Here is a 56,972-nt window from a genome sequence, read left to right as displayed (position 1 = left end):
CGCCCCGGCGCCGCGTACAGGTAGGCGAGCGCGAACGCGGGCAGCACCAGGTAGGCCTGCAGCATCTTGGTGTTGAAGGCGAGGCCCACCAGCACGGCGACCGTCAGCAGCGTGCGCAGGCGCCCGGTGTGGGTCGCCTCCAGGCAGAACCACCCGGCCGCCACCAGCAGGAGCACCAGGATCGTGTCCGGGTTGTTGTCCCGGTCGATGGCGACGGTGATCGGCGTCAGCGTCATCACCAGCGCCGCCAGCAGGGCCGCCACCCCGGCCGCGCGCTCGCCGAGCCCGCGCAGCGACCGCCGTACGGCCGAGCCGACCAGGGCCACCGACCCGACCCCCGCGGCGGCCTGCGGCAGCAGCATGCTCCACGTGCCGAAGCCGAAGATCCGGGCCGACAGGCCCATGACCCAAAGCGCGAACGGCGGCTTGTCGACGGTGATGAACGACCCGGCGTCCAGCGCGCCGTAGAAGAACGCCTTCCAGCTTCGGGTGCCGGAGTAGATCGCGGCCGCGTAGTAGTCGTTGGCGTACCCGTTGCGGCCGAGCGCCCAGGTGTGGAGGACGGCCGCGAGGACGAGGACGGCCCACCTGCCCCAGCGCAGGAACGGAGTGGCAGGGGCTCGCCGGCCGATCGGGGTCATGGTGGCGAGCACGGTCATCGGGAGTCCTTGCCGGGCGCGAAGACCCAGGATCGCAGGAGCAGGAAGCGCAGCAGCGTGGCGAGGCCGTTCGCGACGACCACGGCGGCCAGTTCGGCCGCCCGCGGCGCCCCGGCGGGCAGCGCGGCCAGGCCCGCGCTGGTCAGCGCGAGCCCCGCGACGAAGGCGACGAGCCCGCCCAGGTGGTGCCGCAGGGCCCCCGCCCGGCCGCGTACGCCGAAGGTGAAGCGCCGGTTGGCGGCGGTGTTGGCCACCGCCGTCACCAGCAACGCGACCGCGTTGGCGATCACGGCCGGCAGGACGGCGCGCAGCGTCCAGAACAGCGCGAGGTGGGCGGCCGTGCTGATCACGCCGATGACCGCGAACGCCGGGATCTGCCTCCTGATGGACGTGGTGGCCGGGCGGGCCGGCGGACGGCGCAGGCTCGCGCGGGCGACCCGCCACATGCCGCGCAGGTCGCCGACCGCCGTCCTGACGATGTCCACCCGGCTGTCGGGGTCGTCCACCCAGTCGACCGGCACCTCGTGGATGCGCAGGCCGTGCTGCTCCGCGAGCAGCAGCAACTCGGTGTCGAAGAACCACTCCTCGTCGCGTACGGCGGGCAGCAGCGCCTGCGCCACCTCCGTGCGGACGGCCTTGAAGCCGCACTGCGCGTCGGAGAAGCGCACGCCCATCAGCGACCGCAGGAGCAGGTTGTAGGCCCGGGAGATGATCTCGCGCTTCGGGCCGCGCACCACGTTGGCCCAGGGAGAAAGGCGGGTGCCGATCGCCAGGTCGCTGTGCCCGCTCAGCAGCGGCGCGACGAGCGGCAGGAACGCGTCCAGGTCGGTCGACAGGTCGACGTCCATGTACGCGACGACGTCGGCGTCGCTGGCCTCCCACACCCTCCGCAGGGCCCGGCCCCGGCCCTTGCGGTCGAGGTGGACGGCCCGCACACCGGGCAGTTCGCCCGCCAGCCGCTCGGCGATCCGCCACGTGGCGTCGGTGCTCGCGTTGTCCGCGATCGTCACGCGGAAGCCGTACGGGAACTCGCGGGCGAGGTAGTCGTGCAGCCGCCGCACGCTTGCGGCCAGTACTCGCTCCTCGTTGTGGACGGGGACGACCACCTCGACCAGCCGGGTCCGGCGGGACGCCCCCGCCTCCGGCCCAGACACCATCGTTACGCTCATGGCCCCACGCTCGCGACCCCTGATGGGACCGCCCTGAGCCCTCGATTAACGCCGCATGAGAACCTCCATGACGCTGCGGGAGCGCCCCCACAGGCCGTTCTCGGCGCCGCTGCCAAGAGGAGACAAGCGGGGCCGGCGACTACAAGTGATATCACCAGAGCGGTCTTCGTTGATAGCATCGAACGGTGAAACAACTGCTGCTTCGGATCGATGACGACCTGCATCGGCGCATCACGCGCCGAGCTCACCGCACGGGCCGATCCATCAACGCGACCGCCGGAGAGATCCTCGCGAGAGGCGTCGCCGATGAGGCGCTCGATGCGCGGGCGGAACTGCGCGCCCGGGCCCGCCGCCTGGGTGTCCTCGCGGAGGGTTGTGTGCCCAAGACGCCACGGGTGACGAGCGCTGACCGCGAACGCGCTCTGGAAACGACCGAGGGTATCGGCCCCATACTCGACCGGCTCTGGGCCGAAGGTCGCTGACCGCCGCCGTGCTCACCTATGTCGACTCCTCCTTCCTCGCCTGCGCCTACCTTCGTGACGAACCTGGTCATGGTCGGGCTCGTGAGCTGCTGGACGACCCTGATCATCTCTTGGTGACAGGGACGCTGACGGTGGTCGAAGTGACCGGTGTCCTGGTGCGTGCGGCACGCACGCAACGACTGATGGATCTGGACGGAACCCTCGCGGTTCTATCGTCCGACCTTGGCGAAGACGGTCCTGTTACGCTGCTCGCCGCTCCTCGTGAGGCAGTCGAACAGCGCGCCACCGAGATCGTCTATGTCCATGCGTTGCGTGCACTCGACGCGATTCACCTCGCTCTGGCGGAGATCGCGGCGATTCCTCTTCTGGAGGAAGAGGGAGACAAGCTCGGCTTCGCCAGCCGCGATGGCTTTCAGGCACAGGCCGCCGAAGCACTCGGATTCGCTCTCGTGTGAACACGCGGCTGTGCCGGCGTGTCAGGTGGTGACGGTGGCGACGGGGTCGAGGCCGTAGGTGCGGGCGTAGCCGTTCTCCACGCCGACGAGGAGGTCGACGACCTCGAAATAGCGGTCCCAGAAGGGTGTTTCGCGCAGCGCGTCGATGAGGAGCTGATAGGCGTGGTGGTCATCCGCCTCCCAGACCCAGACGTCGGTGACGCGCGTGGAGTAGAACTCCGTGTCGTAGAAGCGTGACCGGACGCCGGTGGTCCTGGCCTCGATCGCGGGGACGACCTGGGTGGCAAAGGCGTCCGCCCGTTCCCGGACGGTCATGGCGAGCCATTCGGGCGTGGTCTTGACGAGCATGAACGCGGTGACCGGCGGTTCGGTCGTCTCAGCGGGCATGATGTGCTCCCTTTGTGGTGGCAGGTGGCCTCGGTCTGGTGGGCATCACGGATGCGCCGGCAGGCGTCAGGCGAGGACGGCGGGCTTGAGGGTCCGGGCGCACCACTGCTCGAAGGTGGTGGGGGAGGCGGTGTCCGGCGTACGGGTGACACCGGCGTCGAGGCCGTCGTCCTTGGCCCGCTTCATGTCGACGACGCCCTGGACGAACGCCTCGTTGAGGCCGTAACCGGCGAGGGTGGCGTGCAGGTCGTCGAGCGACTGGCGTTCGTAGCGGACGGGACGGCCGAACTGCTCGGTCATGATGCGGGCCAGGTCGTTCGGGGACAGGTCCCGTGGCCCGAGGACCGGGACGTCGCCGGTGCCGGTCCAGGAGCGGTCCAGCAGCAGGCGGGCGGCGACGGCCGCGATGTCGGCGACGGCGACGAGGGGGGCCCTGCGGCCGGCGGCGACGACGTCGGTGAAGACGCCCTTCTCGCTGATCGAACCGGCCTCCTCCAGAAGGTTCTCGAAGAAGGAGGGGCAGGCCAGGGCCCGGTAGGCGACGCCGGTCCCCGCGATGAGGTCGTCCATGTCGAGGGACGCGGTGACGAGTCCGGCGCGTCCGGCGACCGGGGTGCCGCGGCCGAGCGCGGAGACGCCGACGACATGGCCGACGCCGTGGGCGGCGAGCGCCTTCGCGGCGGGGCGGGTGAAGCCGCAGTAGGCGTCCGCCGGGGTCAGGGAGGCGTCCGGGGGGACGAGCCAGAAGACGGCGTCGGCGCCCTCGAAGGCCCGGTCGACGACCTCGGCGTCGCCGTGCGAGCCGGTGACCACCTCGACGCGTTCGCGTACCGGGCCGGGGAGCCTGGCGGGGTCGCGCACGACCACGCGCAGTTCCTCACCACGGGCGGGGGCGGACTCCAGGAGCAGGGACAGCAGCCGGCGGCCGATGTTCCCGGTCGGAGCAGTAATGACGATCATGAGAACCTCGTGGGTCGCGTCGGATCGGAACGCCCCCAATCCTGCGGAGGGCCACAGTGTTGCCACAATGGGAACTTCAGCATGGAATCATTGCCTGAAATGGAATTACGCTGGTGAACAGCTCAGATCCGATCATCGACGCCAATCTCGCCGTCGCGCTGGACGCCCTGCTGGCCGAGCAGAGCGTCACCCGCGCCGCCGCCCGCCTGCGCACCTCCCCCGCCGCCATGAGCCGCACCCTGGCCCGCCTCCGCCGCATCCTCCAGGACCCGCTCCTGGTCCGGGCCGGGCAGGCCATGGTTCCCACCCCCCGCGCCCAGGCCCTGCGCGACGAAGCCGCCGCGGTGGTGCGCCGCCTCGAAGCACTGCTCACCCCCGGCGCCGACGTCGATCCCGCCACCCTGCGCGGCACCTTCACCCTGCAGACCGCCGACCTCGTCGGCGCGGCGCTGGCTCCGGGACTGCTGCGACGGGCCCGGCAGGAGGCGCCAGGGGTCTCGTTGCGGTTCCGGGCCGAAGAGCTGGAGGCCGGGCCGGCCCTCCGCGACGGCCGCATCGACCTGGAGATCGGATCCATCGACCACGTCGACCCCGAAACCCTGGTGGAAGAGCTGGTCACCCTCCGGATGGCGGCGGCCGTCCGGCCCGGTCATCCCCTCACCGAAGGAACCCTGACCCCGGCCCGGCTCGCCGCCGCCGAGCACGTCGCGGTCAGCCGCCGCGGCCGGTTCACCGGCCCCCTCGACACCGCCCTGGCCGAGCGGAACCTCCACCGGCGGGTCGTCGCCGTCCTTCCCGGCCACCTGGCGGCGATGACCCTCGCCGCCCGCAGCGACGTCGTCTGCCTCATCCCCACCGCACCCCCCGGCGCCGGCCCCTCGCCTCTCACCGACCCCGCCGGCGCCCTCGGCCTCCGCCTCCTCGACATTCCCCTCCCGCTGCCGCCGTTGACCATCGGCATGGCCTGGCACCCCCGTCACGCCGCCGACGGAGCCCACCGCTGGCTCCGCGACGCCGTCCGCCGGACTCTTGGCGCACCCGCGATCACGTGAGGGGTCGTCAGCGGCGCGGGCCTCCCACGGAGACCGCCGCCTCGCCGGGGGCGAGGTCGGCCGGTGACGCCGGACGGCCCTCGCAGCGGGAGTCGGGCGGGATCGGCACAGGCGCGGGAGCCAGCCAGGAAAGGGCGCTCCGCTCGACGTTCCACTGGTGGAGGTCCACGGTGGTGTGCGGGACCGCGCCCGGCTCCGGGCAGAGTACCTGGGACACCAGCAGGTCGTTGCGTACGAAACGGACCGCGCCGGAGCGTTCGAGGATGGTGACGAGACGGTCGTCGCTGGCGATCACGTAGCCGATCGTGACCTGTTCGGCCCCGCCGTTCGGCTTGGTGGCGATCTCCATGGCCGTGAGCGGCAGGATCGGCGAGCGAAGCACCACCACTCCGGCGACCAGCGGAAAGAGCACGGCGAGCGTCCAGGTCAGGCCGTGCACCACCAGTGGCGCGGCGGAGGCGGGGACCGGCCCGGTGACCAGCGGGGCGAGCACGGGCGGCGCGGTGAGCAGGATCAGCGTGGCGACGTCACGCTGCGCCAGCGCCTGCATGATCGCCGGGCGGAACAGCAGGAGGACGAGGACGCCGGAGACCACCGGCACCACCAGGCAGACGGCCCGGATCCACGTCCGGTCCAGTGGGCGGCGTTCCCGCACGGTCAGCCCGGCCACCGCGAGTGTGAGCATGAGCAGGGTCGGCAGGAAACGGAGCTGCCAGCCGAGCAGCCCGACGCCCACGGCCACCGCGACCACCCAGTCGGGCACCCGGTCGGCGGACCGCGCCACCCAGAAGGAGCGCCGGGTGCTGAGCCGGTAGAGCGGCCCGAGCACCCGTCCGGCCAGCACCACGGCGGGCAGCACCCACACGAGCGTCAGCAGCACCGTCGTGAGCAGGCCGAGCGGGCTGACGTACTGCACGAGCAGCAGCAGGGTCTGCGTATCCTGCCTGCTGGCGTACCAGAGCCGCATCACCAGCAGCACCAGCGGGAAGGCGGGCAGGAGCGTCAGCACCCACTCCTGGTTGCGCTGCGGCGCGCGGATCCTTCCCGTCTCCCCGGCCTCAGCAGCCATCGGCGGAAAGGGCTCGCTCCCACGGCCACCGGCGCACCTGCGGCGCCTTCAGGCACGGCTGGGTGCTCTGGGCCACGTTCACCCCGGGATTGGCCGCCAGCATCGGACGGATGTGCCGGTCGTAGGCCTCCTCCCACATCCTGTTCTGCGGGTCCGCGTACGAGCGGTACAACGCCAGCTCGACCAGGGTGCGCAGGGCCGTGTTGGTGCCCGTGTTCACCGCCCACATCTCGGTCGTCTCCAGCCCGATGTCGTGGTGTCTCAGCTTCCCGCCGGACTTGGCGACGAATCCCGCCATGATCGCGGCGTCCGTGCTGACGGCGTCGTACAGGTGGGCCTCCAGCCCCTCGAAGCAGGCACTGATCTTGTTCTCCGCCGTCACCCTGGCGCCGCTCTCGGCCAGCGGGCCCTCCGAGGTCGAGGTGCCGAGCGTGCAGACCTTCTCACCGGCGAGCTGACCGAGGGAGGTCACCCGGGCGTGATCGGCCCGTGTCACCACCGACTGCTCGGTGAACAGGTAGGGGCTGGAGAGGCCGACCGACGGATCCTGCAGCCGTTTGGCGGTGATGCTGAACGTCGCCACCACGAGGTCGACGGTGACGAAGTTCCCGTCGGCGTCGGTGGCCTGGCGGCGGGCCCGGTCCTCGGTCTCGATGGACAGGAACTCCACCTGGTCGGGCCGGAAACCGAGCTCTCCGGCGATCATGTAGGCGATGTCGATGTCGAAGCCGGAGAAGGCGCCGGTCCGGTCGCGCAGGGCGATGCCCGGGGTGTCGTCCTTCACCCCGATCAGGAGCTTCTTCTTCCCCGTTAGCCGGGCCTGCTCGCGTAACTCGGCCTCGGTCGGCGGCCCGGCGGCGAAGAGGATCCAGCCGCCGACGAGAACCGCGGCCATGATGGCGGCCAGCCAGCCGTACAGCCGCAGCCAGTCTCCCCGGCGACGAGGTGGTCCGGCCTCCTGGGCCGGGGGCGCCGGCGGAGGCGGAGAGCTCGGCGCGGCCGGTTCCGCTTCCGGCCGCACCCGCCGCTGCCGGCGTCCGAACCGCTTCCCTGACTCCACCCGAGCAGCCTCCGTCGCAACGTCGAGCCCACCATATTCACGGAGATCATCCCGGAAAAGGGGTGTTCGCTTTCAGCGGGTGACTCGGAGAACGAGAACGCCCCGCGAGCACGCCGGTGCGCGGTGAGCCGCCAGGGCCGGTTCCGCGGAACGAGGCGGCCGGGTCAGTCGCCCGGCGCGGTCCCGGGCAGCACGATGGTGGCGAGGGTCCCGCCGCCCGGGGCGTTCTCCACGGTGACCTGTCCCCCGGCGTCCCGTACGGCCTGGGCCACGATGGCGAGGCCCAGGCCGGAGCCGGGCAGGCCGCGCGCCGACGGCGAACGCCAGAAGCGCTCGAAGACGTGCGGCAGTTCGCCCTCGGGTATGCCCGGTCCCTCGTCGCGCACGGTCAGCACGCCCTTGCCGAGCCGCACCTTGTCGAGCCGCACGGTGTCGAGCCGCACCGTGACGAGGCCGCCGGGCGGGCTGAACTTCACCGCGTTGTCGAGCACGTTCACCGCCGCGCGTTGCAGGCCGCGGGCGTCGCCGTGGACCTGCCAGGGATCGAGGCCGACGTCGAAGCGCAGCCCCGGGCCGCGCCGCCGGGCCCGCTCGACCGCCGCCGCCACCACTTCGTGGAAGTCGATCTCGGCCGACGACTCGCCGCTCTCCGCCTCGCGCGACAGCTCCAGCAGGTCGCCGACGAGGCTCGACATCTCCTCGAACTGCTCCTTGACGTTCGCCAGCAGCCGCCGCTTGGCCGCGGGCTCGATGGCGCGGCCCGTGGCCTCGCTGCGCAGCAGCAGGTCGATGTTGGTACGCAGGCTCGTGAGCGGGGTGCGCAGTTCGTGCCCGGCGTCGGAGACGAGCAGGCGCTGGCGCTCCTGGGAGCTCGACAGGGCGGCGGTCATCGTGTTGAACGACCGGCCGAGGCGGGCGATCTCGTCCTCCCCCTCGACGGGGATCGTGACCGTGAGGTCCTCCGTCCGCGCCACGTGCTCGACCGCGCGGGTCAGCCGCGCCACGGGCCGCAGGGCCGTACGGGCGAGCCAGAGGCCCGCCACGGCGGCGCCGGCCACACCGAGCACGCTGACCGACCCGAAGACCACGGCGAGGATGCCCAGCGTCTGGTCCATCTCGGCGGTGGAGCGGAACACGCTGATCGTCACCGGCGCGGGCGGCTGGGCGAGCTCCGGGAACCGGCCCGGCGGTCCGGGCAGCCGGGGCACGTAGCGGGTCGTGTGGACGAGCACGGAGGTCCCGTCGGTGGTGACCGCGTCCCGCAGGATCGAGCCCGAGGTCAGCGCGCGTTCCGCCTCGGACGGCCGTACGTAGGCCGAGCCGGCCCAGACGCAGACCGTGCCGTCGGGCGCGACGATCTGCCAGCTCCGCCCCGAGGGGTCCCAGTCGGGGCGGGGCCCGCGGCGCTGCGTCTCGTCGCCGCGGCAGTCCCGCAGCGCGATCGCGATCTGGTCGGCCGCCGGTCTCAGCCGGGTCAGCGAGCGGGCGATCTGGTCGCGCAGCTCGGCGCGGGCGAGCAGCCAGCAGGCCGCCGCCGACACCGCGACGGCCAGCGCGACCGCCGCCGCGATCAGCAGCGTGAGCCGGGACCGGAGCGAGCGGCGCCTCACGGCGACGACCGCAGCACGTAGCCCACCCCGCGCACGGTGTGGATGAGGCGGGGCAACCCGCCCGCCTCCGTCTTGCGGCGCAGGTACATGACGTACACGTCGAGCGAGTTCGACGTCGGCTCGAAGTCGAAGCCCCACACGGCGCCGAGGATCTGCTCCCGGGTGAGCACCTGGCGCGGGTGGGTCAGGAACAGCTCCAGCAGCAGGTGCTCGGTGCGGGTCAGCTCCAGCCGGTGACCGGCGCGGGTCACCTCCCAGCTCGCGGCGTCCATGCGCAGGTCGCCGAAGGCGAGCACGTCGCCGTCGCCGCTCTGGGCGGCGTACTGCCCGCCGCGCCGCAGCAGGGCCCGCACCCGGGCGAGCAGTTCGTCGAGCTCGAACGGCTTGACGAGATAGTCGTCGGCCCCCGCGTCCAGCCCGGACACGCGGTCGCCGACGGCGTCGCGCGCGGTCAGCATGAGCACGGGGACGCGGCTGCCCGCCGACCTCAGCCGCCGGCAGGTGGTGAGCCCGTCGAGCCGCGGCATCATGACGTCGAGGAGCATCGCGTCGTACGCCTCGCGGTTCCGCGCGGCGTCGTCGAGGAGGCCGAGCGCGGCCAGCCCGTCGCCGGCCGTCTCGACCCGGTATCCCTCGAACTCCAGGCTGCTGCACAGCGCCTCCCGCAGGGCGGGTTCGTCGTCCACCACCAGCAGCTTCGCGGCTTCCTCACGCACCGCCACACGCTATCCGAGCGTCATGAGAATCCGGTTAAAGGGCGCTTTGTCCCGTTGAGTGGCACCCGCCCGGCCGGCGATCCGGGGGCGAAAGCCGGACCGCGTTCATCCCGCCGAGTCACGCGTGGCCGAGGACGGCCATCGCGGCGTTGTGGCCCGGGATGCCGCTCACGCCGCCGCCGCGCCGCGCGCCCGCGCCGCACAGCAGTACCCGCTCGTGCGCCGTCTCCACCCCCCACGGGCCGCCGTGACCGCCAGGGGCGTCCTCCTCGCCGTACGGCCAGGACAGGTCGCGGTGGAAGATGTGCCCGCCGGGCAGGCCCGCGTCCCGTTCCAGGTCGAGCGGCGTCTTGACCTCCAGGCACGGCTCACCGGAGGGAGCGTGCAGCAGGCAGTCGCCGATGGGCTCGGCGAGCACGGAGTCGATCGAGGCGAGCGTGCGGGCCAGCGCCTCCCGCTTGGCGGCCGGGTCGGCGAACAGCCGGGCGGGCATGTGCAGGCCGAACAGCGTCATCGTGTGCGCTCCCGCCGCGCGCAGCTCGGGCCCGAGGATCGAGGGGTCGGTGAGCGAGTGGCAGTAGACCTCCGCGGGCGGCAGGTCCGGCACCCGCCCCGCCGCCGCCTGCGCGTACGCCGCGGCGAGCTGGTCGCGGCTCTCGTTGATGTGGAACGTGCCGCTGAACGCCTCGGCCGGCGTCACGGCGGGATCGCGCAGCCGGGGGAGCCGCGACAGCACCATGTTGATCTTCAGCTGGGCGCCCTCGGGCGTCTCGGGCGTCTCCCCGAGCAGCCGCGCGAGCACGGCGGGCGGCAGGTTCGCCAGCACCTTCCCGCCGGTCACCACGTGCTCGGCGTCGTCGTCCTGGCCGTCCGGGGAGACGTCCCGGAACGTGACCTCCCCCGTGCCGGGGTCGACGGCCAGCACCTCGGCCCCCGTACGGATCTCGGCGCCGCGCCGCCGCGCGACGTCGGCGAGCTCGGCGGTGACCGCGCCCATGCCGCCGACCGGGACGTTCCAGTCGCCCGTGCCGTCGCCGATGACGTGGTAGAGGAAGCACCGGTTGGCCAGCAGGTCGGCGGCGGGGTCGGCGAAGGTGCCGATCAGCGCGTCGGTGAGGACCACCCCGCGCACCGTGTCGTCGGCGAACCGCTCGTCCACGACCTGCCCGATGGGCCGCTCGAACAGGTCCCGCCACGCCTCGTCGTCGCCCACGATTCCGCGCAGGTCCGTACGGCCCGGCAGCGGGTCGAGCAGCGTGGGCGCGACCCGCCGGGCGACGTGGGCGGTCATCGCGTAGAACCGTTCCCAGGCGTCGAGGTCGCGCCGTCCGCCGGTGACGGCTTCGAACGAGGCGGCGGTGCGGGCGGCGTCCTCGTTGTCCACGAGGAGCCCGGTGCCGCCGGCCGGGGTGTAGGAGGAGAAGCGGCGGCGGCGCAGGTCGAGCCGGAGCCCCAGCTCTTTGACGATCTTCGACGGCAGCAGGCTGACCAGGTAGGAGTAGCGCGACAGCCGCGCGTCCACACCGGGAAACGCCCGCGCCGACACGGCGAGGCCGCCCACGTGGCCGAGCCGTTCCAGGACCAGCACCCGGCGTCCGGCCCCGGCGAGGTAGGCGGCGGCCACGAGGCCGTTGTGCCCGGCACCGGCGATGACGACGTCGTAGTGCGAACGTGGCATGGAGCGTTCTCCCGGGTCTACGAGGCTCGCTGCCCGAAAGGTATCGCAAGATTGCCTCCTGGACCCGGGCAGAATATGACGAAGCCGGACAATTTTCCGCCAACACGAACAGGAGCACCATGCGCGTTTCCGATGAGGTCGCCGAGGCGCTGGCCGCCCGCCGGCCGGTCGTCGCCCTGGAGTCCACGATCATCTCCCACGGGCTTCCCCAGCCCCGGAACCTCCAGGTCGCCCTCGAACTGGAGGAGATCGTCCGGGAGGCGGGCGCGGTGCCCGCGACGGTCGCGGTGCTCGACGGCGTCCCCCGGGTCGGCCTGGACAAGGACGGGCTGGAGCGCATCGCGACCGAGCCGGGCCTGCGCAAGCTCGGCTACCGCGACCTCGCCCCGGCCGCCGCGCTCGGGCTCAGCGGCGCCACGACCGTCTCCGGCACGTCGTTCCTCGCGGCCCGGGCGGGCGTGCGGGTGTTCGCCACCGGAGGGCTCGGCGGCGTGCACCGCGGCTGGACGTCGGTGCAGGACGAGTCGGCGGACATCGACACGCTCAGCCGGACCAAGATCACGGTTGTGTGCGCCGGCGTCAAGTCGATCCTCGACGTGCCCGCGACCCTGCAGCGGCTGGAGACGAAGCAGGTCAGCGTGGTCGGCTACCGTACGGACGAGTTCCCCGGCTTCTACCTGCACAGCTCGGGCGAGCCGGTCGACTGGCGCGTCGAGACGCCGGAGGAGGCCGCCGGGATCATGCGGGCCCAGGACGCCCTCGGCGGGCTGGAGACCGCGCTCATCGTGGCCAACCCGGTGCCGGCCGACCTCCAGCTCGACCCGGACCTGCACGACCGGGTGCTCGCCGAGGGCCTGCGCGCCGCCGAGGAGCGCGGCGTCACCGGGCAGGCCATCACCCCCTTCCTGCTGGAGTACCTCGTCGAGGGCACCGGCGGGGCGTCGCTGGAGGCCAACCTCGCCGCCGTACGCGGGAACACCGCCCTGGCCGGTCGGATCGCCGCCGCCTGGGCGGCCGGGTGAGCGCTCCGCCGGCGACCGGCCTGCTGGTGATCGGCGACGTGGTGACGGACGTCGTCGCGCTGCACGACGGGCCCCCGGCCACCGGCACCGACACACCCGCCGACATCACGCTGCGGCCGGGCGGCTCGGGGGCGAACACCGCCTCCTGGGCCGCCCGCCTCGGCGCCGACACCCGCCTCCTGGCGCGGGCCGGGTACGACACCGGCGAGTGGCACGCGGCGGAGCTGACGAAGGCCGGCGTACGGCCGCACCTGCGGATCGACCCCGGCCGTCCGTCGGCCGTCGTCATCGCGATGGTCGACGCCAGCGGGGAGCGGTCCATGCTCACCAACCGGGGCGCGAGCGGCCACATCGGCGTGGACGACTGGGCGCCCGATCTCCTCGACGGGGTCGGCCGGCTGCACCTGTCGGCGTACACGATGTTCGCCGGGCCGGGCCTGGAACTGGCCCGGCTGGCCATGCGCGAGGCGGCCGGGCGGGGCATCCCGGTCAGCGTCGACCCGGCCTCCTGCGGGCCGCTGCGGGAGTTCGGCCGTGAACGTTTCCTCCGCGAGACCGCCCCGGCGGCCACCGTGATCCCCAACCGGGAGGAGGCGCTGCTGCTCTCCGGGGCGTCCGACCCGGACACGGCCGGGCGGGTGCTGAGCACCCGCTACGGCACGGCGGTCGTCAAGCTCGGGGCCGACGGCGCGCTGCTGGCCCGCGAGGGCCGTATAGTCGCCAGGGCGCCCGCTCCCCCGGCGGCGGTGGTCGACTCGACGGGCGCCGGAGACGCCTTCGCGGCGGGGTTCCTGGCCGCCACGCTGGCGGGCGGAACCCCCGAGGAGGCGCTGCGGACGGGGTGCGAGGCGGGGGCGATGGCGGTCGCGCAGGTGGGCGGCCGTCCGAAGTCTGGGAACTTTACCCTATTGACACCAATTGCTGGTTTGCGGCGTAAGCTGCACCATTAGCAACATGCGTCACTCTCGGGAGGGTGCGGTCATACCGATGGACGCCGAGTCAACGATCTGCCTGAGCGACCTGGTCCCGGCCCTGCGCTGGAGCCGTCCTCAGCAGGTGGCCGAGATGCTGGCCGACCCGCGCCTGCCCGGCGGGTGGTGGGCATCCGTCACGATCGGGCACGCGGTGCGGGCGACCGGCGTCGACTGGCTCTGCGAACGGCTCGCCCGGCTGGCCGTCGGCCGCTGGGACCATCTGCCTCTCACCGACCTGCTCCCCGCACTCCAGGTCCACACCGTGGACCCGGCCATGACCGGGTGGCCCGAGCCGGTCCGTACGGTGGTCACCCACCTGGGCGGGTGGTACCGGCTGCGCCGCATGACACCCGTCGACCTGCGGACGCCCAGCGGCTCGGCCTCGCCGGAGGCCCTCCTCACCACGATCTTCCGAGAGGTGTTCGGGCACCTGGGGGAATCGGGCGGCGAACAGGCGTCCGCCCCGGCCGCACAGGCGCTTCCGGGTGCGCAGCCGGCTCCCGGCGCGCCGCCTGTTCCGGGCACACAGCCTGTTCCGGGCACACCGGGCGCTCTGGCGGCACCGGGCGTTCCGGGTACCCAAGGCGCTCCGGGTACACGGGGCGCCGGCGCTTCGGGCGCGCAGGCGGTCCCGGGCGCCTCCACGGTCCAGCCCGCCGCCGGTCCCGTCTCCGGGCCGTTCCCGCAGGCTCCTCAGGTGACCACGCCGCCGGGACCCGCGGCGCCGGGAAGCACGGGGCAAGGAAGCACTGCGCAGGGAGGCACGGCGCAGCCGTTCCCCCAGCAGCCCGCCGCGGCCGCGCAAGGGTTCCCGGGCGCCCCGGGCCCGACCTCCCAGTCGTTCCCCGCCGCCGCCCAGGGACCCACCGCTCACGGACCCGCCTCGCAGGCCGACGGAGCCCCCTCCCAGCCCTTCCCCGCCGTTCCGGGCGCCACCTCCCAGCCCTTCCCCGCCGTTCCGGGCACGCCCTCCCAGCCCTTCCCCGTGGCCGGCCAGGGACCCGCGGCACAGGGACCCGGCTCCCCGCCACCCCCGCGGGTCAACGGAGCCCCTTCGCAGCCCTTCGGGCGGCCGGACGCCGTGCCTCCCGGCCAGGCGGAGCAGGCGGCCGTACAGCCGGGAACGGCCCCACCGCCCGCGAGCCTGCCGCCGGCTGGTGCGCCTCCCGGCCAGCAGGCCAGGCCCGCCACCCAGCCCTTCGCCCGGCAGCCCGGCGCCGCGCTCCCCCAGCCCCCGGCCCAAGCCGCGGGCCGGCCCACCGCCCCGTCCCCGTCCCAACCCGCAGCTCAACCCTCGGCCCAACCCGTGGCACAGTCCCGTACGGAGCCTCGTGGCGAGGCGCGGCCGGAGGCTCCGGCGGCGCCGGAGCGGCAGCCGGCCGACCTGTCCGCGCACCCGATGGTCGGGGTCGTCGAAGGGCTGTTCCGCGACTGGGACCCGCTCGCCCGGGCCGTGGCCGCCGAGCGGCTGTTCGCCGCGGAACCGGTGAGCCTGCGCGCGCTCGCGCACACCCTCGGCGTCGACCGCGAACTGCTCTCCCAGGCGCAGCGCACGGCGGAGGAGCGGGTGCTGCTGTGGCTGCGCTCCCCCGACACCGCACCGCTCACCGGACATCTGTTCGGGCTGACCGAATGGCTCGGCGCGGCGGCCACCCAGGAGCAGCTCATCGCGGCCGACCCGTCCCACCCGGTCGAGGTCCCGGCCCTCGGCACGCCGCTGTGGCGGGTGCTGGTCACGCTGATGCCCGACCGCCGCCTGCAGGACGGCTGGCTCGTGGTCGGCGACCTGGCCGGGCTGCGCGAGAAGACCCGCCACCTCCTGGCGAGCAAGCCCGCGGACGCCGATGTCGTGGAACTGCTCGGCCAGCTCGGCATCCGTGCCCACTCGGCGAAGGCGTGGCTGGACTCGATGCCCCAGGCGGGCTCGCCGTCCGCGGCGGACGCGCTGCCGACGCGGCGCGGTCCGGCGGGCAAGCCGGCGCCGCTGCCGCGCCGCACTCCGGGGGCGAACGGCCACCACCACGGCCGCGGCGGCATCCCGGTCCCCTCCCAAGCCGGCAACGGGCCCGACGCCGCCACGGCGCTGGCCGCGCTGAACGCGCTGGCGAGCGGCACCCGGGGCGGGGGCGTACCCCTGCCGCACCTGGTGCCGAACCCCCGTCCGACCTCGGGCCCGGCCTCCGACCCGCGCCGCTGGCAGCGGATCGACGTGACCAGCGGTCACCTGCGCGGCGAGCCGGTGGCGGTCCCCGAGGGGTACGCCGCCCAGCTGGGCATGCGTCCGGGGACGCTGCTGTCGGTCACCGGCCCGGGGAACAACGCCGTCGTCCTGGTGTGGCGTGACCGGCAGCCGGTGTTCGACTCGCTCCAGCCGGTGCTCATGCGGCTGAACGCCCGGCCGGGCGACTCGGTCTACGTGACCGTGGACGGCTACCGGCTCGACGCCCAGCTCACCTCGGCCGTCTGACCGTCCCCCGCCACGCGCGGCGCACAGTGCTCCATGAGCGATGCGTCGCGCGTGCGCGCCGGCCTTCGCGAGCCCGCTTCCGGGCATGATCACCTTCCGCGCCGGCCCTGACAGCCGCACGTCTTGACATGCAGCCATCCGGCTGCCAAATTAAAGGCAGCCAAAAGGCTGCATATCGATAGACGGCGATCCGGGAACGAGGGCGAGCATGGACGAGGTGTTCAAGGCGCTGGCCGATCCGAGCCGGCGCGCGCTGCTCGACTCGCTCAACGCCCGCAACGGGCAGACGCTGCGTGAGCTGTGCGCCGGACTCGACATGGCCAGGCAGTCCGTCAGCAAGCACCTCGCGGTGCTGGAGGAGGCCGGGCTCGTCACCACCGTGCGGCGGGGCCGGGAGAAGCTGCACTACCTCAACGCCGCGCCCGTGCACGAGATCGCCCACCGGTGGATCAGCCGCTACGACCGGGCCAGGGTCCAAGCCCTGGCGGACCTGAAACTCGCCCTTGAGGAGACCCCGATGGACGCGCCGACCTTCGTCTACACCACCTACATCCGCACCACCCCGCAGAAGCTCTGGCAGGCGCTGACCGAGCCCGCCTTCACCCGCCGCTACTGGGCCACGGAGTTCACCACGGACTGGTCCGCCGGCTCACCGATGACCTGGGACAACCACGGCGTGCTGATCAGCGACCCGGAGCAGGTCGTGCTGGAGGCCGAGCCCTACAGCCGGCTCTCCTACACCTGGCACGCCGTCACCCCGGAGCTCGCCAAGCGCTTCGGCTGGGACGAGGAGACGCTCGCCCGGCTGTCCGGCGAGGCCCGCTCGAAGGTCACTTTCACGATCGAGGAGCCCGCGCGGGAGGTCGTGAAGCTCACCGTCGTGCACGACGGCTTCGAGCCCGGATCGAGCCTGGCCGAGATGGTCAGCCACGGCTGGCCGAACGTCGTGGCGAGCCTGAAGACGCTGCTGGAGACCGGCGAACCGCTGCCGGCCGACGCGTGACCTCCCCGACCCCGATCGGCCCCGGCGACGCCGCGAGGCGCCGCCGGGCCGGCCCGCCTGGACGACCGCCCGGAGGACGGCGAGCGGCCCGGGGAGCATCGCGGTAGGCGGGGAGAAGGTCAGGCCTTCGGTCTGAGCATCTTCCGGTAGTAGGTCGCCGAGATCTCGTAGCCGAGGGCGCCGTAGAACTCGGCGGCCCGCCGGGTCGCCAGCGCGACGTACCCGGCCTGCCGCGAGCGGGCCCACGTCTCGAACTCCTCCAGCAGCCTGCGGCCGATGCCGTGGCGGCGGTAGCCACTCTCGATCATCGCCTCCTCCACCCAGGCGACCCTGCCGTTGGCGAAGAGCGTGATGTGGGTGAAGCCCAGCAGGTAACCGCGTACGGTCCCGTCCACGGTGGCGACCATGAGAAAGGCGTCCTCGTTCTCCAGCAGCTGCGGCAGCGCCGCGTCGAACGGCGCGCGCTCGGGCCGGAACGTCACCGCGAACTCGCGGGCGAGTGCGAAAATCTCGTCCGCGTCGGTCTGCTCGGCCCGCCGGAGCTGGAGATCACCAGACGTCATGAAAGGGACTCTAGGAGTACCCAGACACATACGTCCAATCCGACCCCCCCGCGAGACCGGCGGCAGGCGGAACCGCCTCACGTCCGCGGGCCGTCCGGCCGTTTCCCCCACCCGGAGTCGCCGTTTCTCGCGCTGGAGTGGAGTGACGGCCGAGGCCGCGGCGCTCTACCAGCCGCGGCACGGCTGCAAGCAGCGTTCAAGGATCATGCAAGAAATTCGCATTTCCATCGCCCTAAATTGCCGCTCATGAGAACGATGACTCGCGCCTTCGGTCTGGTGCTCGCCGCGGCGGTTACAGCACTCCTCGCATCAGCCACTCCGGCCAACGCACTTGTCGACGGGTACACGCACGACTCGCCGGAGCCGCCCGTGTGCACCAGCGGCAAAATCGGGAGCAACAGGCAGTACACGCATTGCAATTACACGCGCTACTTTGCCGTGTTCCGGTCGGGAGCCAGTTACTACGAGGCGGCACAGAAGATCAATCCAGAACTGTCCGACATCATCAGGTTTCTGGACGAGGCGGACGGCTGCGGCGCAGTACTGCTGACCAGCAGCAACACATACCTGCATTTTCCGACGAACGCGGCGGCATCCGATGAGTTCCAGTGGTTCCAGGGCGATCCGGAATATGGCGTCGAGACAATAGCCAAAGTGTCGCAAACCTGCATGTGGATCACCGAGGGCAGCTGACCCGGAAGAGCGGCACACGGTGACGTCCACCGCCTTGGCATGGCGATCGAAGCAGACCGATGCCTCCCTGACACGGGCGGTTGCGGCGTTCACCCTCACGCCGGCCGAAGTGCTCGTCCCCCGGGGAGCCGTACCGGGGCGTGGACGGGTTCAGACGGGCAGGCCGAGTTCGCGGGCGATGAGCATGCGCTGGACCTCGCTGGTGCCCTCGCCGATCTCCAGGATCTTCGCGTCGCGGTAGAAGCGGCCGACGGGGAACTCGTTCATGAAGCCGTAGCCGCCGAAGACCTGGGTGGCGTCGCGGGCGTTGTCCATCGCGGCGTTGGACGCGACGAGCTTGGCGATCGCCGCCTCCTTCTTGAAGGGCAGGCCGGCCACCATGCGCTCGGCCGCGTGGTAGTAGGCCAGGCGGGCGGTGTGCGCCCGTGCCTCCATGTCGGCGATCTTGAATTGGATGGCCTGGTAGCCCCCGATCTCCTGGCCGAAGGCCCGGCGCTCCCGCGCGTACCGCAGCGACTCGTCCACGCAGCCCTGGGCGAGGCCGACCGACACCGCGGCGATCGCCACCCGGCCCTCGTCGAGCGTCTGGAGGAACTGCGCGTAGCCCCGGCCGCGCTCGCCGAGCAGGTTCTCCTCCGGCACCCGGCAGTCGGTGAAGGAGAGCTCGCGGGTGTCGGAGGCCGACCAGCCGACCTTGGAATACTTCTTCGACACCGTCATGCCGGGCGTGCCCGACGGCACGAGGATCGTGGAGATCTCCGGCCTTCCGTCCTCGCGGCGGCCGGTGATCGCCGCCACCGCGACGACGGCGGTGATGTCCGTGCCGGAGTTGGTGATGAACGCCTTGGAGCCGTTGATCACCCACTCGCCGCTCTCGAGAACGGCGGTGGTGCGCATGCCGCCCGGCACGTCGGACCCGCCGCCGGGCTCGGTCAGCCCGAACGCCCCGAGGATCTCCCCCGCCGCCATCCCCGGCAGCCAGCGCCGCTTCTGCTCGTCGGTGCCGTACCGGAGGATCGGCATCGCGCCCAGCGACACCGCCGCCTCCAGGGTGATCGCCACCGAGGAGTCGACCCGGGCCAGCTCCTCCAGGGCCAGGCACAGCGTGAAGTAGTCGCCGCCCATGCCGCCGTACTCCTCCGGGACGGGCAGGCCGAACAGGCCCATCGCGCCCATCCTGCGGACGACGTCGTACGGGAACTCGCACCGCTCGTAGTAGTCCCCGATGACGGGGGCGACCACCTCGCGGGCGAACTCCTCCACCGACTTGCGCAGCTCGATGTGCTCGTCGTTGAGCATCTCAGATCTCCTCCGGTCGCTCCCCTTGGATCTTTGGCCTACTGCGGTCGACCACGCGGCGCCTCGCTACGGCGAGATCCGCGGGAAGCTCCCTGGCAAGGGCCTGGACGACGCGGGAGGGGCTCGGCCGGCCCAGGATTCCGGCGAGCCACAGGCTGGTGGCGGCCAGCGACCTGACGTCCACCCCGGTCTCGACGCCGAGGCCGTCGAGCATCCACACCAGGTCCTCGGTCGCGAGGTTGCCGGTGGCGCTCCTGGCGTACGGGCAGCCGCCGATGCCTCCGGCGGAGGAGTCGACGACGGTGATTCCCCGTCTCAGCGCGGTCAGCGTGTTGGCGAGGGCCTGGCCGTAGGTGTCGTGGAAGTGGACGGCGAGCCGCTCCGGCCCGACACCGGCCTCGGCGAAGGCGTCGAGCAGGTCCTCGACGTGGCGGGGCGTGCCGACACCGATGGTGTCGCCCAGCGACAGCTCGTGGCAGCCGAGGTCGAGCAGCCTGCGCCCGACCCCGGCGACCTGCGCGGGCGCGACCGGTCCCTCCCAGGGATCGGCGAAGCACATCGAGACGTACGCCCTGACCCGCACGCCGTGGGCCAGGGCCCGCTCGACGACGGGCGCGAACATCTCGAACTGCGACTCGACCGTGCGGTTGAGGTTGCGCCGCGCGAACGACTCGGTGGCGCTGCCGAAGATCGCGATGTCGGTGACGCCCCCATGGTTGGAAGCACAGTCGAGCGCCCGGTCGAGGCCTTTCTCGTTGGGGACGAGCACCGGGTAACGGACCCCGGGCACCCGGGGCAGGCTCTCCAGCAACTCGCCCGCGTCGGCGAGCTGGGGCACCCACTTCGGGTGGACGAAGCTCGTCGTCTCGATCGTGGTGAGCCCGGCCTCGGCCAGCCGGGCGACGAACTCGCGCTTGACCTCCACCGGCACGACGGCCGACTCGTTCTGCAGGCCGTCGCGCGGGCCGACCTCGTAGACGGTCACTCGCATGGCGTCACCACCGCCAGCACCGCGTCCAGGTCCACCGTCTGTCCCGGCCGCACCCGCAGTTCGGCGAGCACGCCGTCGTCCGGCGCCGTCAGGGTGTGTTCCATCTTCATCGCCTCCACCACGACCAGAGGCTGCCCGGCGGTGACCCGGTCGCCCCGGGCCGCCTTCACCAGCAGCACCGTTCCCGGCATCGGGCTGCGGACCACGCCGTCCCCGGCGAGCGCGCCGCCCGCCCGGTCTCCCGGGTCGCCGGGCTCGTGCCGGGTCACCGGCCAGGCCCGGCCGCCCTCGGCGAGCCAGAGCGTGCCGCGGTCGCGGGCGACCGCGTACCGGCGGGTGATCCCGCCGAGCGACACCACGGCCGCGCCGTCGCCGAGCCGCGTCAGCCGCGCCCGGCCAAGTGAACGTCCATTAACTTCGATCCGGGCGTCGCCGGCCGGTCCCACGATCCGCACCGGCACGCCGAGGTGGTGGACCGTCCAGGCGGGCTCCCCGATCCGCCAGCCGTCGTTCACGTCCCAGGGGTCGCCGCCGCCGGAGGGGCCGGCGAAGCCCGCGTGGAAGACGAGCGCCGCGGCGGCGAGCACCTCGTCCGGCACGCCACCACCGGCCGGGCCGTTCACCGGGCCGTTCACCGGGCCGTTCACCAGGCCGTTCACCGGGCCGTTCACCGGGCCGCCCAGCAGGTCGCCGAGGCGGCGCTCGACCAGGCCGGTGTCGAGCCGCCCGGCCGCGACCTCCGGGTCGGCCAGCAGCGCCCGCAGGAAACCGACGTTGGTGGTGACCCCGAGGATCACCGTGGAGCCGAGCGCCCGGTCCAGGGCCGCGAGCGCGCCCACCCGGTCAGGGGCCCAGGCGACCGCCTTGGCCAGCATGGGGTCGTAGTCGCTGCCCACCGCCATGCCCTCGGCGAGCCCCGAGTCGAACCTGACGTCCTGTCCGGCGGGCTCCCGCAGCGCCAGGATCCGGCCCCCGGTCGGCAGGAAGTCGCGGGCGGGGTCCTCGGCGTACACCCGGGCCTCGACCGCGTGGCCGCGCAGGCGCACCTCGTCCTGCCCGAACGGCAGCGCCTCGCCGGAGGCGATGCGCAGTTGCAGTTCGACGAGGTCGAGACCGGTGACCATCTCGGTGACCGGATGCTCCACCTGGAGCCGGGTGTTCATCTCCATGAAGGAGAAGCCCCCCGGGTCGGCGGCCGGGACGATGAACTCGACCGTCCCCGCGCCGACGTAGCCGACCGACCGAGCGGCCTCCGCCGCCGCCGCGCCCATGCGCGCCCGCGTCGCGTCGTCCAGCAGCGGGGACGGCGCCTCCTCCACGATCTTCTGGTGCCTGCGCTGCAGGCTGCACTCGCGCTCGCCGAGGTGGACCACGTTGCCGTGCGCGTCGGCCATGACCTGGATCTCGATGTGCCGGGGGCCGTCGACGTACCGCTCCAGCAGCAGCGTGCCGTCCCCGAAGGCGGCCACGGCGGTGCGGCGGGCCGACTCGATCGCCGCGGGCAGTTCCTCCGCCGAGGCGACCCGCAGCATGCCCTTGCCGCCGCCGCCCGCCGACGGCTTGATCAACACGGGGAAGCCGATGCGCCCGGCCGCCTCGGCCAGGTCGTCGTGGGGCTCCGCGCCGCCGGGGACGACCGGCACGCCCGCGCGGGCGACCGTCTCCTTGGCCCGGATCTTGTCACCCATTGCCTCGATGGCCTCGGGCGGCGGGCCGACGAAGACCAGGCCCTCTTCCGCGCAGCGGCGGGCGAACCCGGCGTTCTCGGCGAGGAAGCCGTATCCGGGGTGGATCGCCTCGGCGCCGCTCGTCCGGGCGGCCTCGACGATCCCGTCGGCGTCGAGATAGCCGCGCGGGAGCCGTACGGCGAGGTCGGCCTCGCGCACGTGCCGGGCGTCACGGTCGGCGTCGCTGTGGACGGCGACCGCGCGCACCCCCAGCGCGCGCAGCGTCCGGATGATCCGGACGGCGATCTCTCCCCGGTTGGCGATCAGCACACTGGTGAACATCACTCACATCCGGAAGACGCCGTAGCCGACGGGTTCGAGGGGGGCGTTCGCGGCGGCGCCGAGCGCCAGGCCGAGGACGGTCCTGGTGTCCACCGGGTCGATCACCCCGTCGTCCCACAGGCGGGCGGTCGAGTAGTAGGGGCTCCCCTGGCGCTCGTAACGGGCCCGGATCTCCTCGGGGTCGGCGTCGCCGACCATGGACAGGACGGTCGCGGCCTGCTCGCCGCCCATCACCGAGATGCGGGCGTTCGGCCACATCCAGAGGAAACGGGGCGAGTAGGCGCGGCCGGCCATCGCGTAGTTGCCCGCGCCGAACGAGCCGCCGATGATCACGGTGAACTTCGGCACCCGGGCGCAGGCGACCGCCGTGACCATCTTCGCGCCGTGCTTGGCGATGCCCCCCGCCTCGTACGCCTTGCCGACCATGAAGCCGCTGATGTTCTGCAGGAACACCAGCGGGATCGACCGCCGGTCGCACAGCTCGATGAAGTGCGCGCCCTTGAGCGCCGACTCGCCGAACAGGATGCCGTTGTTGGCCACGATCCCGACGGGGTGGCCGTGAACGCGGGCGAACCCGGTGACCAGGGTCGGGCCGTACTCGGCCTTGAACTCCAGGAACCGGCTGCCGTCCACGATCCGGGCGATCACCTCGCGCACATCGTACGGCCGGCGGGTGTCCTGGGGAACGATCCCGTACAGGTCGTGCGGGTCGTGCAGCGGTGGCTCGGCCGGAGCGACGTCCCAGGGGCGGGGGCCTCTCGGCGCGAGCGTCGACACGATGTCCCGGACGATCTTCAGGGCGTGCGCGTCGTCCTCGGCGAGGTGGTCGGTGACGCCGCTGACGCGGGCGTGGACCTCGCCGCCGCCCAGTTCCTCGGCCGTGACGGTCTCTCCGGTCGCGGCCTTCACCAGGGGCGGCCCGCCCAGGAAGATCGTCCCCTGGTCGCGGACGATGACCGCCTCGTCGCTCATCGCCGGGACGTAGGCGCCGCCCGCGGTGCAGGAGCCGAGCACGGCCGCGATCTGCGGGATGCCCCGCGCCGACATCGTGGCCTGGTTGTAGAAGATGCGCCCGAAGTGCTCCCGGTCGGGGAAGACCTCGTCCTGCTTCGGCAGGAACGCCCCGCCCGAGTCGACCAGGTACACGCACGGCAGGTTGTTGTGGAGGGCGACCTCCTGGGCGCGCAGGTGCTTCTTGACCGTCATGGGGTAGTAGGTGCCGCCCTTGACGGTGGCGTCGTTGGCCACGATCACGACCTCGCGGCCGCCGACCCGGCCCACGCCGGTGATGATCCCGGCGGCCGGGGCCTGGTCGTCGTACATGCCGGTCGCCGCGAGCGGCGACAGTTCGAGGAAGCGCCCGCCGGGGTCGAGGAGGGTGTCGACGCGGTCGCGCGGCAGCAACTTGCCGCGCTCGGCGTGCCGGGCGCGGGCCCGCTCCGGGCCGCCCCGCGCCGCCGCCGCGAGCCGCTCGCGCAGCTCCGCCGCCAGGCGCTCGTTCGCCTCGGCGTCGCGCTTGTACGCCTCGCCGCCCGGGTCGCACCGGCTCTCCAGCACCGGCCAGTCGCTTGTACTCATGCTCGAATGTTAGTCATCGTTAACTGACTCCGTCTACCATGGTGCCGTGAAGTCCCCTACCCGCAATCGGCGGGCCGAGATCCTCGACGCGGCCGCCGCCCTGTTCGCGGCACGCGGTTTCCACGGCGTGTCCATCGAGGACATCGGCGCCGCGGTGGGCGTGTCGGGGCCCGCGCTCTACCGGCACTTCAGCGGCAAGGAGGCCCTGCTCACCGAGATGCTGCTCGGGATCAGCGAGCGGCTGCGCGAGCAGGGGGCGCGGCTCGCCACCACCGCCGACCCGGACACCGCGGAGGCGGCCCTGGACGCGCTGCTGGCCGGGCACATCGAGTTCGCGCTGCGCCATCCGGCGCTGATCCGGGTGCAGGAGCGCGAGCTCGACAACGTGCCCGAGCAGGCCAGGCGGGCCATCCGGCGGCTCCAGCGGCTGTACGCCGAGGAGTGGGTGGCCGTGCTGGCCGAACTGCACCCCGACTGCCCGCAGGCGCGGCTGCGCGCCGCCGCGCACGCGGTCTTCGGCCTGCTCAACTCCACCCCGCACAGCGCGGGAGAGCTGTCCCCCGAGGCCATGGCCGGTCTGCTGCACACCATGGCCCGCGCCGCCCTGTGCCGGATCGGCTGACCGGCGGCCCTCCCGCGATCAGGCCCCTGATCAGGCCCTTCGGTCAGCTCCGGGTGAGGAGGGCGCGGGCGGCCTGCTCGATCTCGGCCTCGGACAGCAGCACGGCGCCGGCCGCCGGGCCCAGCGGCACGAAGCTGTCCCGGGAGGTCACCCGGGTGATCGGGCCGGTGAACCCGTTGTCGAGCAGCGCCGCCATCACGCCCTCGGAGACGCCGCCGCTGCGCCGGGTCTCGTCGGCGATCAGCACCCGGCCCGTGAGGTCGGCCGCGCGCATGAGGTCGTCGACCGGCAGGGGCGACAGCCACCGCAGGTCGAGCACCCGGCAGCCCATGCCCTCCGCCGTGAGCCGCGCCGCCGCCCGCAGGCTCATCCGCAGGCCGTTGCCGTAGGTGACGATGGTGAGGTCACGGCCGTCGCCGTAGGAACGGGCCCGGCCGACCGGGACGTGCGTCTCCGCCCAACGGGCCGGCGGCGCGTACGGCGCGAGCCAGCCGTCGTCGCCCTCCTCGAACAGGTCCCGGGCGTGGTAGAGCGCGATGGGCTCCAGGAACACGCACACACTGCCGTCCACACGGGCGGCGGCCAGGCAGGTGCGGAGCATCGCCGCCGCGTCGTCGGGCCGCGCCGGAGACGCGATGATCAAACCGGGGATATCGCGCAACGCGGCAATTGAGTTGTCATTATGGAAATGTCCCCCGAAGCCCTTTTGGTAGGCATATGAGGCAACTCGTACGACCAGGGGATTGCGGTACGCGCCCCGGGAGAAGAACTGCATGGTCGACGCCTCGCCACGAATCTGATCAAGGGCGTTGTGCAGATAGGCGAGATATTGGATCTCGGGCACCGGCAGCATCCCCGCCAGCCCGCTGCCGAGCGCGAGCCCGAGGACGGCCTGCTCGTCGAGCAGCGTGTCGAAGACCCGCTCGCCGCCGAACCTGCGTGCCAGCCCTCGGGTCACGCCGTACACCCCGCCCTTGCGGGCCACGTCCTCCCCGAACACCAGGACCCCAGGGTCGGCCGCCATGGCGTCGGCGAGGGCGCGGTTGACGGCCTGCGCGAGGGTGAGCCCGCCCTCCGACTCCGGGGGCGCGGCGAAGGCCCGGTCGCGCTCCCGCGCGGGCGCCGCCCGCAGGGCCCCGGCCGCCACCGCCCGCGGGTCGCGCGGCGCGAGCGGCGCCATCACCTCCTCCGCGGACGACAGCCGGGGCCGCCGCGCGCACTCCATCGCCAGCTTCAGCACGTGGTCGCGCTCGGTCTCGTAACGCGCCAGCAGTTCGTCGGGCTGGGCGAGGCCCGCCTCCACCAGCAGCCGCGCCGTACGGACGAGGGGGTCGCACTCCAGGTCGGCGGCAATCTCCTTGCGGGTGCGGTAGGCGATCTCCACGTCCGAGCCCGCGTGGCCCATCAGCCGCACCGTGCGCAGGTGCAGGAACGCCGGAGCGCGGTTGTCACGCACGTGGCGCACGGCGCGCGTCGCGGCGTCGTAGGTCTCGGCGAGGTCGCAGCCGTCGGCGTGGAAGTACTCCAGCGCCGGGTGCCTGGCCCGCTCGACCCAGTCGCGCGGGGTCCGCACGCTGATGCCGAGTCCGTTGTCCTCGCACACGAACAGCACCGGCACCTGCAATCCGCGATGGCTGCCGTACGCCGCGGTGTTGAGACCCGTGAGGGCGGAGGCGTGGTTCAGCGACGCGTCGCCGAATCCGCAGACGACGACCGCGTCGCGCGGCCAGGGCGACGGCAGGCCCAGCGTGCGCGCCCGCTCGATCGCGAAGCCGACGCCGACGGCCCGCGGCAGGTGGCTCGCGATCGTGGAGGTCTGCGGGATGACGGCGAGGCGGGGGTGGCCGAACACCTTGTGCCGGCCGCCCGCGATCGGCTCCTCGGCCGACGCGGCGATCCCCAGCAGCACGTCGCGCAGCCCCTCCTCGGCCAGCCGCCCGGCGTGGGCGGAGCGGGCCAGGTAGAACGCGCCCGACCGGTAGTGGAGCAGCGCGGGGTCGGTCGCCCGGAGCGCGGCGGCCACGGCGGCGTTCCCCTCGTGGCCGGACGACCCGATCGTGTAGAAGCCCTCGTCGCGCCCGCGCATCAGGCGGGCGGCGACGTCGAGAAGCCGGCTGCCGAGTTGCACCGCGAACAGTTCCCGGCACCGGACCCCGGTGAGGCCCGAGCCGGGCCGGACCGGCAGATCCGGGTCCCCGGCGGGCCCCGGGGTCAGCGCCCCCACGGCTTCGGCGAAATGGGTCTCCACTGCTTCCCGTACCACACGGCCGATTATGTCGCAGGATGCTCGCCCCGTCCCGCACAGTGGGAACTCCCGGTATCCCTCCACCAATTGATCAACTTAATTGACACAATTTGATGACGAATGTCATTTCTCTCAACCTATGCCGGTTATCGCCCGTCTACTTGAGAGGAATGACGTGGCACCCTCAGGCCGCGTTCACCGTTCGACCACCGGGAAGGATGGTTCAGCGGAATGTTGGAACGCATGCGCGCCGTGATCGCGGCGGTGGCCATGGGAGGAGCGGCCGCCCTGTGCGGAGCCGTGGCGCTCCCGGCCGCCGCGGGCGCGGCGACGGTGACGGCGCCGAGCGACCTCGCCGTCTCCCCCAGCCCCGTGATCGTCGCCACCGGCGCGGGCACGCCGGCGACCTTCACCTACAAGTCGGCCGAGGCGGGCACCGCCCGGCTCCTCGACGGATCGGGCCGGGCCGTCGCGCTCACCACCGGTCCCGCCGGCTCCGGCGCCTACTCGGCCAGGTACGGCTTCACCTTCAGGGACGAGCCGGGCGCCTGGAAGCTGGAGGTGAGGACCGGGGGCGGCACCGCGACCAAGGAGTTCCAGGTTCACTGGAACACCGGCCTCGACTTCGCCGCCTCGCCGGACGTGGCCGACCGCGGCGGCGTCGTCAGACTGTCCGGCACGCTCACCTACGGCGCGTCGCGCGGCTACGCCGGCCAGCGGGTGTACCTCGCCTTCAAGCCGGTCGGCGGCTCCTACGGCCGGGTCGGCTGGGTGACGACCGACGGGCGCGGCCGCTTCTCTGCCGACGAGAGGGTGGACAGGTCCGGCTGGTGGCGGGCCGAGTTCGACGGCACCACCGCCGCCGAGCCCGCGACGAGCGACAGCGACCGGGTCGACGTACGGGACGCCGCCCGGCGCACCCGCGTCACCGGCTTCGACGCCTCCCCCGACCCCGTCCGCGCCGGTGGCACCCTGCGCCTGCGCGGCCGGCTGGAGATCGGCGGCGGGGACTTCTGGCGCGGCTTCCCCGACCACCGGGTGAAGATCCTGTTCAAGCCCGACGGCGGCTACCGCTGGCAGTACGTCACCTCCGCCTGGACCGGTGACCGCGGCTTCTTCGCCGCGGACGTCAGGGCCAGGACCTCCGGCTGGTGGCGGGCCGAGTTCGAGGCCGTCACCGGCGCGACGGGCTCGGTGAGCTCGTCCGACTACGTGACGGTCCGCGCTCCCCGGCCCGTGCCGCCGCCCGCCGCCGACACCCGAGTGATCCGCTTCAACGCCGCCCCCGAGCCGGTCGGGTACGGCAGGTACCTGACCTTCCGCGGCGCGCTCCAGGTGTGGGACGACGGCTGGGAGGGCTACGGCCACCAGAAGGTGACCGTGTGGTTCAAGAAGGCGGGCGGCTCCTGGCACTACGTCAAGACGCTGCGGACGAACGTCTCCGGCAAGTTCTGGGGCAGGACCAAGGCGACGCGCTCCGGAAGCTGGAAGGTGGTCTTCCCCGGTGACGACGAGGCCCGGCGCTCGTCCAGCCGCGCGGACTGGGTCCGCGTGAAGCACTAGAGAAGACGTGAAGCACTAGAGAAGACGGTCAGGCCGGCCCGGGGCGGGTGTCACGCCCCGGGCCGATCCGCGTCACGGCCCCTTCGCGGACCGCGCGCCCCGTTTCCGAAAGTTTTCGGTCAGCGTCTTTTCTGTTTCGTTGTCATTCCCGATCCGATTTGCCTATGCTTCCGTGCCAGGTCGGCATGATTCCCCCGGGACAGCGGAGGACGTCATATGACGGGTGGTGCGGCATGACGGCCGGACAGTACAGACGGGCCCTGGCGGACTTGGTCGCCGAGGTGTCCGAGGGCGCGATCGGCGCCGAGGAGGCGCTCGCCGGCGAGCGCTCGCTGTCGGCGCTCGGCCTGACCTCGGTGGCCCGGGTGCGGCTCGTCGACGCGATCGAGGACACCTTCGGGATCGAGGTCGGCCTCGGCGGCGACTGGGCCTCGCTGGAGAGCGTCGACGCCCTCGCCGCGCTGGTGTCCCGGGCCGCCGAGCCCGCCGACCGGACCACGGCGGGCGCGTGACGACCCCGGAGGGCTCCCCGGCGCGGGGCGCGGGCGCGACGGTGGAGTTCCACGGCGCGCGGGAGGGCGAGGCGACGCTGACCTGGGGGCAGCGGCTGATCTGGCGGGCCGTCCATCTGATGGGGGACAGCCAGTCCTTTCTCAACTGCCCCTGGGTGCTGCCGGTGTACGGCAGGCGCGACCTCGCCACCGTGCTGGACACGCTGCGCGTGCTGATCGAACGGCACGAGACCCTGCGTACCACGTTCCACGGCACGCCGGACGGACCGGTGCAGCGGGTGAGACGCGACGGCCGGCTCACGGTGGACCTGGTGGAGGCGGGGGAGGAACGGGCGCTGCGGGCGGCCGAACGGATCTCCGGCGAACTGAGCACGACGGCCTTCGTCCACGACCGCGAGCTGCCGCTGCGCTGCGCCGCCGTCCTCAAGGCCGGGCGGCCCATGGCGCTGGCGCTGACCTTCTCCCACCTGGCCGTGGACTTCCAGGCCCTGAGCCTGCTCTCGGAGGAGTGGAAGGTCCTGCTCAGAGGGGAGGAGCCGCCGCCCGCCGACTGGCATCCGATGGACCAGGCGGCCCTGGAGCGCGAGGAGTCGTTCCAGGCGCGCTCGGCCAGGTCGATCCGCTACTGGCGGGCCGTCCTGGAGGAGGCGCCGCTCGACGTGTTCGACCATCCTCCGGGCCAGCCGGAGGACCCCCGGTTCATCGAGGTCGGCATGGAGTCGGTCGCGCTCGCCGCGGCGGCCGAGACGCTGGCCGAGCGGTGGACCATCAGCACGACCAGCGTCCTGCTCGGCGCGTGCGCGACCGTCCTGGCCACGGTGAGCGGCCGCACGAAGGCGGTCATGCAGCTCGTGCACAGCAACCGCCGCGACCCCCGCACCCGCACCATGATCGGCAACGTCGGCCAGGACGGCCTGTTCGTCCTCGACCCGCCCTCCGAGGGCTTCGCCGACGCCTGCCGGGAGGCGCACCGCGCCGCCTTCACGGCGTACCGCAACGCGCACTACGACCCCTTCGCCATGCAGGCCATGCGCGAGGACATCGGCCGCCGCCGCGGCCGGGAGCCGGACCTCGACGCGTTCTTCAACGACCGGCGGACCATCGGCACCTGGCCGGGAGTGCCCCGGCCCGCGGCCGGCGAGATCGCCGGCGAGTCCTTCGCCGACCTGACCGCGAAGACCCGCACGTACGTCACGAACGCCTGGCCCGGCGTCCGGTTCAAGGCGTTCTTCACCGTGGGCGCGGCCACCGACACGGGCCAGCTCAGCCTCATCGCCGACACCGCCTACCTGCCCCTGGAGACGGCCCGCGCCATGCTCCTCGGCGTGGAGGCGCTGCTGGTCCGCGCCCTCGACGAGGACGTCCCGCTCGCCGCCGTCCCCCGGGTGTGCGGGGTCGGCCCGTACGCCGGAACCGTCTAGTCCGTCGGAACTGTCTAGTCCGTACGCCGGAACTGGGCCACGGCCACGGCCAGCAGGACCGCGCCGACGGCGGCGACCAGGCCGAGTTCGAGCACCACCGGCAGCCGGTGGCCGAACCAGCTCACGCCGGGGTTGAGCATCGCGTCCACCTGCGGCGGCACGTCGATGTGGCCGAAGACCGCCCGGCGCATCGGATCCACGGCGTACGTCAGCGGGTTGACCGTCGTGAGCACGTGCAGCCACGACGGCAGACCGGCCAGCGGGAACATGGCGCCCGACAGGAACATCATCGGCATGATCGCCATCTGCATCACGCCGAAGAAGCTCTGCATGGTGCGCATCCGGGCGGCGAGCGTCACGCCGAACGCGGTGATCGTGAAGGCGGCGAGGAACATCTCGCCGAGCAGGGTGAGGATCAGGCCCGGCGAGTACGGCACGCCGACCAGCCCCGCGAGCGCGAGGATGATCACGCCCTGCAGGGTGGCGACGACGGCGCCGCCCAGGCACTTGCCGACCACGATCGCGCCCCGGCTGACCGGCGCGACCAGCATCTCGCGCAGGAACCCGAACTCGCGGTCCCACACGATGGACCCCGCCGAGAACATCGCCGTCATGATCACGGTCATCGAGATCATGCCGGGGTACATGAAGGTCCGGAAGTCGACGCCGGGGACCGAGCCCCGCACCAGCGTGCCGAGCCCGGTGCCCATCACGAACAGCCACAGCACCGGCTGCACCAGCGAGGACACGATCCGCGTGCGGTCGTTGGCGAACCGCAGCAACTCCCGGTGCAGCACCACCTTGACCGCCCGCAGGTCGTGGCCTCCGCCCGCCCGCGGCACGCTCACCCGGACCACGTCGGTCGTCATCCGCTCACCTTCCCCTGGCCATCGCGCGCATCCACTGGTTGCCGGTCCCCGACGACTCCGCGTCGCGGATCGTGGAGCCGGTGTAGGACATGAAGACGTCGTCGAGCGAGGGGCGCGACACGCTCACCGATCGGATCGGCACGCCGAGGCCGGCGAACAGCTTCGGCACGAACTCCTCCCCCGACGGGACCGCGAACGTCACCTGGCCCTCCCGTACGGCGGCCTCGACGCCGAACCTCTCCCTGAGCAGGACCATCGCGCGTTCGTCGTCGCCGGTCTGGATCTGCACGCGGTCCTTGCCGACGCTCGCCTTGAGCGCCTCCGGCGAGTCGATCACCACGAGCTCGCCGTGGTCGATGATCGCGATGCGGTCGCAGTACTCGGCCTCGTCCATGTAGTGCGTCGTCATGAAGATCGTGATGTCCTCGCTGTGCCGCAGCTTGCCGATGTATCCCCAGATGGCCGAGCGGGTCTGCGGGTCCAGGCCGACCGTGGGCTCGTCCAGGAAGAGCACCCGGGGCGAGTGCAGCAGCCCGCGGGCGATCTCCAGCCGGCGCTTCATGCCGCCGGAGAACGTCATGACCTTGCCGTCCCTGCGGTCCCACAGTCCGACCATGTCCAGCACCTGGCGCATCCGGTCGCCGACCAGGTCCTTCGGCACACCGTACAGCTCGGCGTGGAAGCGCAGATTCTGCTCGGCGGTCAGGTAGCCGTCCAGCGTGGGGTCCTGGAAGACCAGCCCGATGTTGCGGCGCACGGCGTCGCGCTCGGTCACGATGTCGTGCCCGGCGACGAGGGCGGTGCCGCCCGTGGGGGTGGCGAGCGTGCACAGCATGCTGATCGTGGTGGTCTTGCCCGCGCCGTTCGGCCCGAGGAAGCCGAACACCTCGCCGGGCGCGACCTCGAAGTCGACGCCCTTGACGGCCTCGACCTTGCCGTACGTCTTGCGCAGGCCGCGCACGGCCACCGCCGCGCCGAAATCGCCGGCCCGCGCGTTCATGCCACCCCCTCCGAAGGCCGCGGGCTCACGTGAACCGCCCCGCGCCCGTCGATCCGCTCGCTTCGCTCGTTCATGCGTCCTCCGCGAGAATCCGGAACATCGCCTGGCGCGTGCTCCTGAGCAGTTTCTTGGCCTCGTCGACCTGGCGGTCGTCCGCGACGTGCGTCAGATGGACGAAGGCCTCGCCGAGCTGGCCCCACAGCGTCCGCAGTTCGTGCCGGTCCGCGGGGAGGCCGCGGCAGACGTCCGCCCACGGCTCGGCCCGCTCGTCGGCCTGCCGCCCGCCATCCTCGGTCAGCCGGTACGTACGGCTGCCGCCCGCGTCCTCTCCCTGGACCAGTCCCTCGTCCTCCATCTGCTGGAGCGCGGGGTAGACCGAGCCGGGGCTGGGCCGCCAGACCCCGCCGCTGCGCCGCGCGATCTCCTCGATCAGCTGGTAGCCGTTGCGCGGCTCCTCGGTCAGCAGGCGCAGCAGGGCCGCGCGGACGTCGCCCCGCCGTACGCGCGGTCCCAGCGCGGGCGGCTGAGGGAGCCGCGGACCGGCCTGCGGCGGCGGTGGTGGTGGCGGTGTCGGTGGCGGCGGAGGCGCGAGCGGGGCCGCCGGGGGCCCTCCATCCTCGTGCATGCGATCCTCCAACTATCGAGATACATGAACGATATATCTAGATAGTTGGCGCGAACAAGCCCCCGCTCGGGTCCGCGCGACCAGCCCCGAACAACCCGGCTGCCCCGCCCCGCCGGGGCCGACGTCGAGCCGGCCGGGCACGCGCGGATCGGCTACGCTCGCGCCACCACGCGTCCCGAGCTCGACAAGACCGTCACGGGGCCCGGAACTACCAGGCGATGGGGCCGAGGCGATCGATGAAGATCCCGGTCGGCCCGTCAGAGGCGAGCGTCGCGAGCTCGATGATCGAGTCGGTGCCCTCGGTGACCGTCATCGCGCCGGTGTGGTTGTTCATGTCGGTGGCGGCGAACTTGCGGTTGACGACCTCTCCGGGGGTGGCGACGTTGAATTTGATCTCCGGGAGCGCCTGGGCGTATCGGACGGTAATCATGTTCAGTGCCGCTTTCGACGAGCTGTAGGCGAGCTCGTGCATCTTCGAGACCGGCTGATCCGGATCGGTCACGACCGCGAAGGAACCCCCGCCGCTGGACACCATCACCACGCGCGGGTTGTCCGCCGCCCGCAGCAGGGGGAGGAACGCGTGTGTGACCCTGATCGGCCCGTACACGTTGGTGTCGTAGACGGAATGGACCTCGTCGGCCGTCGCGTCCGCGGGCGGGATGATCCTGCCCGGCGCCCCGGCGTTGTTGATCAGCACGTCGAGCCGGTCGGTGTGCCGTCGCACAAGCCGTACGGCCTCGCCCACCGACTCGTCCGAGGTCACGTCCAGCGGGACCATGACCACGTCCACGCCGCCGGCGGCCAGTTTGCCGGCGGCCGCCCTTCCGCGTCCTTCGTCGCGCGACCCCAGGAAGACGGTCCACCCCTGTTCCCCGAGCCGCCGGGCCGCTTCGAAACCGAGTCCCTTGTTGGCACCGGTGATCAGCACCGAAGTCCGGTCCGTGTTCGTCATCGATCCTCACTTCCGTGGTTCGCCTGCCGCGTTCGTCGTCACGCGGCGTCCTGACGACCATGCAGACGCCGCCGACCCGACCCCTGTGACAGGACGCGGATGTGAGGTGAGTCACCGCGAGCGGGTGTCACACGGCGACGAGGACCGGCGTCTTGCGTGTGGCACACGTGTGGCAGAGTCGAGCGGCAACAGGCAGGGGCGGGGAATATGAACGAGCGGAGCGGTCGGACGACGGGCACAGCCGGAGCGTTCGCCGGCGGCGGCCGGACCGATGCCGCCACCGAGGCGTTCGTCACCCACCGCAACCTGCTGTTCACCGTCGCCTACGAGATGCTCGGGTCGGCCGCCGACGCCGAGGACGTCCTGCAGGAGACCTGGTTGCGGTGGTCGGGCGTCGACCTGGACACCGTGGAGGATCGGCGTGCGTACCTGGTGCGGATCGCCACCCGGCAGGCGCTCACCCGCTTGCGTACGCTCGGCCGGCGCAGGGAGTCCTACGTCGGTCCCTGGCTGCCCGAGCCGCTGCTGACCACACCCGACGTGGCCGAGGACGTCGAGCTGGCCGACAGCGTCTCGATGGCGATGCTGCTGGTGCTGGAGACGCTCGCGCCGGCCGAGCGGGCGGTGTTCGTGCTGCGCGAGGTGTTCGACGTCGGATACGACGAGATCGCCGACGCCGTCGGCAAGAGCCCGGCAGCGGTCCGCCAGATCGCCCACCGGGCACGAGCGCACGTCGCCGCCCGGCGGCCGCGCGACGTGGTCTCCGCGGCCGAGACCCGCGACGCGCTCCAGGCGTTCCAGCGCGCGGTCGAGACCGGCGAGCTGCAGAGCCTGCTCGACGTCCTCGCTCCCGACGTCGTCGCCCTGAGCGACGGCGGCGGCGTCAAGCCCGCTGTGCCGCGGCCCGTCGTGGGGGCCGGCAAGGTGGCTCGCCTGCTGGCCGCGGGTTTGCACAGGTTCGGGGCCGAGGTGTCGGTCGAGCCGGTGCAGGTCAACGGCTGCCCGGGTCTCCTCATGCGCATCGACGGGGAGATCGACGGTGTCGTCGCGATGCGGGTCGAGGGCGGTCTGGTCACCGAGCTCTACTTCGTGCGCAACCCGGACAAGCTGTCGCGTGTGGAACGGGAGACCGCGCTGAGCCGCTGAGGCCGGGAGCCCGCCCGGCCGGCGGCACTCGGCGAACAGGCTACAGAGAGCTACTTCGGGCCTGGTCGCGGGACCCGAGTGGGGCCCCGACAAGGACGTACCGGGCGTCCTCGCGTCTCACAGCCAGTCGCGGCGCTTGAACACCAGGTAGAGCGTGAGACAGACGACGCCCATGAGAACGATCGCCAGGGGGTAGCCGAGCATCCAGTGCAGCTCGGGCATGTGGTCGAAGTTCATCCCGTAGATCGTGCCGACCAGGGTCGGAGCGAACAGGATGGCCGCCCAGGCGGAGATCTTCTTGACCTCGTCGCCCTGGGCGATGCTCGTCGCCGTCAGCTTGGTCATCTCCTCGTTCTGCTGCTGGCTCACGAGAGTGGAGTTGACGATGAGGATGTCCTGGAGCATCTGCCGGAAGCCCGCCACACGTTCGGTGACCGTGATGGCGTGGTCGGACACGTCGCGCAGGTAACGCTGCAACTCCTCGTTCACGCCGTACTTGGGCGACCCCGCGATGAAGCCGTCGAGCATCGGCACGAGCGGGCTGGTCGCCCGCTGGAACTCGATGACCTCCCGTGAGAGGGCGTAGATGCGCCGCGGCGCGGCCGGGTCGCCGCCGAAGACCTGCACCTCGATCTCGTCGATGTCGTTCTGCAGCCCGGCGACCACGGGCGCGTAACCGTCCACCACCGCGTCGAGGATCGCGTACAGCACGGCCTGCGGGCCCTGGCGGAGCAGATCGGGGTCCGACTCCATCCGCCGGCGCACCTTCGACAGGTCGGGCGCCTCGCTGTGCCGCACGGTCAGGACGAAGTCGGGGCCCACGAAGACGTGCAACTCGCCGAAGGCCACCTTCTCCGGCTTGTCGAGGTACTGCGCCGCCCGCAGCACCACGAACAGCGTGCCGCCGTACCGGTCGGCCTTGGGCCGCTGGTGGGCGACGATGGCGTCCTCGATGGCGAGCTCGTGCAGGCCGAACTCCTCGGCGGCCTTGATCAGCTCCGCCTCCTCCGGCCGGTACAGGCCGATCCACGCCATCGCGCCCGGCCGCGCACGCAACGAGGCGATGGCGTCGCCGAGCGACAGCGGCGAGTCCACCCGCTCGCCGTCCACGTACACCGCGTTGTCGATCACGCTGTGCCTGAAGGAGTCCTCGCGCTCGCCGGCCCGTGGGTCCATGGAGTGTTCGGGAGCCTGCTCCGGCTTCGTCCTCATGAGTCCACTCAATCCGCGCAGTCCACGTATCCGCCGCTCTGCCACTTGTAGAAGGTAACCCCCGTTCGCACTTTCCCCGCGCACCGGGCGGGCGCGGGCGGCGTGGACGGCGTGGACCGGGCCCGCGGGCCGTACGATTCCGGGAGTGACCCCCCTCAAGGCCCTCTGGAACCATCTGACCGCCATCCAGGTCGCGCCCCCGCTCTGGCTGGTCGTCCTGTCCGGGTTCGCCGCTCTGGCGGTAGTCGCCTACCCGGTTTCGTGGCACTATTCCCGCGGCCTGATCACGATCGCGCACGAGGGCGGCCACGCGTTCGTGGCGGTGCTCACGCGGCGCAAGCTGCGGGGGATCCGGCTCCACTCGGACACCTCCGGAGTGACGCTGACCCGGGGCAGGCCGACCGGACCCGGCATGGTCGTCACCGCCGCCGCGGGATACGTCGCGCCGTCCCTGATCGGCCTCGGCGCGGCCTGGCTGGTCGCGGACGGGCGGATCACGCTGCTGCTGTGGGCCGTGCTCGCGCTGCTGACCTGCATGCTGTTGATGATCAGGAACGTCTTCGGCGCGGTGTCCCTGCTCGTGGTGGGCGGCGCGGTCTTCACGCTGTCCTGGTTCGCCCCGCCCGACGTGCAGTCCGCCGGCGCCTACGCCGCGGCGTGGTTCCTGCTGCTCGGCGGCGTGCGGCCGATCCTCGAACTGCAGGCCAAGCGCCGGGTCGGGCACGCGCCGGACTCCGACGCCGACCAGCTCGCCCGGCTGACCCACGTGCCCGGCACGCTCTGGGTGCTGCTGTTCCTGCTGGTCTCCACCGCGTCGCTCGTCTCCGGCGGCTACCTCCTGACCTCCCACTGGCTGCCGCTGTAGCACGAGTTGACCTTGACGCGGCGTCAGGGTCTTCCCTCCTCGACACGTCGGCCGAGCCGGAGACCCGCGACCGCCTGCTGGCGCTGATGCGCCCGATGTCCACACCGGACTCCGTTGCCCGGGGGGAGCACTTGTACCGAAGGCTGGCGGCGCTGAAGGGCGCCGCCGCGGCCGATCCCCGGATCGACGGTCTCGCGGCGGACCTCGTCGCTCACCTGCCCTCCGGCCTGGCCGACGCGCTGGGCACGGCGATGCCCGGCTCCGCGCACCCGTTCGCCGGCGCCTTCCTGGACGGCCTGTCCCCCGCCCAGGCCGAGGTCGTACGGCGGGCCCTGGATTTGCTGACACGGCGGGCGGCGCGGTGAGGCACGCCGTCGGGTACAGCAGGGAGCAGACGCCGATGACGGCGATCCTGTCCTTCGTACTGGTTGTGGAGACCGCGGCCGTGGAGCTGCTGCTGCGCCGCTTCGGGCTGCCCGACGTGCCGCGTCTGGCCATCCTGGCGCTCGACGTGTCGTCGGTCCTCGGCGTCCTCGGCGTGATGATCGTCTGCGCCCGCCGTCCGCATGTCGTGTCACAGGACGGCCTGCGGCTGCGATACGGCCCGTTCTTCACTCTGGACGTGCCCGCCGAGCTGATCGCGTCCGCCCGTCTCGACCGCCGCTTCGATGAGAAGCGGCTGCTGAGCCTGTCGGACGGCGAATTGGCTGTCGCGGTCGCGTCGCAGACGAACGTGGTGGTCGAGTTGCGCGAGCCGGTGGACGTGCCCCGTCCCCAGGGCCGGGCCCGGCGCCTGCGCTTCTTCGCCGATGATCCGTCCGCGGCGTTGCGGGCCATCGCCCAAGTTCTCGACTCCCCCTGAGCGCCTTTACATTGTAGATCATGGAGTACAGGCGAATACCGGATGAATCGGCGCGCCTTTGTGCAATGGGCACGATGATTTCCTTGATTCGGCCCCCCGTAAGCCGGTCGGGCACTTTCTCGCCGACGCGTTTCGTTGGGGTAGCCAGGAAGGGGGAATTCCTGGTGACGATTCGATTTCTTCCGGTCGTGGCCATCTCCCTTTTATGGTTACGTGTTGTCCGTCTGCTGGTCGGGGCCCGGCTGGAAAGGGACGAGTGGTGAGGCGAACTCGATCGGGCGGACCTCGATCGGGCGGGCGGCACGTCCGCGCGCGAAGGGTGACCGTCGCGTGAGCCCGGACCAGGCGCCGGAGGAACCGCCCGTGAGGCGGCCGCGCACCGGCCGGGAGAAGCTGATGCTGGCGGGGAAGACCGCCGGCGCCCTGATCACCTTCGCCGTCACCGTGGGCGCCTTCTGGATCGCGCTGGTCGACCGGACCCCCGGACCGACGATCGAGGAGTGGCGTCTCAAGGCCGAAAACACCTGCCAGCGCGACTTCGGCGACCTGCAGACCTCGCTGCACTCGGCGCTGCTCCAGGTGGCCCGGTCCTCGAAGGCGGTGCCGCCCGCCGGCACGCACAGCCCGGAACTGGCCGCCGCCGTGGCCTCGATAGACGACCTCGCCTCGGCGTTTCGCCAGATGAGCGCCGACCTCGCGGAGATTCCGGTACCGGAGGGATACGATCGCCGCGACATCGACGGGCTCCTGCGGGACACCCGGAGCTTCGCGACGGCGTTCACCGCGATCTCCACGGTCCTCGTGGACTACCAGGTGGACCAGGGCCCGCTCCAGGACCAGGCGGCGATGACGGCGATGCAGACGCTGTCGGCCAGCACGATGCCGTCGTGGGTGGCCGGCGCGCGGCGGCTCGGCCTCACCGAGTGCCTGGCCATCATGGGGACCTCCCCCCTGGGCCCGGCCACGCCGACGCCCGTCAGGTTCACGGTGGGGCAGCAGGCGCTGGTCGATCGCATCGACTCCCGGGTGCTGACCGGGTGCGTCCCCGCGTTCGCGGAGGAGGACGACAAGGTGATCGCCGCGGTGCGCTGCGCGGCCGTGCGCCACGGCCCGTCACGGCATCCGCTGGTGATGCGGTTCATCGACGCGAAGGCGATGAAGGCGTGGGTCGCCGGGTTGTCGAAGGGCCTGAGGTCGCGCGGCTGCGCCCGCGGCGACTCCTCCGGCGCCTGGAACCACGAGGGAAAGGTCACGGGGACGCTCGTCTGCAAGCCCGGATCGAAGGGCTCCTACCTGGCCGTGTGGACCTTCGACGGCGAGGACGTCGCGGTCCTCGCCGAGGCAGGCGACCGGCCGGCCATCTGGACCTGGTGGAAGGACAACGCCTACCTGCTGACCCCCTGAGCCCACCCCGTCGCGTACGGGGCCGGGTCAGGCGTGCGACAGGGTGGAGCCGCCGCGGTTCTTCAGCACGCGGAGCTGGGCGGGGATGCGCACGCGCAGCTCGGCGACGTGGCTGACGACGCCGACCGCCCGGCCGCCCTCCCGCAGCCCGTCGAGGATGTCGAGCACGTCGTCGAGCGTGTCCTCGTCGAGCGTGCCGAAGCCCTCGTCCACGAAGAGGGTGCCGATCTCCGCGCCCCCGGCCTCCTGCGTCACCACGTCGGCCAGGCCCAGCGCGAGGGCGAGGGAGGTGATGAAGCTCTCACCGCCGGACAGGGTGGCGGGGTCGCGCTCCACCCCGGTCCAGGCGTCGAGCACCCGCAGGCCGAGCCCGCCGCCCGACCGGCCCCGGTCGCCCGCGGTCCGGTTCAGGTCGTGCCGCAGCAGGTAGCGCCCGCCCGACATGTGGTCGAGGCGCTCGTTGGCCGCGTCCACGACCTGCCGCAGCCGCTCGCCGAGCACGTACGCCGACAGCCGCATGTGCCATCGGTTGTCACCGGAGGTGCCGCCCGCCAGTTCGGCGAGGCGCCGGGCCAGGCGGTGCCGCTCCTCGGCCGGCCGGTGGGCGCGCACCGAGGCGTCCAGCTCACCGGCGAGGGCGGTGAGCTGGTCGAGCCTGCTCCGCGCGCGGTCGCGGGCCGAGGTGCGCAGACCGTGCTCGCGCTCGGCCGCATCGTGCGCGGCGCTCAGCTCCGCCAGGCCGGCGGGCGGCTCGGCGGCGGCCGCGACCAGCTCGGGATCGGCCAGCAGCCCCTCCACCGTGGCGCGTTCGGCGTCCAGCAGTCCCAGCCGCTCGGTCATCGCCTCCCGGTCCTCCGGGGTGCGGACCGCGGCGGCGGCGTGCTCCACGCTCGCGAACCCCTCCCCCGACGCGGCGCGGGCCGCCGCGGCCCGCGCGGCCTCGCTCTCACGCCCGGCCTCCGCCGCCGTACGCGCCGCGTCGGCCGCCTCGCGCAGCAGGCCGGCCTCCTCGGAGAGGCGGTCGATCCGGGCGGCGAGCGAGGGGTCCGCGCCCCGCGCGGCGTCGATCACCTCGGCCAGCCGGCGTTCGCCGGTCTCCAGCATGTCCCGGTGGGCGCGGGCCTCGGCCAGCTCCGCCCCGGTCCGCGCGGCCAGCGCGCCCAGTTCCTCCAGCTCGGCCGTGAGCCGGGCAGCGCGGGCGGCGAGCTCCTCCTCCGCCTCCGCCTCCGACCGCGCCCGGCCGAGCCGGGCCTCCACGTCCGCGAGATCGCCCTCCAGTCCCGCGGCGAGGCGCTCCCCCTCGGCGAGCAGGGCGTCCCGCCTGGTCCTGGTCTCGGTCAGCAGCCCGGCCAGCTCCCCGGCCCGCTCGCGGGCGTCCTCCAGGGCGGCGGCGAGCCGTCCGGCCTCCGCCTCGGCCGCGTCGACCGCGGACGCGGCCGACCGCAGCCGCGACAGCTCGTCCCGGGCCTCGTCCAGGGCGGTTCCGGCGGCCTCCTGGGACAGGTCCCCGGCGCGGGACTCCGCGTCGGCGAGGCGCGAGGAGAGCCCCGCGACGTTCGCCTCCGCCGCCTCACGGGCGCGCTGGGCCGCGTCGAACGCGTCCTGCGCCGCCCGCTCGTCCTCGGCCGTGGCGGCCCGTACGGCGGGCTCGGCCGGGCGGGGATGCCCGGTCGCGCCGCACACGGCGCAGGGCAGCCCGTCCACCAGCCCGGCCGCCAGCTCGGCGGCCATTCCGTCGATGCGGTCCTGCCGCACCTCCTGGAGCCGGTCCCGGCGCTCCTGGGCCAGGTCGACCGCCGCGCGGCGGTCCCGCTCGGCCGCCTCCAGCTCGGCGGTCAGCGTGTCGCGGAGCCGCGCGCTGCCGAGCCGCTCCTCCGCCGTCCGGGCGGCGGCCTCCAGCGCGGGAATCCGCGCGGCCATGTCGCGCAGGTCCCGGAGCCGTTCCCCGGCGTCGGCCAGGGCCGCGGGCAGCTCCTGCTGGTCGGCCCGCGCCCGCGCCTCGTCATCCGAGAGCCGGGTCAACTCGCCGTCGAGCAGCGCGGCCTCCCCGGTGACCGCACGCAGCCGCAGCGCGGCGTCCCTGGCGGCGGTCAGGCCCGGAAGGCTCGCCGCCGCCCGGCGTGCCCCCGCGAGCCGCTCCTCGACGCCGAGACGCTCCCCGGGCAGCGCGGCGAGCCGCCCGGCCAGGCGGGCCTCCTCCTCGGACAGCGCCGCCAGCGCGCGCTCGGCGCCCGCCCGCTCGTCCCGCACCTCACGCAGGCGCGCCTCCTCGGGGAGGATCTGACGCACCCGGGCGATCTCGTCGCGCCGCTCCCGCTCCAGCACGGCCAGCCGCTCCGGGTCCGGCCACACCGGGCCGTCCGGAGCGCCGGGGAACGCGCGGAGCATGGCGTCGGCGGCCACCCGGCGGGCCTTGGCCACAGCCTCCGCGCGCTGCTCGGCCTGGCGGACGAGCGGCAGCACCCGGTCGGCGCGCGCCGCCTCGTCGAGCATCGCCTCGAGGTCGGATCGCTCGTCCGCCGCCGCGTCGAGCTCCTGGCGCCGGGCCAGGGCGGCGGCGTGCCTGCGCTGCCGGTCGGCGAGGGCCCGGCCGTCCTCCAGCCTGCTCCGGGCCGACGACAGGCCGGCCTGGCTCGCCGTGCAGGCGGTCACCGCATGGGCGAGCGCGCCCTCGGCGAGGCTCAGCACCTCACCCGACCAGGTCTCCGGTCTGTCCGCGTCCTCGGGCAGCGCGAGGTCTCCCGCCGCGCCGCGCATGCGGTCCAGCACCGAGTGGACCCGCTGGGCCAGCTCCTGCGCCTCCCGCCCGGACCGCGTGCGGTGGTCGGCGAGCCAGCGCTCCACCTCGCCGAACACCCGGACGGAGAAGAGCCGCTCCAGCAGTTCGCGCCGCTCCTCGCCCCCGGCGCGCAGGAACTTCGCGAAGTCGCCCTGCGGCAGCAGCGCCACCTGGCAGAACTGGGCGGCGTTCATCCCCGTGAGCGTGCCGATGAAGTCGCCGGCCTCGTCGCTGCGGGTGCTGCGCGCGACCCACCGCCCGCCGGGCTCGGTCAGCTCCTCGACCAGGGCCTTGGCCTTCTCCTCGACCAGACCCGAGCCCCTGAGCTTCGGCCGCATCCACGCCGGGGAACGGGTGACCCGCAGGCGCCTGCCCCGGATCGTCGCCTCCAGCGTCACCGACGGCCCCCGGGTAGGCGGCGCGTGGTCGCAGCGCAGGCTGCGGGCGCTCTCCCGCTGGCCGGGCACCCGCCCGTACAGGGCGTAGCAGACGGCGTCGAGCACCGTCGTCTTGCCCGCGCCGGTCGGGCCGTGGATCAGGAACAGACCCGCCTCGCCGAGCGCGTCGAAGTCGACCTCCTCCGTCCCCGGGAAGGACCCGAACGCGACCAGGCTCAGCCGATGCAGCCTCACCGGACCTCCTCACCCGGCACGGGCCGGCCGCTCACGCGCTCTCCCTGATGCGGCACGCCTCGACCGCCTCCTCCAGCAGCCGCCGTTCGTCGTCGTCGGCCTGCTCCCCGCGCACCTCGCGGACGAAGTCGAGCGCCACCTCGATCTCGGCCCTCCCGGCGATCCTCGGCGCCTGCGGAGCGCTCCCGGCCGCGCCGTCCGGTTCGAAGGCGAGCGCGAGCGTGTGCGGGAAGCGCCCGCGCAGGCGTTCCATCGCCTCGCGCGGGCGCACCGGGTCGGTCAGCGTCACCTGCAGCCAGTGGTCCTCGTGCCGGGCGAGGCGGGCGTCGGTCAGCAGGTCGTCGATGTGGCCCCGCAGCCTGGCGACCGGGCGCGGCACCGGGGCCGGGACGAACTCCGTCCGCCCGCCGTCCAGGTCGGCGAGCCAGGAGCCCTTCAGGTGGCCGGCCTCGGAGAAGGAGTAGGCGATCGGCGAGCCGCTGTAGCGGACCGTCTCGCTCATCACCTGGCGCCCGTGCAGGTGGCCGAGGGCGACGTAGTCGGCGCCGTCGAAGGCGCTCAGCGGCACGTGGGAGACCCCGCCGACGCTGATGTCCCGTTCGCTGTCGCTCGCCTCCCCTCCGGTGACGAACGCGTGCGCGAGCACCACCCTGCGGGCGGCCGGGTGCGCGCGGACGCGCTCCATGGCGTACGAGAGCGCGGCGGTGTGGCTGCGCTCGGCCAGCTCCCACGGCCCCCGGACGAGCTCGGGCTCCAGGTAGGGGATGCCGAAGAACGCGACGTCGCCGATCGTGACCGGGTCCCAGGCCCGGGCGGGGTCGGTGCGCAGGTGCACGCGCTCCATCAGATCGGCGCCGAAGCCCAGCCGTACGGCGGAGTCGTGGTTGCCGCTGATCAGCACCGTGTGCGCGCCCAGCGCCTTGAGCCTGGCGAGCGCCTCGTTGCACAGCGCGACCGCGTCCACAGGGGGCAGCGCGCGGTCGTAGACGTCGCCGGAGACCAGCACGACGTCGACCCGCTCCGCGCGGACGGTCTCGACGAGGTGGTCGACGAACGCGGCCTGCGCGCCGAGCAGGCTCTCCCGGTGGAAGGAGCGGCCGAGATGCCAGTCGGAGGTGTGCAGGACACGCATGTCGCAGGAAGCTAACAGGTCCCGCCGACAAACGACGCATCAATCGTCACATCCGTGCACCGCGTGAAGAGCGAGTAATGACTTAACCTGGGTTCGGGATACGAGCACGCATGGGGGAGCGCCTCATGAACATCGGCCGGGGCACTCTCGGAGTGATCGCCGGTGTGCTGATGGTGATGCTCGCGACCATCGGCCACGTGCTCTCCCCGCCGGCCTTCGACCCGCCGCCGCTTCGCGCCTCGCCCCAGTTCCGGGACATCCCCGCGCAGCCGGCCGCCGAGGTGCGGCCGATCGCCGGAGCGGGTTTCGGCGGCGGGCGGTTCCGCACCGAGAAACTGCTCGTGCCGGCGAGGAACGAGACGCTGCGGGCGACGATCAGGGCGCCGTTGTCGCCCGGACGCCACCCCGCGTTCGTGTTCGTGCAGGGCTCGGGCTCGGGCGACGGCGGGGAGTTCACCCAGCAGGCCGAGTGGCTGGCGAGGGCGGGCGTCGTGACGCTCGCCTACGACAAGCGGACCGTCGGCTACTCCTTCCGCAGCCGCGACTTCGGGCTGCTCGCCGACGACGCCCTGCGCATGCTGCGGGTGCTGCTCCAGCGGCCGGACGTCGATCCGGCGCGCGCGGGCCTGTGGGGAGTGAGCGAGGGCGGCTGGGTCGTCCCGATCGCCGCCGCCCGCGACCCCCGGGCGGCGTTCGTGGTCCTCGTCTCCTCGCCGAACGTCTCGCCGCTGCGCCAGGTCGCCTGGGCGCTCAACGAGCAACTGCTGCGCCTGCACGCCCCGACCGGCGTACGCGACCTGCTGACCAGGGTCATGGGCGGCGTCGGCTTCGACTTCCTGCGCTACGACGGGGCGCCCGCCCTGCGCGGGATCACCCAGCCGGTGCTCGCGCTGTACGGCACCGACGACCCCTCGATCCCCTTCGTGGAGAGCACCCAGGCCCTCACCCGGGCGCTGCGGCAGAGCGGCGACACCGGCTACACCATCCGCTTCCTCGCCGGGGCCGACCACGCCATGCGGGTCAACGGAGGGGCGTTCGCGGCGGACTACCTGCCCACGCTCGCGAACTGGATCAAGGACCTGCCGCGCACGGCGAGACCATCGGTGCCCATCGCGGGCGCGACGCCGGTGCAGCGCTTCGAGGCCGCCGACGTGCCGGCCGCTCCGTGGTGGGGGGACAGCACGATCCTGTGGCTGACGCTCTGCCTGGCCGCGGTGGGATACGTCGCGGCCCCGGTCACCGAGATGGTCGTCCGCCTGCGCGGACGCGACCTGCGGTTCCAGGAGAACGTCCAGCGATGGCCGGCCATCCGGCGGCGGCTGCGGCGGATGGCCTGGATCGGGCTCGGCGAACTCGCCGCGGTCATCGCCTTCATCACGCTGATCGTGCTGTTCTCGGTGAACCAGGCCGGCGCCTGGCCCGCCGTACAGGCCGGGTGGCTGGTCGTACGGCTGCTCGCCGTCGCGATGCTGGCGCAGACGGTGGCGACGTTCGCCGCGGTCGCCGGCGGCCTGCGGGACGGCTGGGAGCCGACGCCCTGGCAGAAGAGCGTGCTCGCGGGCGTGCTCGGCGGAACGGCCCTGCTGCTCCTGACCGCGGCCTACTACGGCCTGTTCGCCTTCCCCTGGTAGGGCCGCGCCCCGGTCAAAATCCGGCAAGGACTGTTCCGGCTCGTGGCGGTCACGGGTTTTCCGCGGTCCGTGTCGCTTCAATTGAGCCGTGGTCACCCCTGGTCTGGCACGCCGGAAGGGCGCCGCGCCGGCGACGCGTCGCTCCGGGCCGGCGCGCGGAGCCGTCGCGCTCATCGCCTGGGTGGCGCTGTCGGCGGTGCTGCCGGGCGCGGCCCACCTGCGCGCGGGCCGCCGCCGCACAGGGCTGACCCTCCTCGGCGCCTACCTGACCACGGTCGTCTGCGTCGCAGGCGTCGCCGCGGGGGCCGACGCGGGCCTCGCCGGACGGGCGCTGGGATGGCTGAGCCAGATCTCCCTGGTCTTCGTGGCCTGCTCCGTCGCCTGGTTCTGGCTGGTCGTCCGTTCGTACGCCGTCCTGCGTCCCGCGGCGCTGCCGCGCTCGGGGCAGATCCTCACCGGGCTGGTCGCGGGCGTGCTCGCGGTCGCCGTCGCGGTGCCGTTCGCGGTCGCCGCCCGGTACGTCTCCCTGTCCAAGCGGACGCTCGACGCGATCTTCACCACGCCCGGCGGAGGCGGACCGGCGGGCGCCGCCGGGGCGGGGCCCGAGGATCCGTGGGCGGGCCGGGACCGGGTCAACGTGCTGCTGCTCGGCGGCGACTGGGGCGCCGACCGGATCGGGATGCGCACCGACAGCATCAACGTCGCCAGCGTCGACGTCCGCACGGGCCGCGCCGTGCTGCTCGGCCTGCCCCGCAACCTGGAGCACGTGCGGTTCCCTCCCGGCAGCCCGATGGCCGTCCGGTTCCCCTTCGGGTTCCGGCTCCCGGAGTATCGGCCCGGATGGCGGGAGGACCTGCTGTTCTCGGTGTGGCAGTACGCCGACGACCACCCCGAACTGTTCGGCGGCCACCGGCACATGGGCGCGCAGGTCCTCAAGGAGACGGTCGGCTACATCCTCGGCCTGCGCATCGACTGGTACGCGCTGGTCAACATCTGGGGCCTGGCGAAGATGATCGACGCTCTCGGCGGGATCGTGCTCACCGTGGACCGCGACATCGTGTACGGCCGGTACGACGAGGGGGTGGTCAGGGCCGGGACCCGCCGCCTGGACGGCACCGAGGCGCTGTGGTACGCCCGTTCCCGCACGATGAGCGACGACTTCGACCGGATGCACCGTCAGCGATGCCTGCTCGGCGCGCTGCTCGGCCAGGCCGACCCGGCGACCGTGCTGACGCGGTTCACCCAGATCGCGGCGGCCACCCGCCGGATTCTCAGCACCGACGTGCCGAGGCCGATGCTGGAGCACCTGGTGCCGCTGGCCTGGAAGGTCAAGCACGCCGGGGTGACCAGCCTCCAGTTCGTGCCACCGCTGGTCAACACCGCCTACCCCGACTGGGACCGGATCCGGCTGCTCACGGCGCGGGCGATCCGTGACTCACTGCACGCCCAGGCCTCTCCTCCGGCGACCCCGTCGAACGGCTTCCCGGCCGGTCCGCGGCGGCTCCGGCATCACCACTCTCCCTCTCCCGCGCCGGTGCCGTCCGTGCCGCCGTCGCCGGGGACGCCGAGCCCGATCGGGGACGGCTGCGGGGCGCCGGGCACGGCGACGGCGCGCTGAGAGATCACGACCCCGCCGGGGACCGGCGTGGTCCGTCCGTCCGGCGCGCGACGAAGGCGGGCGGCCGGCGTGACGCCGGGTGGATCAGACGCGGAACGACTCGCGGGCGAGGCGGCGTACGCGGTCCTCGTCGACGGTGTGGCCGAGACCGGGCTGGGTGAGCGGCACGGCGACGACCCCGCCGGACGCGCCGACCGGCGGGAGCACCACCTGAGCGCTGCGCGGCGGCTCGGCCACGTCGCTGGGCAGGGTGCAGCCGGGCAGGCTGGCGACGGCGACCGTCGCGGCCCGGGCCAGGCCCGCGCCGAGACCGCCGGCGCAGACGATGCCCCACCCGGCCTCCGCCGCGTGGTCGTGCGCGCGCCGCACCGCGCCGAGCGAGCCGAACCTGGCGGGCCGCAGCAGCAGCGCCCGGCCCGCGCCGAGGCGCGTCGCCTCGTCCAGCTCGGCCACGGAGGCCACCTCGACCGCGACCGCGGCCGACACCCGGTCCTGCAGGTCGGCGCTGGTCAGGAGGTCCTTGAAGGGGCGCTCGATGGCCACCACCCCATAGGCGTCCAGCGCCTCCAGCTGGGTGATCTCGGTGTAGGCGCCGCGCCCGTCCACCGCGATGGCCAGGCCCGGGTAGGCGGCGCGCACGGCCCGCAGCGGCTCGACGTCCCAGCCGGGGTGGACGTCCAGCGTCACGTGCCCGTAGCCCGCGCAGACGTGCCGGTTCACCCGGGCGACCATGCTCTCCAGCGAGCGGTCCGCCGCCAGCCTGACCGTCGCGATCAGGGACGTGCGGGTGCCGCCGAGGGCGTGGGCGAGCGGGACGCCGTTCATGCGGCCCCACAGGTCCCAGCAGGCCATGTCGCCGGCCGCGCCACCCGGATTGTCCCCCAGCTCCGAGGGGTGTTCCCAGTCGAGGCCGACGAGCGCGGGCAGAGCCCGCTCCAGCGGCCCGGCCGCGGCCGGATCGACGGCCTCGCCCCAGCCGACCATGCCGCCGTAGTCCGTGATCTTCACCAGGACGGTCTCCGGACGCCTGCCGTACGGCAGGGTCATCCTGAAGACCTCCAGCTCCCGGATACGCGGCACTCGGATCCCCTCGTTTCTTCCCCGTATCCCCGCCGGCGGCCGTTCCGTGGCGTCATGCCCCGGGCGGCCGGCCCGGCCTGCTCCACGGCGGGATTTCCGGGAGTCCCTAGACCTCCATGGTGCCCGGTTCGCGGCGGTGCTCGAACCGGCCGCCGACGACCGCGGCCGTGCCGGCCATCACGACCAGCAGGCCGAGGCACGTCACGTAGACCCACGCCCTGCCCCCGTACGCCGCGAACAGGGCGCCGGTGACCGCGACGGCGACGACCGCGAAGACCGACTCGCCGATGCTCAGCGAGGCGCTGTTGCGGCCCTCCTCCCCCGGCGCGGACAGCTCCAGCACCAATACCGACAGCGTCGGGAAGACCATGCCGATGCCCAGGCCCGCCACCAGCCAGCCCGCGAACGCCACGACGACCGGAGTGGCGGGGACGACGACGAGGGTGGTGACGCAGATGCCGGCGGCGATCAGCGTCGCGCCGAGCCGGATGGTCAGCGCCCGCGCGTGGGGCCTGCGCCCCTGGATCCACGAGCCGAGCGACCAGGCGAGGGCTCCTCCGGTGAGCGCGAGACCGGCCTCGGCCGTGTTCAGGTGCCGCTCCCGGACCAGCATCAGCGGGACGAACACCTCGGCGGCGAAGAACGACCCGGCGCCCAGGCCCCGCAGCGCGATCACCGTGGGCAGGCCCCGGGCGGCGCGCAGCGTGCCCCGGGGCAGCAGTCTCGGCAGCGCCAGCGCGAGGACCACCAGCCCGGCGCCCGCCAGCAGGACCCCCGCGCCCGCCGCGCCGCTGCCGTACTGCAGCAGGGCCGCGCCGACGGCGGCGCACACACCCCAGGCGAACCGGGGCAGGAAGGCCCGGCCCATCGCCTCCCTCGGCTGCCCGGCCGGCGGGGGCAGGCCGCGCCACATGACCAGCGCGGCGGGAACCGACAGCACGGCCACGCCCAGGAAGATCCAGCGCCAGCTCCAGGTCTCCGCCACGAAGCCGGTGACGGCCGGGCCGACCACCGACGGCAGCACCCACGCCGCGGCCAGCGCCGAGAACACCTTCGGGTGCATGGCGGAGGGGTACGCCTGGGCGACGAGGACGTACAGCGCCACGTTGAACAGGCCGCCGCCGAGTCCCTGGAGGAACCGGCCGGCGAGGAAGACCTCCATGGCGGGCGCGAACCCCGAGACCGCCAGCCCGGCGACGAACCCCGCGACCCCCGTCCACAGGGCGGGGAACGGCCCCCGCGCGTCGCTCCAGCGCCCGCCGACCACCGTGGCGATGACGTTGGCCGCCATGCCGCCGCTGAACGCGAGCCCGTAGAGGCGGTAGCCGTTCAGCTCCCGGCCGATCAGCGGCATCGCGGTGGCAACCGCCAGATACTCGAACGCCACGAGCATCACCAGGGCCACGATCCCGACGCTCAGGGAGCGGTAACGCTGGCCGAAGACGGTTGGAACGGACATTACCGAAGTCATGATACGGACCTTACAAATCATCGTCCGGGTGGCGTTATCCGGCATTGGTCGTAGGACCGGCGCTCGATGGCGGCCGCCATCAGCTCGGGGAAGGCGTCCGGGGTGCAGGCGAAGGCCGGCACGCCCATCGCGGCCAGCGCCGCCGCGTTCTCGCGGTCGTACTGCGGCGCCCCCTCGTCCGACAGCGCGAGCAGCACGATCACCTGGACCCCGGCGGCGGTCAGGGCGGCGATCCGGCGCAGCATCTCCTCCCTCGGTCCTCCCTCGTACAGGTCGCTGACCAGCAGGAGGATCGTGTCGGCCGGCCGGGTGACGAGGGTCTGGCAGTAGGCCACGGCCCGGTTGATGTCGGTTCCGCCGCCGAGCTGGGTGCCGAACAGCACCTCGACCGGGTCACGCAGCTGATCGGTGAGGTCCACCACGGCCGTGTCGAAGGCCACGAGGGAGGTCCTGAGCGCGCGCATCGAGGCGAGCACCGCGGCGAAGACGCCCGCGTACACCACCGAGACGGCCATCGAGCCGCTCTGGTCGACGGCCAGCACGACGTCCCGCCGGACACCCCGCTGCCCGCGGGCGTACCCGACGAGCCGGGACGGCACGACGGTCTTCCGCTCGGGCAGGTAGTTGCCGAGGTTCGCCCGGATCGTCCGGTCCCAGTCGACCTCGGCCGTCCTCCTGGGCCGGTGCGTCCTCGCCGAGCGGTCGAGCGCGCCGCTGACGGCGGCCAGGGTGCGTCGCGTCAGCCGCGCCTCCAGATCCCGCACGACCGTGCGGACGACGGCCCTGGCCGACTCGCGGGCCCGCTCCGGCATCAGCCGGTTCAGCGACAGCAGGGTGCCCACGAGATGGACGTCGGGCTCGACCGCCTCCAGCATCTCGGGCTCCAGCAGCAGCCGGGTCAGGTCGAGCCGTTCGATGGCGTCCTTCTGCATGACCTGCACGACACCGGCGGGAAAGTGTTCCCTGATGTCTCCCAGCCAGCGGGCCACCCGCGGCGCGGACGCGCCGAGGCCGGCGCCACGCCGCTCCTGCTCGTCGTAGAGGGCCGTGAGCGCGGCGTCCATCCGGGCGTCCGCGCCCTCCAGCGCCCCCTCCAGGCCCCCGTCCGCCGCTCCCTCGGCCGCGCCGCCCAGCACCAGCCGCCAGCGGCGCAGCCGCTCCTCCTCGCCGCCCATCAGGGCCTCCCGTCCGTAGCGCCGGACATCCCGTGGCCCAGGATCTCCCGTACGGTCCGGCCGGCCGCCGCCGCCAGCGCGTCGTCGTAGTCCGCCCCGTCGCCGGGTCCCGAGCCCGATGCCGAGCCCGGCGGGGAGCCGGAGCGGACCCGCCGGCCGATCATCCGCCGCTCCGGCGCCGGGAAGGCGCCGAACGTGCGCCGCAGCAACGGCAGCACGTCCACGAATTCCTGGGAGGACAGGCCGGTGAGCCAGGCGTCGACGGTGGCGAGCAGGCGCGCGTCGTGGACGAGCAGCAGGCCGCCCCCGGAGAGGAAGCCCTCCATCCAGGCCGCGGACCGGGCCGGGGGGTTGCCGGGCGACATCGACCGCGCCATGCGGGCGGCCACGTCGTCCTCCAGCGCTCCGGCGTCGGACAGCATCCGCACGATCCGGCCGTCGAGCAGCCCCGGCAGGTCGTCGCGCCGGGCGATCCCGGCCAGCGTCGTGAGCCACCGGCCGCTTCCCATCAGCCCGGCCGCCGCGTGGACGCCGTCCACCAGCGCCGCCATCTCGCGGGCGGCGTCCTCGTCCAGCCCCGTCAGAGCGGGGGACAGCCCGGCGCAGATCCGCGCCAGCATCGACTCGGTGACGCCCGCGAGGCCCTCGGTGCCGCGCACGTCCCCGTACCGGCGGGTCCGCACGAGCGCGGGCAGCGCCCCCATGAGGTGGCGCACCTCCCCGTCGAGCGCCGCCCGGTCCTCGATCCGCCCCAGCACGTACGGCAGCGCACCGGGAAGGTGGGCCGGCAGACAGCGTTCGACCAGCGAGGCCAGTTCGGGCAGGCCCGCGCCGCCCGCGAGGTCGCGGACGCGGGACGTCGCCGCCGCCTCGACCGTGATCCCCCAGACGGCGGCCTCGACGAGGGCCACGTCGAGCTCCGGGCGCCACTCCAGCGACCACGACTCCTTGAACGTCCCCTTGCCGCGCGCCCGCCGCGGAGTTCCCCATGGCACGTCCAGCAGGGCGAGCCGGTGCAGCAGCCGGCTGCGGCCGAGGTCGAGCGGCCTGCGCAGGTCGAGGTCGTGCTCCCCGGTCAGTGCCTCCGGCTTCATCCGCAGCCGCCGCTGCTCGTCGCGCAGGTCACGCCGCAGCGGCACCATCGGCGTGGAGTCCGGCACCCGCCCGAGCCGCTCCCCCACGACCATCCGCCGCTGGACCAGCTCGACCGGCAGCTCGTCACCGCCGCACAGCACCGCCCGCACCGCCTCGGTGACCTCCGACAGCCCGGCGAGCGGCCTCCCGCGCAGCGCGGCCAGCCCTTCGGCCAGCCGTACGGCCTCGATGACGTGCGCGGAGGAGACGGGCAGGCCCTCCTCGCGCAGGATGGCGGCCGCGCGGGCGAGCCAGCGCTCCACCGGGTGGCCGGGCGCCGTGAACAGGTGCTCGTACCACCCGGGCGCGGCGACGCCCGCGCCGTAGCCGGCGCCCGCCGCGAGCCGTCCGTGGGTCCACGGCACCCAGGTCATCTCGACCCTGACCCTGGGCAGGCCGCGCAGCAGCCGCTCGTCCTCCGCCGCCGAGGGCGGGCGGCCCGGCCCGTCTGTCGCCGCCGGGCCGGTCCCGGCCCGCGGAGCGGACCCGCTGGCGCGACGTCCCGGCAGGCCCGGCGCGGATGGTGTCAGCCCGGATGCCGATCCGGGCGGCGTCGATCCGGGCGGCGTCGCTCGGGACAGGGCCAGATCGGGCGCGGTGAACTCGGGCGCAGTGAACTCGGGCGCAGTGAACTCGGGCAGGGTCAGCGCGGGCAGGTGCCAGGCCCCGCAGACCACCGCAATCCGGGCGAAGCCCTCACGCACCGCCTTCCGCAGCGTCCTGCGCATGTACGCCTCGCGCCGGGCCTCCGTGCCCTCCGCGACGTGCCCGTCGCGTACCGCCCGCATCGCCTCGGCGACCACGTCGAGCGTCCCGGACTCGCCCCGGTGCTCGACCAGGTCCTCCCACCACCGCTCCGGGTCGTCGTACCCCGCCGCGCGGGCCAGTTCGCCGATCGGATCGCGGCGTGCGGGGTCGGCGTCGAGCGCGAGGCTGTGGCCGGCGGGCAGGTCGCAGAACCGCACCTCGGCGCCCGTTCCGATGCCATAGATGATCGCCTGCCACTCCGGCGAGAACTCCGCGAACGGCCAGAAAGCGGCCCGCGACGGCTGCCCTGGCACGTACGCCAGGAGCGCGACGGGCGGGCGCATGCCGGCGTCGGCGGCGAGCGCCACCAGGCCGTCGGCCTCGGGCGGGCCCTCGACCAACACGAGATCGGGCCGGATCCTGGTCAGCTCGTCACGCACCGCCCTGGCCGATCCGGGCCCGTGATGCCGCACTCCGAGCACCCATACCCGCGGCCCGCCCCGGCCTGCGCTCGCATCCCCGCCCCCGCCGGTGTCCCGGGCCCGGCCTTCGCCCCCGGCCACATTGGTGTCCCCACCCCGGCATTCGGCCCTGCCCCCACCGGTGTCCCGGGCCTGGCCCTGGCCCCCGCCCACATTGGTGTCCCCACCCCGGCCTGCGCTCGTGTCCTCGCCCTGGCGCTCGGCCCGGCTCTCACTCGGGCCGGGCGAGGCGGCGGCGGTCTCAGCCGGCATCGCGGCAGGCCCGGTAGAAGTCGCGCCACTCGTCGCGGTCGCGGACGACGGTCTCCAGATACTCCTGCCACACCACGCGGTCGGACACCGGGTCCTGGACCACCGCTCCCAGGATGCCGCCCGCGACGTCGGCCGGGCGCAGCACGCCGTCGCCGAAATGGGCGGCGAGCACGATCCCGCCGGTGACGACCGAGATGGCCTCGGCCGTGCTCAGCGTGCCGGTGGGTGACTTGACCTTGGTCCGCCCGTCGGCGGTCACCCCCGCGCGCAGTTCGCGGAAGACCGTCACCACCCGGCGGATCTCCGCCAGCCCGGTCACGGTCTCCGGCAGCTCCAGGGAACGGCCGAGCTGCGCCACGCGCCGGGTCACGATGTCGACCTCCTCCTCCAAGGTGGCCGGGACCGGCAGCACGACCGTGTTGAACCGCCTGCGCAACGCGCTCGACAGGTCGTTGACCCCGCGGTCGCGATCGTTGGCGGTGGCGATGACGTTGAAGCCCTTGGCCGCCTGCACCTCCTCCCCCAGCTCCGGGATCGGCAGCGTCTTCTCCGACAGCACGGTGATGAGCGCGTCCTGCACGTCGGACGGCATGCGGGTGAGCTCCTCGACCCGGGCCAGCCGTCCGTCCGCCATCGCGCGCATGACCGGGCTCGGCGTCAGCGCCAGACGGGAGGGGCCCTCCGACAGCAGCCGCGCGTAGTTCCACCCGTAGCGGACCGCCTCCTCCGCCGTGCCGGCCGTTCCCTGCACGAGCAGCGTCGAGTCGCCGCAGATCGCCGCGGCGAGGTGCTCCGACAGCCAGGTCTTGGCCGTGCCCGGCACCCCGAGCAGCAGCAGCGCCCGGTCGGTGGCGAGCGTCGCGACCGCGACCTCGACGATCCTGCGCGGGCCGATGTACTTCGGTGTGATCTGACCGCCGTCTCCCAGCACGTAGGTGGTCACCGCCCAGGGCGAGAGCCGCCAGCCCGGCGGTCGCGGCCGGTCGTCGGTCTTCGCGAGGATCGCCAGCTCGTCGGCGAACTGCTCCTCCGCGTGCGGGCGCAGAACGGTGGTCACGAAAGCTCCTTCAGCATGTCGAAGCGGAACCGCAGGGTCGCGGCCAGCTCGGGCACCTCTCCCGCGTGGGCGTACGCCGCGGGATCGAACCGCTCGCCCGCGAGCCGGATCAGCTCTCCGGCGTTCCACGGCTGGGTCCGCGTGGTCTCCACGATCTTCTTGAGCACGGCCCTCGCGAGCCGGGACCCCCATGGCCGCGGCACGCCGCCCAGCATCATGACCAGCTGGCCGTCCACCGGGTGGCCGGCCACCAGCTCGGCCGCCCGGTGAGATCGCTCCTCGGGCGGGAGCACGGCCAGCAGGTCGGTCAGCGGCTCGGCCTCGAACAGGGCACGCGCCCACGTCGCGTCCCGCTGCAGGATGGCGGCCCGGGTCCAGCCCATGCGCACCTCCCGCTCCCAGTCGCCGATCCTCGTCCGGGCGATCTCGTCCGGCGGCATGCCGAGGTGACCCGGCCAGAAGGACAGCGGAGTGTGCGCCACCACCTGCTGCAGCCACCAGCCCCGCGTCTCGATGCCGGCGGGCGGCCGGGCCCGCACGCCGTCGCGCTCCATCTCGCCGTCGCAGTCCGCCGGCGGTTCCGCCGAGATCCCGGAACCGTTCCCGGTCACGAACCGGGACGCCCGTGCCGTCATCCGGTGGGCGAGCCGCGACCGCGGCAGGCGGGTGAGGAGGTCGGCGGCGGCCTGCCGCACCTCACGGCGCCGGTCGTCGAGCGCCGCCTCAAGGAACGGCTCGTCGGCCATGCCGAGCCCCTCGGCGAGGATCATGACGAAGACGGCCCGGTCCTCCGGCGTCTCCGTGCTCCAGCCGCGTTCCAGCAACTCCCGCGCGGCCGCCGGATCGCGCCGGCGTGTGGCGGCGAGGAAGGCGCGTCTGTCTCCGCTCGTGCCGAGCTCCCACACCTCCCCCGGCGGCACGTGCGCCGGTTCCTCCAGCAGGTACGCCCAGGCGGAGTTGAGTCCGGCGAGCCAGCGGCCCCGGGCCCCGGTGACCGCCCCCAGGTGCGCGCGGATCGACCGGTCCCGCGCCCCGAGATCGAGCAGCGCGGGGATCGTGGCGGCCGGCACGCGCACCCGCCGCGCGGCCGCCGTCTCCAGCCACTCGGTCAGCAGCCTGTTCTGCTCACCCGCGAGCATCCGGGCCAGCCGGGCCGCGGCGGCACGGGGCACGGGCGGCAGCGTCTCCTCCGCGGCCGGAGCCGGCGGCGTGCCCCTCCCCGGCCGCCGCCCCGCGCGCATCCGGACCACCTGCTCGGCGGCCCGCTCCAGCAGGCTCTCGGGCGGGACGGCGCGGCGGCCGGCGCCCACCAGCGCGGTGGACACCAGTTCCTCCCACGAGCCGGTCATCGGGCGGCCCTTCTCACCAGGGGAACCGCGCGGGCCCGTCCTCCGGATACCGCCTCCACCGGTCGGCCTGCACCGAGGCCGGTCGCTCCGCTCCGGAAGCGGGGCGAGCGGCCGGGAGAGGCGGCCGGACGACCCGGCCGCCGGGCAGGCGTCGCGATCCTGAGCGTGGGCGCCGCCGGCGACGGCGCGACCACGGCCGGAACCGGCGTCATAGGCGAACCACCTCGCCCTCCTCGTCCCAGACCGTCAGCGGGAGCAGCCCGCGCGGCGTCCACTCGGCGGCGACCGTCACCGGCCGCCCGCCGGAGACAGCCAGCAGCCGCCACGGGACGCCCGCGGCAGGGTGCAACGGCAGGTGCGGCGCCAGCACCGCTCCCGCACCGCCGGTCCCATCGCTGTCGATCCCGGCGCCGTCGGCTCCCGCACGGTCGGGCTCCTCACTGACGACGCCAGCGTCGGGCCCCGCACCGCAGGGCCCCTCGCTGTCGACTCCAGCACCGTCGGCGAGGCCGTCCGGGCAGGGGACGACCCCGGCGAGCACCAGAGGCCAGGAGTCGGTCCAGGGATCGGCCGCGAGCACCTCCGCGATCAGCGCGGGGACCCGCGAGATCTCCGTCCCTGGTGGCGGGCCCGCCTCGACGTCGCCGTGCCGCACGGCCACCAGGGCGCGCAGCGGCGACGCGCCCGGGTAGAAGGCGAGATCGGCGTCGATCGTCGTGCCCGGCGGCGGGAACGACTCCGGCGGCTGCCCGACCGGCGAGAACGACAGCACCATCGCCGGGCGGCCGGTCGCGCGGCCCGCCAGCCACACACGCCGGGCGACGAGCCGCTCCTGCTCCTCGTCCCGGCAGCCGACGATGTCCCAGTGGTCCCGCACCACCGGGCCGGCCAGCACCGACTCCCTCGTGACGGGGAAGCCGACCCGGGTCCGTACGGTCTGCCGCAACGGCCCGGGCAGCGCGTCGGCGCGGCGGTGGGCGACGGCCAGCAGATGAAGCAGCGCGTACTCCCCGAGAAGGAGACCCGGCCAGTCCTCGGCGCCGAGCACCCGGGGCAGCCGGGTGACGATGCCCGCCACACCCGGCGCCTGAGCGTCGACCAGCCGCCTGGCGAGGTCGTCCCAGCCGGCCGGGCCCGTCTGGCGTGCCTGCGCGATCCCCTGCCCGATCTGATCGGCCAGCCACCGCTCCAGCTCCGACAGTCCCGCGGCGACCCTGCCCTCCCGCTGCTCGGCCTGCC

48 protein-coding genes (2 of these 48 only partly in view) are annotated in these 56,972 nt (G+C 73.4%); 19 read left to right on the top strand and 29 right to left on the bottom strand.

Annotation, left to right across the window (positions count from 1 at the left end):
• Together HHX40_RS09035 and HHX40_RS09030 are read right to left on the bottom strand one after the other, a co-directional pair.
• Nucleotides 1-659: the 5' end (the start) of a glycosyltransferase family 39 protein gene (locus HHX40_RS09035; RefSeq protein WP_182880163.1), read on the bottom strand. It extends 1,456 nt beyond the left edge of the window; 659 of the gene's 2,115 nt are visible here — the first part of the coding sequence; its start codon is at nt 657-659; its stop codon lies beyond the left edge, outside the window.
• Nucleotides 656-1,828 carry a bifunctional glycosyltransferase family 2/GtrA family protein gene (locus HHX40_RS09030; protein ID WP_182880162.1) on the bottom strand — a complete coding sequence of 391 codons (1,173 nt, stop codon included), beginning with the start codon at nt 1,826-1,828 and terminating at the stop codon, nt 656-658. Before HHX40_RS09030 ends, HHX40_RS09035 begins: the two co-directional genes overlap by 4 nt.
• Nucleotides 1,829-2,013: 185 nt before the next feature.
• Between HHX40_RS09030 and HHX40_RS09025 the strand changes: the two genes are divergently transcribed.
• The gene (locus HHX40_RS09025) at nt 2,014-2,310 is read left to right on the top strand and encodes a FitA-like ribbon-helix-helix domain-containing protein (RefSeq protein WP_182880161.1); all 297 of its coding nucleotides are present in this window, start codon (nt 2,014-2,016) and stop codon (nt 2,308-2,310) included.
• A gap of 8 nt (nt 2,311-2,318) precedes the next feature.
• On the top strand, nt 2,319-2,765 hold the full coding sequence (locus HHX40_RS09020; RefSeq protein ID WP_182880160.1) for a type II toxin-antitoxin system VapC family toxin: 447 nt from the start codon (nt 2,319-2,321) through the stop codon (nt 2,763-2,765).
• A 21-nt stretch (nt 2,766-2,786) separates the two neighbouring features.
• Here HHX40_RS09020 and HHX40_RS09015 read toward each other — a convergent pair whose 3' ends face one another.
• Together HHX40_RS09015 and HHX40_RS09010 are read right to left on the bottom strand one after the other, a co-directional pair.
• A complete protein-coding gene (locus tag HHX40_RS09015) occupies nt 2,787-3,152 on the bottom strand; it encodes a darcynin family protein (protein WP_182880159.1) in 366 nt (121 codons plus the stop codon).
• A gap of 66 nt (nt 3,153-3,218) precedes the next feature.
• On the bottom strand, nt 3,219-4,112 hold the full coding sequence (locus tag HHX40_RS09010) for an NAD(P)H-binding protein (RefSeq protein ID WP_182880158.1): 894 nt from the start codon (nt 4,110-4,112) through the stop codon (nt 3,219-3,221).
• Between the two features lie 113 nt (nt 4,113-4,225).
• Here HHX40_RS09010 and HHX40_RS09005 point away from each other — a divergent pair, with 113 nt between their 5' ends.
• Nucleotides 4,226-5,164 (top strand): LysR family transcriptional regulator, encoded by a 939-nt coding sequence (locus tag HHX40_RS09005; protein WP_220498875.1) that lies wholly within the window; start codon nt 4,226-4,228, stop codon nt 5,162-5,164.
• A gap of 7 nt (nt 5,165-5,171) precedes the next feature.
• On the opposite strand, the gene HHX40_RS09000 is transcribed toward HHX40_RS09005, so the two are convergent.
• The 5 genes from HHX40_RS09000 to HHX40_RS08980 form a co-directional block, all read right to left on the bottom strand.
• Nucleotides 5,172-6,233 (bottom strand): hypothetical protein, encoded by a 1,062-nt coding sequence (locus HHX40_RS09000; protein WP_182880157.1) that lies wholly within the window; start codon nt 6,231-6,233, stop codon nt 5,172-5,174.
• Entirely contained in the window at nt 6,223-7,293 is a 1,071-nt protein-coding gene (locus HHX40_RS08995) for a transporter substrate-binding domain-containing protein (RefSeq protein ID WP_182877057.1), read from the bottom strand. The genes HHX40_RS09000 and HHX40_RS08995 overlap by 11 nt, the downstream gene beginning before the upstream one ends.
• Before the next feature lie 164 nt (nt 7,294-7,457).
• Nucleotides 7,458-8,903, bottom strand: a complete 1,446-nt coding sequence (locus HHX40_RS08990; protein WP_182880156.1) for a sensor histidine kinase — start codon at nt 8,901-8,903, stop codon at nt 7,458-7,460.
• Nucleotides 8,900-9,619 (bottom strand): response regulator transcription factor, encoded by a 720-nt coding sequence (locus tag HHX40_RS08985; protein WP_310738002.1) that lies wholly within the window; start codon nt 9,617-9,619, stop codon nt 8,900-8,902. Before HHX40_RS08985 ends, HHX40_RS08990 begins: the two co-directional genes overlap by 4 nt.
• A 118-nt stretch (nt 9,620-9,737) precedes the next feature.
• Nucleotides 9,738-11,297: a phytoene desaturase family protein gene (locus HHX40_RS08980; protein ID WP_182880154.1), complete on the bottom strand. Its 1,560-nt coding sequence runs from the start codon at nt 11,295-11,297 to the stop codon at nt 9,738-9,740.
• Nucleotides 11,298-11,416: 119 nt separating this feature from the next.
• On the opposite strand from HHX40_RS08980, the gene HHX40_RS08975 reads away from it, so the two are divergent.
• The 4 genes from HHX40_RS08975 to HHX40_RS08960 all read left to right on the top strand — a co-directional run bounded on the left by HHX40_RS08975 (nt 11,417) and on the right by HHX40_RS08960 (nt 16,763).
• A complete protein-coding gene (locus HHX40_RS08975; RefSeq protein ID WP_182880153.1) occupies nt 11,417-12,319 on the top strand; it encodes a pseudouridine-5'-phosphate glycosidase in 903 nt (300 codons plus the stop codon).
• Complete coding sequence (locus HHX40_RS08970) at nt 12,316-13,269, top strand: carbohydrate kinase family protein (RefSeq protein WP_182880152.1); 954 nt, start codon at nt 12,316-12,318, stop codon at nt 13,267-13,269. The genes HHX40_RS08975 and HHX40_RS08970 overlap by 4 nt, the downstream gene beginning before the upstream one ends.
• A gap of 37 nt (nt 13,270-13,306) precedes the next feature.
• Nucleotides 13,307-15,760: a hypothetical protein gene (locus HHX40_RS08965; RefSeq protein WP_182880151.1), complete on the top strand. Its 2,454-nt coding sequence runs from the start codon at nt 13,307-13,309 to the stop codon at nt 15,758-15,760.
• A gap of 208 nt (nt 15,761-15,968) precedes the next feature.
• Nucleotides 15,969-16,763, top strand: coding sequence for an ArsR/SmtB family transcription factor (locus tag HHX40_RS08960; protein ID WP_138460066.1), 795 nt, complete (start codon nt 15,969-15,971; stop codon nt 16,761-16,763).
• 119 nt (nt 16,764-16,882) lie between these two features.
• Here HHX40_RS08960 and HHX40_RS08955 read toward each other — a convergent pair whose 3' ends face one another.
• The gene (locus tag HHX40_RS08955; protein ID WP_117409609.1) at nt 16,883-17,326 is read right to left on the bottom strand and encodes a GNAT family N-acetyltransferase; all 444 of its coding nucleotides are present in this window, start codon (nt 17,324-17,326) and stop codon (nt 16,883-16,885) included.
• Nucleotides 17,327-17,572: 246 nt separating this feature from the next.
• Here HHX40_RS08955 and HHX40_RS08950 point away from each other — a divergent pair, with 246 nt between their 5' ends.
• Nucleotides 17,573-18,019 (top strand): hypothetical protein, encoded by a 447-nt coding sequence (locus HHX40_RS08950; protein ID WP_182880150.1) that lies wholly within the window; start codon nt 17,573-17,575, stop codon nt 18,017-18,019.
• 150 nt (nt 18,020-18,169) lie between these two features.
• Here HHX40_RS08950 and HHX40_RS08945 read toward each other — a convergent pair whose 3' ends face one another.
• From HHX40_RS08945 to HHX40_RS08930, 4 genes are read right to left on the bottom strand one after another with little or no spacing between them, the layout of a single operon-like run.
• On the bottom strand, nt 18,170-19,318 hold the full coding sequence (locus HHX40_RS08945; protein WP_182877049.1) for an acyl-CoA dehydrogenase family protein: 1,149 nt from the start codon (nt 19,316-19,318) through the stop codon (nt 18,170-18,172).
• 1 nt (nt 19,319) lies between these two features.
• Nucleotides 19,320-20,309 (bottom strand): hydroxymethylglutaryl-CoA lyase, encoded by a 990-nt coding sequence (locus HHX40_RS08940; protein ID WP_182880149.1) that lies wholly within the window; start codon nt 20,307-20,309, stop codon nt 19,320-19,322.
• Nucleotides 20,300-22,318, bottom strand: a complete 2,019-nt coding sequence (locus HHX40_RS08935) for an acetyl/propionyl/methylcrotonyl-CoA carboxylase subunit alpha (protein WP_182880148.1) — start codon at nt 22,316-22,318, stop codon at nt 20,300-20,302. The genes HHX40_RS08940 and HHX40_RS08935 overlap by 10 nt, the downstream gene beginning before the upstream one ends.
• A 3-nt stretch (nt 22,319-22,321) precedes the next feature.
• A complete protein-coding gene (locus tag HHX40_RS08930) occupies nt 22,322-23,896 on the bottom strand; it encodes a carboxyl transferase domain-containing protein (RefSeq protein ID WP_182880147.1) in 1,575 nt (524 codons plus the stop codon).
• Between the two features lie 46 nt (nt 23,897-23,942).
• Between HHX40_RS08930 and HHX40_RS08925 the strand changes: the two genes are divergently transcribed.
• Entirely contained in the window at nt 23,943-24,518 is a 576-nt protein-coding gene (locus HHX40_RS08925; protein ID WP_117410194.1) for a TetR/AcrR family transcriptional regulator, read from the top strand.
• A gap of 43 nt (nt 24,519-24,561) precedes the next feature.
• Here HHX40_RS08925 and HHX40_RS08920 read toward each other — a convergent pair whose 3' ends face one another.
• Nucleotides 24,562-26,781, bottom strand: a complete 2,220-nt coding sequence (locus tag HHX40_RS08920; protein ID WP_182880146.1) for a thiamine pyrophosphate-dependent enzyme — start codon at nt 26,779-26,781, stop codon at nt 24,562-24,564.
• 225 nt (nt 26,782-27,006) lie between these two features.
• Between HHX40_RS08920 and HHX40_RS08915 the strand changes: the two genes are divergently transcribed.
• The 3 genes from HHX40_RS08915 (at nt 27,007) to HHX40_RS08905 (ending at nt 30,259) form a co-directional block, all read left to right on the top strand.
• Nucleotides 27,007-28,326: a hypothetical protein gene (locus HHX40_RS08915; protein WP_220498874.1), complete on the top strand. Its 1,320-nt coding sequence runs from the start codon at nt 27,007-27,009 to the stop codon at nt 28,324-28,326.
• Nucleotides 28,327-28,559: 233 nt separating this feature from the next.
• Nucleotides 28,560-28,838, top strand: coding sequence for an acyl carrier protein (locus HHX40_RS08910; protein ID WP_182880144.1), 279 nt, complete (start codon nt 28,560-28,562; stop codon nt 28,836-28,838).
• Nucleotides 28,835-30,259: a condensation domain-containing protein gene (locus HHX40_RS08905; protein ID WP_182880143.1), complete on the top strand. Its 1,425-nt coding sequence runs from the start codon at nt 28,835-28,837 to the stop codon at nt 30,257-30,259. The genes HHX40_RS08910 and HHX40_RS08905 overlap by 4 nt, the downstream gene beginning before the upstream one ends.
• Before the next feature lie 14 nt (nt 30,260-30,273).
• Here HHX40_RS08905 and HHX40_RS08900 read toward each other — a convergent pair whose 3' ends face one another.
• The 4 genes from HHX40_RS08900 to HHX40_RS08885 form a co-directional block, all read right to left on the bottom strand.
• Nucleotides 30,274-31,128 (bottom strand): ABC transporter permease, encoded by an 855-nt coding sequence (locus HHX40_RS08900; protein WP_117409781.1) that lies wholly within the window; start codon nt 31,126-31,128, stop codon nt 30,274-30,276.
• A 4-nt stretch (nt 31,129-31,132) separates the two neighbouring features.
• The gene (locus HHX40_RS08895) at nt 31,133-32,128 is read right to left on the bottom strand and encodes an ATP-binding cassette domain-containing protein (protein ID WP_182880142.1); all 996 of its coding nucleotides are present in this window, start codon (nt 32,126-32,128) and stop codon (nt 31,133-31,135) included.
• A gap of 70 nt (nt 32,129-32,198) precedes the next feature.
• Nucleotides 32,199-32,753 (bottom strand): PadR family transcriptional regulator, encoded by a 555-nt coding sequence (locus tag HHX40_RS08890; protein WP_182880141.1) that lies wholly within the window; start codon nt 32,751-32,753, stop codon nt 32,199-32,201.
• A 208-nt stretch (nt 32,754-32,961) separates the two neighbouring features.
• Nucleotides 32,962-33,705: an SDR family NAD(P)-dependent oxidoreductase gene (locus tag HHX40_RS08885; RefSeq protein WP_117409784.1), complete on the bottom strand. Its 744-nt coding sequence runs from the start codon at nt 33,703-33,705 to the stop codon at nt 32,962-32,964.
• Between the two features lie 207 nt (nt 33,706-33,912).
• Here HHX40_RS08885 and HHX40_RS08880 point away from each other — a divergent pair, with 207 nt between their 5' ends.
• On the top strand, nt 33,913-34,851 hold the full coding sequence (locus tag HHX40_RS08880; RefSeq protein ID WP_182880140.1) for an RNA polymerase sigma-70 factor: 939 nt from the start codon (nt 33,913-33,915) through the stop codon (nt 34,849-34,851).
• 117 nt (nt 34,852-34,968) lie between these two features.
• Here the strand turns inward: HHX40_RS08880 and HHX40_RS08875 are convergent, their stop codons facing one another.
• Nucleotides 34,969-36,063 carry a magnesium and cobalt transport protein CorA gene (locus tag HHX40_RS08875; RefSeq protein WP_220498873.1) on the bottom strand — a complete coding sequence of 365 codons (1,095 nt, stop codon included), beginning with the start codon at nt 36,061-36,063 and terminating at the stop codon, nt 34,969-34,971.
• 145 nt (nt 36,064-36,208) lie between these two features.
• On the opposite strand from HHX40_RS08875, the gene HHX40_RS08870 reads away from it, so the two are divergent.
• The 4 genes from HHX40_RS08870 to HHX40_RS08855 all read left to right on the top strand — a co-directional run bounded on the left by HHX40_RS08870 (nt 36,209) and on the right by HHX40_RS08855 (nt 39,194).
• Nucleotides 36,209-36,928, top strand: coding sequence for a M50 family metallopeptidase (locus tag HHX40_RS08870; RefSeq protein ID WP_182880139.1), 720 nt, complete (start codon nt 36,209-36,211; stop codon nt 36,926-36,928).
• A gap of 131 nt (nt 36,929-37,059) precedes the next feature.
• Nucleotides 37,060-37,293, top strand: coding sequence for a hypothetical protein (locus HHX40_RS08865; protein ID WP_182880138.1), 234 nt, complete (start codon nt 37,060-37,062; stop codon nt 37,291-37,293).
• A 35-nt stretch (nt 37,294-37,328) separates the two neighbouring features.
• The gene (locus tag HHX40_RS08860) at nt 37,329-37,790 is read left to right on the top strand and encodes a hypothetical protein (RefSeq protein ID WP_182880137.1); all 462 of its coding nucleotides are present in this window, start codon (nt 37,329-37,331) and stop codon (nt 37,788-37,790) included.
• Between the two features lie 363 nt (nt 37,791-38,153).
• Complete coding sequence (locus tag HHX40_RS08855) at nt 38,154-39,194, top strand: hypothetical protein (RefSeq protein ID WP_182880136.1); 1,041 nt, start codon at nt 38,154-38,156, stop codon at nt 39,192-39,194.
• A gap of 27 nt (nt 39,195-39,221) precedes the next feature.
• On the opposite strand, the gene HHX40_RS37585 is transcribed toward HHX40_RS08855, so the two are convergent.
• Nucleotides 39,222-42,605, bottom strand: a complete 3,384-nt coding sequence (locus HHX40_RS37585; protein WP_182880135.1) for an AAA family ATPase — start codon at nt 42,603-42,605, stop codon at nt 39,222-39,224.
• A gap of 31 nt (nt 42,606-42,636) precedes the next feature.
• Entirely contained in the window at nt 42,637-43,737 is a 1,101-nt protein-coding gene (locus HHX40_RS08845; protein WP_182880134.1) for an exonuclease SbcCD subunit D, read from the bottom strand.
• Nucleotides 43,738-43,862: 125 nt separating this feature from the next.
• Here HHX40_RS08845 and HHX40_RS08840 point away from each other — a divergent pair, with 125 nt between their 5' ends.
• Both HHX40_RS08840 and HHX40_RS08835 read left to right on the top strand, forming a co-directional pair.
• Nucleotides 43,863-45,368 (top strand): alpha/beta hydrolase family protein, encoded by a 1,506-nt coding sequence (locus HHX40_RS08840; RefSeq protein ID WP_182880133.1) that lies wholly within the window; start codon nt 43,863-43,865, stop codon nt 45,366-45,368.
• A gap of 88 nt (nt 45,369-45,456) precedes the next feature.
• Nucleotides 45,457-46,986 (top strand): LCP family protein, encoded by a 1,530-nt coding sequence (locus HHX40_RS08835; RefSeq protein WP_182880132.1) that lies wholly within the window; start codon nt 45,457-45,459, stop codon nt 46,984-46,986.
• 84 nt (nt 46,987-47,070) lie between these two features.
• Here the strand turns inward: HHX40_RS08835 and HHX40_RS08830 are convergent, their stop codons facing one another.
• From HHX40_RS08830 to HHX40_RS35615, 7 genes are all read right to left on the bottom strand, one after another.
• Nucleotides 47,071-48,066, bottom strand: coding sequence for an enolase C-terminal domain-like protein (locus tag HHX40_RS08830; RefSeq protein WP_138460053.1), 996 nt, complete (start codon nt 48,064-48,066; stop codon nt 47,071-47,073).
• A gap of 106 nt (nt 48,067-48,172) precedes the next feature.
• Nucleotides 48,173-49,525, bottom strand: a complete 1,353-nt coding sequence (locus HHX40_RS08825) for an MFS transporter (protein WP_259403392.1) — start codon at nt 49,523-49,525, stop codon at nt 48,173-48,175.
• 29 nt (nt 49,526-49,554) lie between these two features.
• Nucleotides 49,555-50,712 carry a VWA domain-containing protein gene (locus HHX40_RS08820; protein WP_182880130.1) on the bottom strand — a complete coding sequence of 386 codons (1,158 nt, stop codon included), beginning with the start codon at nt 50,710-50,712 and terminating at the stop codon, nt 49,555-49,557.
• A complete protein-coding gene (locus HHX40_RS35620; RefSeq protein WP_220498871.1) occupies nt 50,712-53,327 on the bottom strand; it encodes a DUF5682 family protein in 2,616 nt (871 codons plus the stop codon). Before HHX40_RS35620 ends, HHX40_RS08820 begins: the two co-directional genes overlap by 1 nt.
• A complete protein-coding gene (locus HHX40_RS08810; protein ID WP_182880129.1) occupies nt 53,317-54,384 on the bottom strand; it encodes an ATP-binding protein in 1,068 nt (355 codons plus the stop codon). The genes HHX40_RS35620 and HHX40_RS08810 overlap by 11 nt, the downstream gene beginning before the upstream one ends.
• Nucleotides 54,381-55,733 (bottom strand): DUF5691 domain-containing protein, encoded by a 1,353-nt coding sequence (locus tag HHX40_RS08805; RefSeq protein WP_182880128.1) that lies wholly within the window; start codon nt 55,731-55,733, stop codon nt 54,381-54,383. The genes HHX40_RS08810 and HHX40_RS08805 overlap by 4 nt, the downstream gene beginning before the upstream one ends.
• Nucleotides 55,734-55,941: 208 nt before the next feature.
• A protein-coding gene (locus HHX40_RS35615; RefSeq protein WP_220498995.1) for an SWIM zinc finger family protein crosses the window boundary here: on the bottom strand, nt 55,942-56,972 show its 3' portion. It continues 106 nt past the right edge of the window; only the last 1,031 of its 1,137 coding nucleotides appear in the window; the start codon falls outside the window, past its right edge; the stop codon is at nt 55,942-55,944.

The sequence above is a fragment of the Microbispora sp. H10949 genome (assembly GCF_014161435.1).
GTDB lineage: Bacteria > Actinomycetota > Actinomycetes > Streptosporangiales > Streptosporangiaceae > Microbispora > Microbispora triticiradicis.
The sequence above is the reverse complement of the archived record's forward strand: the minus strand, read 5'-3'. Positions and strand labels throughout refer to the sequence as shown.

What these genes read in the sequence shown, in the direction of transcription:
- HHX40_RS08840 (WP_182880133.1), top strand. Translation starts at nt 43,863, where the DNA reads ATGAACATCGGCCGGGGCACTCTCGGAGTGATCGCCGGTGTGCTGATG.
- HHX40_RS09010 (WP_182880158.1), bottom strand. Translation starts at nt 4,112, where the DNA reads ATGATCGTCATTACTGCTCCGACCGGGAACATCGGCCGCCGGCTGCTG.
- HHX40_RS08890 (WP_182880141.1), bottom strand. Translation starts at nt 32,753, where the DNA reads ATGCACGAGGATGGAGGGCCCCCGGCGGCCCCGCTCGCGCCTCCGCCG.
- HHX40_RS08960 (WP_138460066.1), top strand. Translation starts at nt 15,969, where the DNA reads ATGGACGAGGTGTTCAAGGCGCTGGCCGATCCGAGCCGGCGCGCGCTG.
- HHX40_RS08965 (WP_182880151.1), top strand. Translation starts at nt 13,307, where the DNA reads ATGGACGCCGAGTCAACGATCTGCCTGAGCGACCTGGTCCCGGCCCTG.
- HHX40_RS08895 (WP_182880142.1), bottom strand. Translation starts at nt 32,128, where the DNA reads ATGAACGCGCGGGCCGGCGATTTCGGCGCGGCGGTGGCCGTGCGCGGC.
- HHX40_RS08825 (WP_259403392.1), bottom strand. Translation starts at nt 49,525, where the DNA reads ATGTCCGTTCCAACCGTCTTCGGCCAGCGTTACCGCTCCCTGAGCGTC.
- HHX40_RS08900 (WP_117409781.1), bottom strand. Translation starts at nt 31,128, where the DNA reads ATGACGACCGACGTGGTCCGGGTGAGCGTGCCGCGGGCGGGCGGAGGC.
- HHX40_RS09030 (WP_182880162.1), bottom strand. Translation starts at nt 1,828, where the DNA reads ATGAGCGTAACGATGGTGTCTGGGCCGGAGGCGGGGGCGTCCCGCCGG.
- HHX40_RS08860 (WP_182880137.1), top strand. Translation starts at nt 37,329, where the DNA reads ATGACGGCGATCCTGTCCTTCGTACTGGTTGTGGAGACCGCGGCCGTG.
- HHX40_RS08910 (WP_182880144.1), top strand. Translation starts at nt 28,560, where the DNA reads ATGACGGCCGGACAGTACAGACGGGCCCTGGCGGACTTGGTCGCCGAG.
- HHX40_RS08845 (WP_182880134.1), bottom strand. Translation starts at nt 43,737, where the DNA reads ATGCGTGTCCTGCACACCTCCGACTGGCATCTCGGCCGCTCCTTCCAC.
- HHX40_RS08955 (WP_117409609.1), bottom strand. Translation starts at nt 17,326, where the DNA reads ATGACGTCTGGTGATCTCCAGCTCCGGCGGGCCGAGCAGACCGACGCG.
- HHX40_RS08805 (WP_182880128.1), bottom strand. Translation starts at nt 55,733, where the DNA reads ATGACCGGCTCGTGGGAGGAACTGGTGTCCACCGCGCTGGTGGGCGCC.
- HHX40_RS08975 (WP_182880153.1), top strand. Translation starts at nt 11,417, where the DNA reads ATGCGCGTTTCCGATGAGGTCGCCGAGGCGCTGGCCGCCCGCCGGCCG.
- HHX40_RS08875 (WP_220498873.1), bottom strand. Translation starts at nt 36,063, where the DNA reads ATGAGGACGAAGCCGGAGCAGGCTCCCGAACACTCCATGGACCCACGG.
- HHX40_RS08935 (WP_182880148.1), bottom strand. Translation starts at nt 22,318, where the DNA reads ATGTTCACCAGTGTGCTGATCGCCAACCGGGGAGAGATCGCCGTCCGG.
- HHX40_RS08940 (WP_182880149.1), bottom strand. Translation starts at nt 20,309, where the DNA reads ATGCGAGTGACCGTCTACGAGGTCGGCCCGCGCGACGGCCTGCAGAAC.
- HHX40_RS09015 (WP_182880159.1), bottom strand. Translation starts at nt 3,152, where the DNA reads ATGCCCGCTGAGACGACCGAACCGCCGGTCACCGCGTTCATGCTCGTC.
- HHX40_RS08930 (WP_182880147.1), bottom strand. Translation starts at nt 23,896, where the DNA reads ATGAGTACAAGCGACTGGCCGGTGCTGGAGAGCCGGTGCGACCCGGGC.
- HHX40_RS08945 (WP_182877049.1), bottom strand. Translation starts at nt 19,318, where the DNA reads ATGCTCAACGACGAGCACATCGAGCTGCGCAAGTCGGTGGAGGAGTTC.
- HHX40_RS08980 (WP_182880154.1), bottom strand. Translation starts at nt 11,297, where the DNA reads ATGCCACGTTCGCACTACGACGTCGTCATCGCCGGTGCCGGGCACAAC.
- HHX40_RS08950 (WP_182880150.1), top strand. Translation starts at nt 17,573, where the DNA reads ATGAGAACGATGACTCGCGCCTTCGGTCTGGTGCTCGCCGCGGCGGTT.
- HHX40_RS08880 (WP_182880140.1), top strand. Translation starts at nt 33,913, where the DNA reads ATGAACGAGCGGAGCGGTCGGACGACGGGCACAGCCGGAGCGTTCGCC.
- HHX40_RS09000 (WP_182880157.1), bottom strand. Translation starts at nt 6,233, where the DNA reads ATGGCTGCTGAGGCCGGGGAGACGGGAAGGATCCGCGCGCCGCAGCGC.
- HHX40_RS35620 (WP_220498871.1), bottom strand. Translation starts at nt 53,327, where the DNA reads ATGCCGGCTGAGACCGCCGCCGCCTCGCCCGGCCCGAGTGAGAGCCGG.
- HHX40_RS08820 (WP_182880130.1), bottom strand. Translation starts at nt 50,712, where the DNA reads ATGGGCGGCGAGGAGGAGCGGCTGCGCCGCTGGCGGCTGGTGCTGGGC.
- HHX40_RS08885 (WP_117409784.1), bottom strand. Translation starts at nt 33,705, where the DNA reads ATGACGAACACGGACCGGACTTCGGTGCTGATCACCGGTGCCAACAAG.
- HHX40_RS08915 (WP_220498874.1), top strand. Translation starts at nt 27,007, where the DNA reads ATGCGCGCCGTGATCGCGGCGGTGGCCATGGGAGGAGCGGCCGCCCTG.